The sequence below is a fragment of the Bacillus taeanensis genome, assembly GCF_003318295.1.
Lineage (GTDB): Bacteria > Bacillota > Bacilli > Bacillales > UBA6769 > Maribacillus > Maribacillus taeanensis.
The window spans coordinates 57672-108169 of sequence record NZ_QOCW01000015.1 but is presented as its reverse complement, the minus strand read 5'-3'; the positions used below and the strand labels follow the sequence as shown (position 1 = coordinate 108169).

General features: G+C 39.4%; 47 protein-coding genes and 3 pseudogenes (1 of these 50 only partly in view). 34 read left to right on the top strand and 16 right to left on the bottom strand.

What is annotated here, in order from left to right; all coding sequences use genetic code 11:
* The 6 genes from DS031_RS14520 to fabZ all read left to right on the top strand — a co-directional run.
* A partial coding sequence (locus DS031_RS14520; RefSeq protein WP_245947431.1) for a transposase occupies positions 1 to 287 on the top strand: 287 nt, incomplete at its 5' end.
* Positions 288 to 548: 261 nt separating this feature from the next.
* Positions 549 to 1370: a putative bifunctional diguanylate cyclase/phosphodiesterase gene (locus DS031_RS14515; RefSeq protein WP_113806792.1), complete on the top strand. Its 822-nt coding sequence runs from the start codon at positions 549 to 551 to the stop codon at positions 1368 to 1370.
* A gap of 431 nt (positions 1371 to 1801) precedes the next feature.
* Positions 1802 to 2077: a sporulation transcriptional regulator SpoIIID gene (gene spoIIID / locus DS031_RS14510; protein WP_113806791.1), complete on the top strand. Its 276-nt coding sequence runs from the start codon at positions 1802 to 1804 to the stop codon at positions 2075 to 2077.
* Between the two features lie 128 nt (positions 2078 to 2205).
* The gene (gene mreB, locus DS031_RS14505; RefSeq protein WP_113806790.1) at positions 2206 to 3207 is read left to right on the top strand and encodes a rod shape-determining protein; all 1002 of its coding nucleotides are present in this window, start codon (positions 2206 to 2208) and stop codon (positions 3205 to 3207) included.
* A gap of 18 nt (positions 3208 to 3225) precedes the next feature.
* The gene (locus tag DS031_RS14500) at positions 3226 to 3525 is read left to right on the top strand and encodes a DNA-directed RNA polymerase subunit beta (RefSeq protein WP_113806789.1); all 300 of its coding nucleotides are present in this window, start codon (positions 3226 to 3228) and stop codon (positions 3523 to 3525) included.
* Between the two features lie 58 nt (positions 3526 to 3583).
* A complete protein-coding gene (gene fabZ / locus DS031_RS14495; RefSeq protein WP_113806788.1) occupies positions 3584 to 4018 on the top strand; it encodes a 3-hydroxyacyl-ACP dehydratase FabZ in 435 nt (144 codons plus the stop codon).
* Positions 4019 to 4235: 217 nt separating this feature from the next.
* Here the strand turns inward: fabZ and tnpB are convergent, their stop codons facing one another.
* Positions 4236 to 5429: an IS200/IS605 family element RNA-guided endonuclease TnpB gene (gene tnpB / locus DS031_RS14490; protein ID WP_181833176.1), complete on the bottom strand. Its 1194-nt coding sequence runs from the start codon at positions 5427 to 5429 to the stop codon at positions 4236 to 4238.
* Positions 5430 to 5656: 227 nt separating this feature from the next.
* On the opposite strand from tnpB, the gene DS031_RS14485 reads away from it, so the two are divergent.
* From DS031_RS14485 to DS031_RS14475, 3 genes are all read left to right on the top strand, one after another.
* Entirely contained in the window at positions 5657 to 6562 is a 906-nt protein-coding gene (locus DS031_RS14485) for a diguanylate cyclase (RefSeq protein ID WP_113806787.1), read from the top strand.
* A 79-nt stretch (positions 6563 to 6641) separates the two neighbouring features.
* Positions 6642 to 6911, top strand: coding sequence for a hypothetical protein (locus tag DS031_RS14480; RefSeq protein ID WP_113806786.1), 270 nt, complete (start codon positions 6642 to 6644; stop codon positions 6909 to 6911).
* 242 nt (positions 6912 to 7153) lie between these two features.
* The gene (locus tag DS031_RS14475) at positions 7154 to 7336 is read left to right on the top strand and encodes an H-type small acid-soluble spore protein (RefSeq protein WP_113806785.1); all 183 of its coding nucleotides are present in this window, start codon (positions 7154 to 7156) and stop codon (positions 7334 to 7336) included.
* 77 nt (positions 7337 to 7413) lie between these two features.
* Here DS031_RS14475 and DS031_RS14470 read toward each other — a convergent pair whose 3' ends face one another.
* From DS031_RS14470 to proV, 4 genes are all read right to left on the bottom strand, one after another.
* Complete coding sequence (locus tag DS031_RS14470) at positions 7414 to 9096, bottom strand: hypothetical protein (RefSeq protein ID WP_113806784.1); 1683 nt, start codon at positions 9094 to 9096, stop codon at positions 7414 to 7416.
* A 171-nt stretch (positions 9097 to 9267) separates the two neighbouring features.
* Positions 9268 to 10179 carry a glycine betaine ABC transporter substrate-binding protein gene (locus DS031_RS14465; protein WP_113806783.1) on the bottom strand — a complete coding sequence of 304 codons (912 nt, stop codon included), beginning with the start codon at positions 10177 to 10179 and terminating at the stop codon, positions 9268 to 9270.
* A gap of 155 nt (positions 10180 to 10334) precedes the next feature.
* A complete protein-coding gene (locus DS031_RS14460; protein WP_113806782.1) occupies positions 10335 to 11171 on the bottom strand; it encodes an ABC transporter permease in 837 nt (278 codons plus the stop codon).
* Positions 11171 to 12394 (bottom strand): glycine betaine/L-proline ABC transporter ATP-binding protein ProV, encoded by a 1224-nt coding sequence (gene proV, locus DS031_RS14455; protein ID WP_113806781.1) that lies wholly within the window; start codon positions 12392 to 12394, stop codon positions 11171 to 11173. Before proV ends, DS031_RS14460 begins: the two co-directional genes overlap by 1 nt.
* Before the next feature lie 276 nt (positions 12395 to 12670).
* Here proV and DS031_RS14450 point away from each other — a divergent pair, with 276 nt between their 5' ends.
* Together DS031_RS14450 and DS031_RS14445 are read left to right on the top strand one after the other, a co-directional pair.
* A complete protein-coding gene (locus DS031_RS14450) occupies positions 12671 to 13213 on the top strand; it encodes a GbsR/MarR family transcriptional regulator (RefSeq protein WP_113806780.1) in 543 nt (180 codons plus the stop codon).
* Positions 13214 to 13305: 92 nt separating this feature from the next.
* Complete coding sequence (locus DS031_RS14445) at positions 13306 to 13887, top strand: class D sortase (RefSeq protein ID WP_113806779.1); 582 nt, start codon at positions 13306 to 13308, stop codon at positions 13885 to 13887.
* Positions 13888 to 13981: 94 nt separating this feature from the next.
* On the opposite strand, the gene DS031_RS14440 is transcribed toward DS031_RS14445, so the two are convergent.
* Both DS031_RS14440 and DS031_RS14435 read right to left on the bottom strand, forming a co-directional pair.
* A complete protein-coding gene (locus tag DS031_RS14440) occupies positions 13982 to 14881 on the bottom strand; it encodes a glycine betaine ABC transporter substrate-binding protein (RefSeq protein WP_181833175.1) in 900 nt (299 codons plus the stop codon).
* A 329-nt stretch (positions 14882 to 15210) separates the two neighbouring features.
* Positions 15211 to 16080 (bottom strand): cation diffusion facilitator family transporter, encoded by an 870-nt coding sequence (locus DS031_RS14435; protein WP_113806778.1) that lies wholly within the window; start codon positions 16078 to 16080, stop codon positions 15211 to 15213.
* A 262-nt stretch (positions 16081 to 16342) separates the two neighbouring features.
* Between DS031_RS14435 and DS031_RS14430 the strand changes: the two genes are divergently transcribed.
* The 4 genes and pseudogenes from DS031_RS14430 to DS031_RS24195 all read left to right on the top strand — a co-directional run bounded on the left by DS031_RS14430 (position 16343) and on the right by DS031_RS24195 (position 19843).
* Entirely contained in the window at positions 16343 to 16762 is a 420-nt protein-coding gene (locus tag DS031_RS14430) for an organic hydroperoxide resistance protein (protein WP_113806777.1), read from the top strand.
* A gap of 420 nt (positions 16763 to 17182) precedes the next feature.
* Positions 17183 to 18560, top strand: a pseudogene (locus DS031_RS14425) (RNA-guided endonuclease InsQ/TnpB family protein); the annotation flags it as partial.
* Positions 18561 to 18835: 275 nt separating this feature from the next.
* Positions 18836 to 19396 (top strand): annotated as a pseudogene (locus tag DS031_RS24670) (S-layer homology domain-containing protein); the annotation flags it as partial.
* Between the two features lie 18 nt (positions 19397 to 19414).
* Positions 19415 to 19843 carry a hypothetical protein gene (locus DS031_RS24195; RefSeq protein ID WP_245947429.1) on the top strand — a complete coding sequence of 143 codons (429 nt, stop codon included), beginning with the start codon at positions 19415 to 19417 and terminating at the stop codon, positions 19841 to 19843.
* Between the two features lie 20 nt (positions 19844 to 19863).
* Here DS031_RS24195 and DS031_RS14410 read toward each other — a convergent pair whose 3' ends face one another.
* From DS031_RS14410 to DS031_RS14390, 6 genes are all read right to left on the bottom strand, one after another.
* Entirely contained in the window at positions 19864 to 20058 is a 195-nt protein-coding gene (locus DS031_RS14410) for a hypothetical protein (RefSeq protein WP_113806776.1), read from the bottom strand.
* A gap of 31 nt (positions 20059 to 20089) precedes the next feature.
* Positions 20090 to 20233: a hypothetical protein gene (locus DS031_RS23755; RefSeq protein ID WP_181833174.1), complete on the bottom strand. Its 144-nt coding sequence runs from the start codon at positions 20231 to 20233 to the stop codon at positions 20090 to 20092.
* Between the two features lie 358 nt (positions 20234 to 20591).
* On the bottom strand, positions 20592 to 21047 hold the full coding sequence (locus DS031_RS14405) for a hypothetical protein (protein WP_113806775.1): 456 nt from the start codon (positions 21045 to 21047) through the stop codon (positions 20592 to 20594).
* Positions 21048 to 21058: 11 nt separating this feature from the next.
* Complete coding sequence (locus DS031_RS14400) at positions 21059 to 22240, bottom strand: YndJ family protein (protein WP_113806774.1); 1182 nt, start codon at positions 22238 to 22240, stop codon at positions 21059 to 21061.
* Positions 22241 to 22915 (bottom strand): DUF4166 domain-containing protein, encoded by a 675-nt coding sequence (locus DS031_RS14395; protein WP_113806773.1) that lies wholly within the window; start codon positions 22913 to 22915, stop codon positions 22241 to 22243. It lies immediately after the preceding gene.
* A 70-nt stretch (positions 22916 to 22985) separates the two neighbouring features.
* On the bottom strand, positions 22986 to 23393 hold the full coding sequence (locus DS031_RS14390; RefSeq protein WP_425451971.1) for a thiol-disulfide oxidoreductase DCC family protein: 408 nt from the start codon (positions 23391 to 23393) through the stop codon (positions 22986 to 22988).
* 164 nt (positions 23394 to 23557) lie between these two features.
* Here DS031_RS14390 and DS031_RS14385 point away from each other — a divergent pair, with 164 nt between their 5' ends.
* From DS031_RS14385 to DS031_RS14350, 7 genes and pseudogenes are all read left to right on the top strand, one after another.
* Positions 23558 to 24076, top strand: a complete 519-nt coding sequence (locus DS031_RS14385) for a DoxX family protein (protein WP_113806771.1) — start codon at positions 23558 to 23560, stop codon at positions 24074 to 24076.
* Positions 24077 to 24222: 146 nt separating this feature from the next.
* The gene (gene hpf, locus DS031_RS14380; protein WP_113806770.1) at positions 24223 to 24759 is read left to right on the top strand and encodes a ribosome hibernation-promoting factor, HPF/YfiA family; all 537 of its coding nucleotides are present in this window, start codon (positions 24223 to 24225) and stop codon (positions 24757 to 24759) included.
* Between the two features lie 218 nt (positions 24760 to 24977).
* Positions 24978 to 26069, top strand: coding sequence for a sensor domain-containing diguanylate cyclase (locus DS031_RS14375; RefSeq protein WP_113806769.1), 1092 nt, complete (start codon positions 24978 to 24980; stop codon positions 26067 to 26069).
* A 364-nt stretch (positions 26070 to 26433) separates the two neighbouring features.
* Entirely contained in the window at positions 26434 to 27630 is a 1197-nt protein-coding gene (locus tag DS031_RS14365; protein WP_113806767.1) for a processed acidic surface protein, read from the top strand.
* A gap of 3 nt (positions 27631 to 27633) precedes the next feature.
* The gene (locus DS031_RS14360) at positions 27634 to 28251 is read left to right on the top strand and encodes a class D sortase (RefSeq protein ID WP_113806766.1); all 618 of its coding nucleotides are present in this window, start codon (positions 27634 to 27636) and stop codon (positions 28249 to 28251) included.
* A gap of 558 nt (positions 28252 to 28809) precedes the next feature.
* Positions 28810 to 28890 (top strand): annotated as a pseudogene (gene sda / locus DS031_RS24665) (sporulation histidine kinase inhibitor Sda); the annotation flags it as partial.
* Positions 28891 to 28927: 37 nt separating this feature from the next.
* On the top strand, positions 28928 to 33910 hold the full coding sequence (locus tag DS031_RS14350) for an alpha amylase N-terminal ig-like domain-containing protein (protein WP_342767250.1): 4983 nt from the start codon (positions 28928 to 28930) through the stop codon (positions 33908 to 33910).
* Between the two features lie 93 nt (positions 33911 to 34003).
* On the opposite strand, the gene DS031_RS14345 is transcribed toward DS031_RS14350, so the two are convergent.
* Both DS031_RS14345 and tagU read right to left on the bottom strand, forming a co-directional pair.
* Complete coding sequence (locus DS031_RS14345) at positions 34004 to 34687, bottom strand: N-acetylmuramoyl-L-alanine amidase family protein (protein WP_113806765.1); 684 nt, start codon at positions 34685 to 34687, stop codon at positions 34004 to 34006.
* Between the two features lie 339 nt (positions 34688 to 35026).
* A complete protein-coding gene (gene tagU, locus DS031_RS14340; protein ID WP_113806764.1) occupies positions 35027 to 35983 on the bottom strand; it encodes a polyisoprenyl-teichoic acid--peptidoglycan teichoic acid transferase TagU in 957 nt (318 codons plus the stop codon).
* A gap of 537 nt (positions 35984 to 36520) precedes the next feature.
* Between tagU and DS031_RS14335 the strand changes: the two genes are divergently transcribed.
* The 5 genes from DS031_RS14335 (at position 36521) to DS031_RS14315 (ending at position 41037) form a co-directional block, all read left to right on the top strand.
* Positions 36521 to 37846, top strand: a complete 1326-nt coding sequence (locus DS031_RS14335; RefSeq protein ID WP_181833173.1) for a capsular polysaccharide export protein, LipB/KpsS family — start codon at positions 36521 to 36523, stop codon at positions 37844 to 37846.
* Between the two features lie 105 nt (positions 37847 to 37951).
* Positions 37952 to 38683 (top strand): 3-deoxy-manno-octulosonate cytidylyltransferase, encoded by a 732-nt coding sequence (gene kdsB / locus DS031_RS14330; RefSeq protein ID WP_113806762.1) that lies wholly within the window; start codon positions 37952 to 37954, stop codon positions 38681 to 38683.
* A complete protein-coding gene (kdsA, locus tag DS031_RS14325; protein ID WP_113806761.1) occupies positions 38676 to 39503 on the top strand; it encodes a 3-deoxy-8-phosphooctulonate synthase in 828 nt (275 codons plus the stop codon). The genes kdsB and kdsA overlap by 8 nt, the downstream gene beginning before the upstream one ends.
* Positions 39504 to 39525: 22 nt before the next feature.
* Positions 39526 to 40500: a KpsF/GutQ family sugar-phosphate isomerase gene (locus DS031_RS14320; RefSeq protein WP_113806760.1), complete on the top strand. Its 975-nt coding sequence runs from the start codon at positions 39526 to 39528 to the stop codon at positions 40498 to 40500.
* 12 nt (positions 40501 to 40512) lie between these two features.
* Entirely contained in the window at positions 40513 to 41037 is a 525-nt protein-coding gene (locus DS031_RS14315) for a KdsC family phosphatase (RefSeq protein ID WP_113806759.1), read from the top strand.
* A gap of 70 nt (positions 41038 to 41107) precedes the next feature.
* On the opposite strand, the gene DS031_RS23750 is transcribed toward DS031_RS14315, so the two are convergent.
* A complete protein-coding gene (locus DS031_RS23750) occupies positions 41108 to 41260 on the bottom strand; it encodes a ribbon-helix-helix domain-containing protein (RefSeq protein ID WP_181833172.1) in 153 nt (50 codons plus the stop codon).
* Between the two features lie 88 nt (positions 41261 to 41348).
* Between DS031_RS23750 and DS031_RS14310 the strand changes: the two genes are divergently transcribed.
* From DS031_RS14310 to DS031_RS14280, 7 genes are all read left to right on the top strand, one after another.
* Positions 41349 to 42512 (top strand): RNA-guided endonuclease InsQ/TnpB family protein, encoded by a 1164-nt coding sequence (locus tag DS031_RS14310; protein WP_113806758.1) that lies wholly within the window; start codon positions 41349 to 41351, stop codon positions 42510 to 42512.
* A gap of 164 nt (positions 42513 to 42676) precedes the next feature.
* Entirely contained in the window at positions 42677 to 43117 is a 441-nt protein-coding gene (locus DS031_RS14305) for an HIT family protein (RefSeq protein WP_113806757.1), read from the top strand.
* Between the two features lie 215 nt (positions 43118 to 43332).
* Positions 43333 to 44118, top strand: a complete 786-nt coding sequence (locus tag DS031_RS14300) for an ABC transporter permease (protein WP_113806756.1) — start codon at positions 43333 to 43335, stop codon at positions 44116 to 44118.
* 19 nt (positions 44119 to 44137) lie between these two features.
* Complete coding sequence (locus DS031_RS14295; protein ID WP_113806755.1) at positions 44138 to 44914, top strand: ABC transporter ATP-binding protein; 777 nt, start codon at positions 44138 to 44140, stop codon at positions 44912 to 44914.
* Positions 44911 to 46008, top strand: a complete 1098-nt coding sequence (locus DS031_RS14290) for a capsular polysaccharide export protein, LipB/KpsS family (RefSeq protein ID WP_113806754.1) — start codon at positions 44911 to 44913, stop codon at positions 46006 to 46008. Before DS031_RS14295 ends, DS031_RS14290 begins: the two co-directional genes overlap by 4 nt.
* A 41-nt stretch (positions 46009 to 46049) precedes the next feature.
* Complete coding sequence (locus tag DS031_RS14285; protein ID WP_113806753.1) at positions 46050 to 48164, top strand: capsular polysaccharide export protein, LipB/KpsS family; 2115 nt, start codon at positions 46050 to 46052, stop codon at positions 48162 to 48164.
* A 136-nt stretch (positions 48165 to 48300) separates the two neighbouring features.
* Positions 48301 to 50498, top strand: partial view of a hypothetical protein gene (locus tag DS031_RS14280; protein ID WP_113806752.1) — the 5' portion only. The gene runs 1615 nt beyond the window's last position; 2198 of the gene's 3813 nt are visible here — the first part of the coding sequence; the start codon lies at positions 48301 to 48303; its stop codon lies off the right edge, out of view.

The following is a 50498-nucleotide window of genomic DNA, read 5'->3' as shown; positions in this document are numbered from 1 at the left end:
CGTTTGGAAAGCTGTCTGCCCTTCTTGTCTATAAACTAAAAGCAAGAGGCATTACGATTGAAAAAGTTGACGAGCATTTTACGTCCCAAACATGTGCTGTTTGTGGAAACCGCAAAAAAGTCAGTGATCGAACGTATCAGTGTCCATGCGGGTATAAAGAACATCGGGATCTTCATGGGGCAAGGAACATTCTCACCAAACAGCTGTATGGGAAGATGATCTATTATCCGCTCCATGATCCAATCTATTTACGACCGACGTATCTACAACCTGCCTCTTCAGCTTAAGAAGACCTTTTTCTGCTGAAAGGAAGTAGTAGACGGGCAGAACCGCCCCTTGTCCGTTGTGAAACGCACAAGTTGCCTACGGTGGCAGTTTTCTGTCGGGAGACACGAAACGGAAAGACCACTATCCTGAAAAGGGATGTTTGGTTCCAAGCAAAAAGGCAGTGTTGATGACACTTGTTCCAGCTGGGACGGCTTTTGGACTTGTGAACTTCAAACAGGAAACCCCTTCCTCAAGCGCAAAGCGGTAGGGAGGGGAGGTTCATTGAAGAACTTCATTGTGATAACTTAGAACGAAAAATAGGAAGCGGTATACGAACAGCGCTCGAAAATAATGAATTTCAGCTGTTTTATCAGCCAAAGGTAAAATCGGAAAATGGAGAAATTGCCGGAGTAGAAGCGTTAATTCGTTGGCAAAGCAGCGAGTTTGGCAATGTTTCGCCTTCTCTATTTATTCCGATTGTCGAAAAGAACGGGCTCATTATTGAATTAACAGAATGGGTAATGATGACGGCCTGCAGGCAAATGAAAAGCTGGCGTGAAGAAGGTGTGCGTATCGAAAAAGTCGCGGTTAATATTTCAGCTGTTCTTTTTCACTATCATGATCTAATTGGTATGGTGGAGCGCGTATTAAAAGAAACAAAGTTATCTCCTTCGATGCTGGAACTAGAAATAACAGAAACAGGATTGATGGAAAATATCGAAAACGCGATTCTGACATTAGAAAACTTGCAGAAAATGGGCGTAAGTATCGCGCTTGATGATTTTGGGACAGGCATCTCCTCTTTAACATATTTGAAAGAGCTGCCGCTTAATACGTCGAAAATTGATAAATCGTTTATTGACGGCATTCCTATTAATGAAAAAGATACAGCGATTATGGAGACCATCTTAAAGCTTGCTGAGAATTTAGATCTTACCGTAGTGGCAGAAGGAGTAGAAGAAGCAGAACAGGTAGAGTTTTTAAAAAGAAAAACATGTCATTATATTCAAGGTTACTTTTTTGGAAGACCGCTTCCTCCTGATGAAGTTAAACAACTGTACGGAGAAAAACAGGCAAGTGATTTTATAATAGTAACAAATTGAGAAAAGAGAGGCTGACATCAGCCTCTCTTTTCTCAGTTTGCGGATTATTAAGGTTGTCCGCTTCAGGTGGACAAAAAGGGGTGAATGTCTTTTTGCGGGGTCAGACCCCAAAATAGTAATAAAGACCTAAAAAAAGATGAATTTTGCTTGAAAATAAGCAAAATTCACATTCATGACATAAAAAAATAAAAAAAATTTGCATATTTTGCTTGTCAGGCTTGACTTTTTGGTATATATCCACAACTTCCCTAATAAAATGTACCAAAACTTAGACAATGAGGGGCAGAGGTGAGCAAGTGGGATAGCTTCGAAGTAGGTTCAAGATCATCCTTTCTGATTAAGACTACGCCAGCAGCTTGCTAGCTTCGTTGCATGATCACGAAATGTCTCATTTCGCACCTCTCACTATCCAATTCAGGGAGGCGAGTGGTGTGCACGATTACATCAAAGAGCGTACCATCAAGATTGGCAAATACATCGTGGAGACGAAAAAAACAGTAAGAGTTATCGCAAAAGAGTTTGGTGTTTCAAAAAGCACTGTTCATAAGGATTTAACGGAAAGGCTGCCAGAAATTAACCCAGACCTCGCAAATAAAGTAAAGGACATTTTAGAGTATCATAAATCAATTCGACATCTACGCGGCGGAGAAGCAACGCGAATTAAATACCAAAAAGATACCGAGGTGATTAATGAGCTTTTAAAATAAGAAAAATTTCATAAAAAAAGAGATTATCCCTGTTCTTAATTTGTGGTACAATAAAAAAATGGATTAAATCTGTAATTCGGCTATAATACTAATAGATGATGTTTTAAAGTACAGGGAGGAAAGCTTGAATGTTTTCACGTGATATAGGAATCGATCTTGGAACAGCAAATGTGTTGATTTATGTTAAAGGTCGTGGAGTTGTTCTTGATGAGCCTTCTGTAGTGGCGATAGATACACAAAGCGGCAGAGCTCTTGAAGTGGGTGAATCAGCCCGTCGTATGGTTGGTCGAACACCTGGAAATATCGTTGCGATTCGTCCGTTAAAGGACGGCGTAATTGCGGATTTTGAAGTAACAGAAACGATGCTGCGCTACTTTTTAAACAAAATTAATGTTAAAGGATTTTTAGCAAAGCCGCGTATTTTAATTTGTACCCCTACAAATATTACATCGGTTGAAAAGAAAGCCATTAAAGAAGCTGCTGAAAAAAGCGGCGGTAAGCAGGTCTTTCTTGAAGAAGAGCCGAAAGTGGCAGCGATTGGCGCTGGGATGGATATTTTTCAACCGAGCGGAAATATGGTAGTGGACATAGGCGGTGGAACGACGGATGTAGCCGTATTATCAATGGGCGACATTGTCACCGCCTCTTCCATTAAGATGGCAGGGGACAAGTTTGATTACGAAATCTTAAACCATATTAAGAAAAAGTACAAGCTTTTAATTGGTGAACGAACAGCAGAAGAAATTAAAGTTAACGTAGCGACTGTATTTCCAGGCGCTCGAAAAGAAGAAATTGACATCCGCGGCCGTGATATGGTCTCAGGACTTCCACGCACGATTACAGTCGGTTCCGAGGAAGTACAGGGAGCACTAGAAGAGTCTGTCGCACATCTGATTCAGGCTGCCAAAAGTGTGCTTGAAAAAACACCGCCAGAGCTTTCTGCCGATATTATTGATAAAGGTATTATTTTAACTGGCGGCGGCGCGCTTCTTCACGGTATTGATCAATTGTTTGCCGAAGAGCTTAAAGTGCCGGTACTAGTTGCCGAAGAGCCAATGCAGTGTGTGGCAAAAGGAACGGGTTTAATGCTTGAGCATATCGACAAAATCGCAAAGAGAAAGCTGATTTAATTGATGGTGAATCAAGCGATGGCTGACAGAGATCATGAAGAAGTAACGCATCAGCATCAGTCGGAGGAAGTTATGGAAAAAGAAGAGACGAACCAAGTGTCTAAATGGAAAAGGTTTCGCTTATTTTTGAAAGCACATAAAAAACGCGTCTTTCCGATTTGGCTCCGTCTTGTTCTTATTAGCTTCTTTTTAATCTTAAGTGCTGTAATAGGTGCGATGGTCGGATACGGCATTCTTGGCGGCGGACAACCGATGGAAGTGTTCCAACTTGAAACATGGCAGCATATTCTTGATATCGTAACAAAAAATAACAATTAAATGCAGGAGGTGTTAGCTTTGCTGCACCTCTTTTGTTTATACATAGGAGGATTTTCTCATGCTTACTACTGAAGAAATTAAGGCGATTATTCCACATCGCTATCCATTTTTACTTGTGGACCGCATTTTAGAAGTAGAAGAAGGAAAGCGCGCGGTCGGCATTAAAAACGTGTCAGCAAATGAAGAATTTTTTAACGGTCATTTTCCTGAATACCCGGTAATGCCTGGTGTTTTAATTGTTGAGGCACTGGCTCAAGTAGGTGCGGTTGCTCTTCTGAAAAAAGAAGAAAACAAAGGACGTCTTGCCTTTTTCGGCGGAATTGATAAATGCCGCTTTAAAAGACAAGTTGTACCTGGCGATCAGTTAAAGCTTGAAGTAGAATTAACACGTGTTAGAGGGAAAATTGGCAAAGGAACAGCACTCGCAACAGTTGAAGGTGAAACTGTTTGTGAAGCGGAAATTATGTTTGCCTTAGGAGATAAATCAGAGTAACGTTACCAGCAAGCCTGTCTTAGTGACAGGCTGCTTTTTTCATTTTGGAAGTATTATTGCTATTTGACACTCCCACCGCTAGAAGCAGTGGGATTCTTTTCCCACATGCGTTAAGTCCTCTTATCTCACGACAAGATTTCTTGAGCGATGAGTTTTCCTATGTCGTTTGAACCTTCGGCTCAAAAAGGATGTACCTTAGAACGCTGTACAGTACCCATTAGGCGATCCCCGTGTGCCCCGCGGTTCGAAGTCTGATCCCCTCTTGAAGAATGTTTTTAGCGGCGTTATGATCTCGATCATGTTTAGCCCCGCATTGACACGTCCATTCTCTTAAAGAAAGGTTTTTCACTTCTTTATTTTTATATCCACAACTTGAACACAGCTGCGAACTCGCAAAGTTTGAACCAACTACAATCAGCTCTTTTCCATACCATGTGTATTTGTACGTTAACATGCGGCGAAATTCTGCCCATGACACTTCTGAAATCGCTTTAGATAATATGCTATTTTTTACCATGTTTTTCACACGAAGATCTTCGATACAGATCACTTGGTTGTCGTTGACCAGCGATGAAGAAACTTTATGCAAAAAATCAGTTCGAACGTTCGCGATTTTTTCATGAATGCGGGCGACTTTGATGCGCTGTTTATTCCAGTTCGCGCTGTCAACTTGACGCCTTGACAACACACGCTGCTCTTTAGCCAGCTTTTCTTCTAGTTTACAAAACCATTTTGGATTTTTGAGCTTCGTTCCATCAGAAAAGGTTGCAAAATCTTTAAGGCCAACATCGATTCCGACTTCGAATAAAGAAGGTTGAGAAGAGTGAACAGCTTGTTCGGTTAAAATGGAGATGAAGTATTTTCCTGACGGCGTTCTTCTTACAGCAGCTGAAAGAAATTTTCCCTCGACTTCACGAGATTTTGCAAAACGAACGAGTCCCACTTTCGGAAGACGAACGAAACAATCGTTTTCAATTCGGATTGTTCCAACGCCTGTTTTCTTGTTATAGTTACACTTGGTTGTATATGACTGTACATCATTTTTCTTGCTTTTAAAGCAAGGTTTCCCTTTTGTTTTTTTATAGTAGTCCTGATAGGCTTTCCCTAAATCTTGAAGAGTACGCTGCAGAGCGGTCGCATCGACTTCTCTTAACCAATCAATCTGTTTTTTTACTTCTGTTAATTCTTTTTGAGCTTGGGCAGCATGAAAGAAATCTGATTTCCATTCATTTTTTAGAAGCTGACCGTTTTGAACCATTTCCTGTACGATGTACCAGTAGGCATCTTTTTTCTTTTGATTTCCTAATGCTTGGTTGAACACATATCGGCAGCAGCCAATCGTTTTATTGATCATCGTCGTTTGTTGAGCTGTTGGGTACAACCTAAACTTGTAGGCTTTATGAATGTTTATTTTTTCCACCTCCTTTAACAAAATTCTACCACAACAGAACAAACGTTTCTAGTAGCGAAATTGAAAAATCGAACAGTTAACGTATCCCAAGATACGCCCTGTTCGACTCACGTTCATCCCATGCCTAAAGGCGATGGGCTTTCCCGTTCGGAAAATCTGTAATTTTAAAAAAACTCGTTATAATAAAATGGTATAAGGGTATATATGGAAAAATTGGAGGTGGAAAAGTGTACATAGAAGATAAAAAGGACCAAACGTGCAAAGAAGTTACGAAGCTTTCTGCCGACTGTTTTATGAAAGCTGCTATGGCCATGAATGATGCTATATTTATTTTAAATGAGCAAAAACAAATTGTTTACCATAATCCAGCCTATGAAAAACTAGCAGGCTGTATTGGTGAAAGCGGGCTGCCGTTTAGTGAATTTGAACGCCAAAATAGTAAAAGATACCGAAACCTTCTTCAAAGCTTACATACAACAGGATCCTGGACAGGAGAGGTTTCTTATGTTGCAAGTGACCAACAATACTGGTTTTCAGTAACAGTTACAAAAGTTGAATCCAATGAAGTTTATTTTTTAGCGATTCTCCGTGATATAACAGAATATAAGCGTGATAAGGAAAAGCATCACTATCTCGCCTATCATGATAATTTAACAGGTCTTCCGAATCGACGCTATTTTCTTAAGCGGCTTAAAGCGTGTTTAGAAGCGGCTAATAAAGCGGAAAAGGAGTTTGCCTTACTATTTATCGATATTGATGAATTTAAAGAAGTTAATGATCGCTACAGTCACCATATCGGGGACGAGCTGTTAACCCGAATTGGTCAGCGGCTTAAAAATGCAGTTCGAAACAATGATATATCCGCTCGTTTTGGCGGAGATGAGTTTGTCCTTTTGATCAACAACTTTTCTGAACACGACTCCCTTTCAAGTATCAGTCAACGCATTCTGTCTATATTAGAACAACCACTTGCTTTACAAGATTATGTAGTGCCAGTGACGGCAAGCGTCGGTGTCAGCGTATTTTCTGAAGATGCCCAAACAATTGAAGAGTTACTCGTAAATGCCGACCGCGCCATGTATAAAGCAAAGCAGGGTGGCAAGAATTCTTACTGCATTTATACAAAAAGTTAATTGCCTTCTTTTCGGTTAAATCCACACATAATGGAAAAACTATCATTATGTGTAGAAACCGAACAAGGGGGCATTTTTTATGAGTAAATTTCTGCTTAGTGTAATGAGTGTTTTTACTGCTTTCCTGCTTCTAACAGGCTGCAACAATCCTGAAGAAGAAAACGAACAGCCGGTAGAGGAAGAAGAGCAGGAGCCGGGTGATGGGGAGATGGATCTTGATGAAGAAGTGGATAACGAAGACGGTGTTGACGAAGATCATCTCAATGAAGGCGGCGAAAGCGGCGAGCATGAGCTTGATATTGATGAAGATGGAAATGTTGGACCGACGGGAGAAGATAATGATTCGTAGCTAGAAAGATGAAAAGTGTAATAAAGAAAAGATAGGGCTATTTTACCGAATCGGATGTTTAATAAGCAGGCCGCTTCCTTTAGAAGAGATGACGTCTTTTTTACAAGCAAATCGTGTGGAAAAATGTAAAATATAGATATGAAAAAGGATGAGGAAGGCCCTCATCCTTTTTTCGTGCAAATTAGAATAATAACGAGTGAAGCAGTACACATTATAGGTGTTATAAAAAAGGAGGAGATGAAATGGACAAAAAGCGTGCCCGCGAAATCGCTGCATCACCTGTAATGGCTAATGTACTATTAGACAATCATACACCTGTTTATATTCAGCATGTTGATGATAAAAATGAAACAGCGCGCGTTTACCCGCTTGATCAGCCGCATAATCATCAGGAAGTAGCGTTAAACAGCTTAAGAGAGCAGTAGTATTTTTTTAAAAAGGGGTCTGACCCCTCAAATGGACATTCACCCGCTTTTGTCCATTTGAGGAGGACAGACTCTTGTTATTGAATGTTTTCAATCAAGATTTCTTTTACAGGTAAAAAAGCTTCCCCTGTTTCAAAGTAGGTAACTTTTACTTGATCGCCTTTTTCGATGTAAACAGCGAGTGGATTGCTTTCAGAAGAGACGATATAATTTTGACCGTTTTCGAGTAAGAAGGAAACGAGCGTGAAGTCGCCGGCTTTCTCTTTATATACTCTCACAACCGTATCGGTAATTGTGTGCTCTTCTGCATTAGAGCTGCCGTCAACGGTGCTTCCGCCTCTTTGCAGTGCGGTTTTATACTTTTTCAATGCTTCATTAGGGGTAGTGCTATACATCGAAATTTCCGGGTTTGCTGCTGAGACGATAAAGTAATTTTGCAAAAAGCCGTTCGCATCTAAGACAGGTGTTAACCAGCTCGCTTCGCCGTAAAAGTTATATAAAACCGGCATCTCACCGCGCCACTCTTTTTCAATAAATTTCTTTTCAATAATTTGCAGTGCTCCGTCTGAATCCATGTACGATTCTTCAAGGTTTCCTGTATAATAAGTCGCTTCGCCAGTTTTTGCATGTGTGAGCGAGTAGCCGAGCATCGAGTCGACGCCTTCTCTTGGACTTGTAAAGTCAGTAAAATAATACATCTCGCCGGTTTGATCAAAAATCGGACTTACATTTGCTTCTGTTCCTTCATCTGAAGGAAGCTTCACGTCTGATTTACTAAATAAGCTGTTCCAAAAGCCGTGCACATATTTACCGAAATAGCTGTTTTGTAAGCTCACCACTTCAGGGGAGACAGCGCCGTCAATAAATGCTGGTGCTTCCTCAAGCGAATAAGATGTTGTTTCGCCCGTTTGTGGATTGACAACAACAATTCCTTCAACATCAAAGCCGTTTCTTGCGGAAATAAATTGCCCGTAAGACTGAATATAGTAAGGTGTGCCGCTTTCATCAATCTCAAGCTGAACGTCTCCTTCAAAAATGCGCTTCGGATAGTTCATGCGAATATGACGCTCGATATTTTTTTGAAAATAAGAGGAAGGTGTGTAAACCATTTCTGCTTTTATAAATTTCGGGTTTGCGGAAGAGTCTGTCGCGCTTAACGTAAAATATCCTGGTGTTTGTTCTCCTTTTAACCATTTAAACAGGCCGGAAAATTCCACAGGTGCCACATAGACATATTCCCCGTTTATTTTTTGGATTTGCAGGTTTCCAAGCTCATAATAACTCGTATTTGGCACTTGGCCGAATGATTTTCGCATTTTATTATGGGCAAACTGCGGCGGCACGCTTGCGGGTGTAACCGACTCATCAAACGCTTCGATTTCAACTTTTTCCTCCATAACTGCTGATTGATATTTTTCCTCTGCATTGAAAAAAGGAGCGGTTAAAAAATAAACAACAAGTCCAACGCTTCCTAAAAACAGCGCGGCCTTTATAAGCCGTTCTTTTCCAGAAGAGAAAAACGCCCCCAAGCCTGTTATGATAACGAGTAAAGGCCATAAAGAAGTAAAATTACGATCAAGATTGCTTACATAATAAAAAGAGAAAACAATGGCCATCACACCAATCAATAATGCTGCAGCAGCGAGCATCGATTTTGGTTTCTTTTCTTGTTTCTTTTCTTGTTTACTTTTAGATAATGGTAAGAGGATAAGTGCGGATGCTAATACGGTGATAAGTGAAAATAATAAAATATTCCCCATTTCCTTCATTCCCTTCTTGTGGTGTTTACCTGTTATACGGATAAAGGGGGGAAAGGTTTCAAAAAAATAAAAGGGGTCTGACCCCTCAAATGGACATTTACCCTGTTTTGTCCATTTGAGAGAGACAGACCCTCAAACTTTTTATCTAGTTCCAGCCGCCTTACGCTTTTCTTATTTTAAATCTTCAATCGAATCGATATCCATATAAGCTGGTACAACAAGACCAAGTGTTGTGCCGTCTAAGTTTGGCCCTAGATCTTCTAATTGATCACCATACTCATTCATATAATCTTCATGTGTTGTCGGAAGCCATGCACCAACTAATGCATCAGCACTGCCGTCTGCAACACCGGCATACATTGCGGCTGCTTCCACTTGACGAAGGTCTGTTTGATAGCCTAGAGATTCAAGAACATGTGAGATCACATTTGTACCTGCGATGACATCAGACCATGCCACATACGTAAACGTTACTTCACCGCTGCCTTCTTCAGCGCCTTCTGTCCACGTATTAACAAGTTCTTCGTTTTCACTTACCCATTCAGCTGCCGCTTCTTCAGGATCCATGCCGTTCTCGATTTTTAACATTACATCTTCAAGGTTATTTGGTTCCCACTCAAATTGATCTAACACTGTATATGCGCCAGGAAGATCTTCTTTTAAACCAGGACGAACAATTGTATGAACTTGTTCAGGACCGCCAAATACTCCTTTTGGATCTTCAAGATATTTTAAATCAAAGCTTGAAAACTTCCAGTGCGGTGTCCAGCCTGTTACGATAATCGGCTCTTCGTCGTCATATGCTTTCTTCAGCGCTGCTGTCATCGCAGCACCAGAACCTGCTGTTACTTTCCAATCTTCTAATTCATATTCTTCTAGTGCTTTGTCTGCAAGCTTCATTAATCCAGCACCTGGATCAATTCCAACAATTTCATAGTCTACCTGTTCACCAATTGATGCAGTTGTTTCTTCGTTATCATTTCCTTCTGTACCAGCTTCTTCATTCGAGCCGCATGCTGCAAGCACCACGGATAAGCTCAGCATAAGAATAAGTGCTAAAAAACTAAATTTGTTTTTAAACATCGTCTCACTCCTCTAATAAATTTATGTAAAAGGGGACGTGCCCCAGTTACTTTATGTTTTTCTGATATGGACAAATTAGGTGATTTGTCTTTTTGCGGGGTCTGACCCCAAATAGGAATCATTACGCTTGAGGGACAGACCCCAAATAAGAATTGTTACGCTTTTTTCTTTTTCCCAACATTTTGCGAGATACGGTCAAGCATAATCGCAAGGATTACAATCGCAAGACCTGCTTCAAAGCCGATGCCGACTTTGATCTGCGTGACAGCTCGGTAAACATCTGCTCCAAGGCCCGGCGCCCCAACAAGTGATGCGATAACAACCATCGACAAGGCAAGCATGATGCTTTGGTTAATGCCGGCCATAATCGTTGGCATTGCAAGCGGGAGCTGGACTTTAAAAAGCTTTTGTCCTGTTGTTGAGCCGAACGCGTTCGCCGCTTCCACTAAATCTTCAGGTACTTGACGGATCCCAAGGTTTGTCAGGCGAATCGTTGGCGGCATCGCAAAAATAACCGATGCGATAATACCAGGCACCATGCCGATTCCAAAAAATAAAATCGCAGGAATTAAGTAAACGAACGCCGGCATTGTCTGCATAAAGTCTAAAACCGGTGTAAAAAAGTTTCTAAGCGTATTGTTTTGTGACATCCAAATTCCAAGCGGTACCCCGACAAAAATTGAAATAATCACGGACGTTAAGACAAGGGCAAGCGTACTAATTGTTCCTTCCCAATAGCCGAGATTAAGAATTAATAAAAGGCCAATTCCTGTAAAAAGCGCGACACCCCAGCGGCTCGTATACCACGCAATCGCCGTAAAAATTGCAATTAATAAAAGTGCGGGAATGCTTGATAAGCCTGTTACAATCATTTCAACAAACGCATCAAGACCTTCTGAAATCCCGTCAAAAAGTACTTCATAGTTATCTGTTAAATAGTCGACACCTGTATCGACCCAATCTGCTAATGGAATTTTTGGTAAACTTTCCATTATACCACCTCGCTTTGTACATCTTCAGAAACGTTCACATGTTCGTTATTGCCGGCAAGCGCTCCAATGACGCGGCCGCGCACGACGATTCCTTTTAAGCGCTCGTCTTCATCAAGCACTGGAAGCGGTAAAGGAGAGACAGCCATTTTATCGAACATATCGACAATTAACGTATCTGGTGAAACTGCCGGAAGATCACGAATTAAAATCTCATCAAGCGATTTCCCTTTTTTAACAGCCTCTGCTGCATCATCAGCTGTTACAGCACCTAACAGCTTTTTCTTTTTATCTGTCACATACACGCTTGAAAGACCTTCATCTTTCATAAGCTGCAGAGCAACACGCGGCCCGCGGTCAGCACGGATAGTTTCCGCACGCTTCATCACATGACTCGCCGTTAACACTTTTGAAAGATCCACATCTTCTACAAATCGTTCTACATAATCGTTAGCCGGGTTCATCATAATTTCTTCCGGTGTCCCGATCTGCACGATTTGGCCGTCTTTCATAAGGGCGATGCGGTCACCGATGCGGAGCGCCTCATCAAGGTCGTGTGTAATAAAGACGATCGTTTTCTCCATCTTTTCCTGAAGCTCTAACAGCTCATCCTGCATATCTTTTCGAATCAATGGATCAAGCGCACTGAACGCTTCATCCATTAATAAAATATTAGGATCATTTGCCAGTGCCCGTGCAAGGCCGACACGCTGCTGCATTCCCCCTGATAATTCTGATGGATAGCTGTTTTCATAGCCTTTTAGTCCGACAAGTTCGAGCGATTCGAGCGCGTTTTGTTTGCGATCTTCTTTGGCGATGCCCTGCACTTCTAAGCCGTACTCTGTGTTGGAAAGCACAGTGCGGTGTGGAAATAGTGCAAAACGCTGAAACACCATGCCGAGCTTTTTACGGCGCACTTCGCGAAGCTGTTCAGGCTTCATCTTAACAATATCTTCACCATCAATTAATACTTCACCGTCTGTTGGATCAATTAAGCGGTTCACAAGCCGTACAAGCGTTGATTTTCCGCTTCCAGATAACCCCATAATAACGAAAATTTCCCCGGAATATACTTCAAAGTTTGCTTTATTAACTCCAACCGTCATGCCGGTTTCTTTTAAAATGTCATGCTTCGTTTTTCCGTTGTTCAACAGCTCCACGCCTTTTTTCGGTGCTTTACCGAAAACCTTTGTGACATCTTTCACTTGAATTTTGATGTCTCTCATCCTGTCACCTCAAATTTAGATAATTTCTTTACTATGCCGATTCGCATAAGACCTTTTAATTATAAAGACTTTATAGAAAATTTGGCAATCAGTAAATTCTTTTAAAAATGATCATATTGTACGTTCAGAAAAAACTGAACAAATTAAATAATATGTATACTCCTTTTCTTGGACATATGCTTCCAGATGCTCAATCAGTACTGATTACCTTTTATCGGAAAAATCCTTTACCATGAATATATGGAATTTAAAAGTATAGAGAAAAAGAGGTGCGGCATGAAAGGTGAAAAGCAGCTGGATACAGCAAGAGATCGTGTGGTAGAATCGATCGCAAAAAACATGAGTTTATACGGCGTGGCCCCGTCAATTGGAATGATTTACGGCACGCTTTATTTATCAGATGAACCGATGACATTGGATCATCTTAAAGATGAACTTCAGATGAGTAAAACAAGTATGTCGACTGGCGTTCGCACGTTAATGGACTTAACGTTTATTGAAAAAGTATGGAAAAAAGGTGAGCGTAAAGATCTTTTTCAATTTAAAGATGATTGGTATCAAAACTTCCTCGACTTTTTTGCCGGACAGCTTCGCAAAGGTTCCCAGCTTAACCTTGAAGCAATGGCAAAATCAAAAGAAGAACTTGAAAACGCGCTTCAGGAAAACTTGTCAAATGATGAAAAAGAACGCGCAAAATTTTACTTAGAGCGCATTAACTATGCTATGGAATATTACGAATGGCTTGAGAAAGTCGTTGATCTGTTTGAATCAAAAGAAATCTTTGATGTGATTGAAGAGCGGGAAAAAGCTAAAATATAAAGGGAAATCGGGAGGTTGAGGAGGCCTTCCGATTTTTTTAGATTGTAGTAAAATAAGGATAATAAACGAAGGTTTAAGGAGAAAAGGCGGCTATGTTGAAAAAACTATCATTTCTTTTTATCGTGTTTGGTGCTGTTTTAGTAGGATGGAGCGGTTTTGAAATTTGGCAGTCAAAACAGGCGCAGGAGTCGGCATTAAAAGAAGCACAGGCGCTTGTGAAGCAGGAACAGGCTTTCACTGCGGCAGAAGAAAAAGTAACCCTTGAATCGTTTCAGCCGGTAAAGGGAGAAACAATCGGCATTCTTCATATTCCTGCATTAGGTGCCGAACTTCCGATTGTGGAAGGAACAAATCCTGATGAATTAGCAAAAGGAGTCGGCCATTACGCGTCATCTGCTTTTCCGAAACAACATGATCAAATCGTCTTATCCGGCCACCGCGACACCGTTTTTCGGAAAATGGGGGACCTTAAGATTGGTGATACTGTCACTGTTGAACTGCCGTATGGAAGCTTTACGTATATCATTGAAAACACAGAAATTGTTGATGCGGACGATACAACAGTGATCCGCTCAACCGCACCGGAAGAAGTGTTAACCCTCACCACCTGCTATCCGTTCAGTTATGTCGGAAACGCCCCAAAGCGCTACATTCTCTACGCAAAAAGGAACTGAACGAGTGCGTTCAGTTCCTTTTTTATCACCTGTTGTCTTTTCCGCGTGGACAATTAGGGGGATTTGTCTTTTTGCGGGGTCAGACCCCTAATAGCTATTTCACCCACTCATCGACAAGGTCGCGGTTTTCTTCAATCCACTTTTTCGCGCCAGTTTCAGCGTCGCCTTCTTCGTTAATGATGCTCATTAATGAACCAAGTGAGGCGTCATCCATTTGCCAGTTGTTCATCCATGTCACTACTTCAGGGTGATCTGCTTCAAAGCCTTTACGAGTCATATAGTAGATGTCATCTGGATCGCCGTACACATTTTTCGGATCTTCAAGATATTTTAGATCATAATCTGCAAATGCCCAGTGCGGGTTCCAAAGTGTGACAACGATTGGTTCTTCGTCTTCATAGGCTTTGTCAAGTTCTGTCATCATCGCAGGACCAGAGCTTTCAATCAGCTCATAATCTAAACCATATTCAGTGATCGTGTCATTTGTTAAACGCATTAAGCTTGCGCCGGGATCGATGCCGACGATTTGCGCTTCTTCAAAAAGATCTTTATTGTCGTTTAGTTCATCAATCGAGTCGATATTCATATAAGCCGGCACAACAAGACCTAAGCCTGTTCCTTCATACCATGTTTCGTGAAGATCAAGATCTTCTTTGTATTCTTCATAAAGCGGCTCATCTGTAATTGGCAGCCAAACTTCTGCGGCTACATCAAGATCACCGCCGGCAATTCCTGCCCAAACAGGCGATTTTTCCATTGATTTTAATTCCACCTCATAGCCTTGTTCTTCAAGAAGAATTTTCCACATGTTCGTCACGGCAATGTTTTCAGACCAGTTGTTGTAGCCAAAAACAAGTTCGCCTTTTTCTTCCACAGCTTCATTATTATTTTCAGTGTTTTCTCCTGCATTCTCATTTGAACTGCATGCTGCAAGTGCAAATGATAGGGCAAGCAGTAATGAGAGTCCAACGAAATTCATTTTTCTCTTTAACATTTTTTCCACTCCTACTTCATCTAGTAATTTAGTAAATGACACACATGCCTTATTTATTATGGAGTGTTTTGGAAATTTGTACAAACACTGTATTCGATTAAATTTATTTATTTTGTACGTACAGAAAAAATTGAACAAAGTTAACAGCGTGATTCGCTGTTTATTAACGAAATCCTCCTTTATCCTCATGGAGAGCAATAGTTAAGAAACCCCTCTTTAAAAAATAGAAAGGAAGAGACAGAAAGTAAAAGGGGCATTTTATCTATCCTTGGCTGTGGATTCTCTGTTGAAAAATTCAATCGAAACGGTGAGGTAATCATTTATTTCGTTTATGTTGGTTCGATATGAATATGAACATGTTGAATACCGTGCTTTGTCAGCATCCGTTCTTCGATTTGTTCAGTAATGCGATGGCTTTCAACTACATTTAACTCAGGATTTACAGTAATTGTTGCGTCAACAAAAGACTGATTACCGTGAGTGCGGGCTTTAATATCTGTAAGGGCAATTACACCTGGTGTTGCGCCAATTGTTTTTTTGATATTTGCTAATTGTTCTTCATCAAATCCGTCTGTAAGTGTGTAGGATGAATCATGAAAAATTTCCCATGCTGTTTTACAGATAATTATGCCAACTAAAACGGCCGCAATTGGATCGAGCCACGGTAAGCCAAACTGCGAGCCGGTAATTCCAATAAAGGCGCCAATACTCACAAGGGCATCCGAACGATTGTCTTGAGCGGCCGCCATAAGAGAAGAGCTGTTAATTTTTTTTGCAAGCTGATTATTATAGCGGTATACCCCATACATTGCAAGAGCGGAAAAGAGGGCTGTCCACGCGGTAATGATATCAGGAGAGTCCGTTTTTCCATTGTAAAGCGACAGTAACCCTTCAAATAGTACTTGAATGCCAACACTCATCATAATAAATGCGGCAATTAAGGAAGCAATTGTTTCTGCGCGAAAATGACCGTAACGATGGTTATGATCCGGTGGTTTGCGGGCGATCTTCAGTCCAATCAAAACAGCAAGTGAAGCAATAATATCGGTAACATTGTTTAAGCCGTCTGCCTGCAAGCTTTTGGACTGACCGATTATGCCGATAAAAAGCTTCAGAGAGGCTAACAGAAGATAAGCTGCAATACTGATCCAAGCCCCAGTTTCACCCTTTTTTAAGTTTTGATATTCTTCTCCTACCATCGTCCATCCGTCCTTTTTATTTAGGTAAAAATAGCTTACCAAATCGCATTCGTGTGGGTCTATAGAAACATGTTTCGTTTCATTCAGTTATCTTGTAAGGTTAAAAAGATGTTGAGTGTACCCAAATTAAATGGATTGATTCAGATTAATAGAAGAGATAGGTTTAAAAGCTCCTTAAACAAGGGAATGGATACTAGTGAAGAGAGATTTGAACCTGTAGATCATAAAATTTTATTTATAAATAAAAGGAGTGTTTTTTATAATGAGTAATGTTTTATTTACAGCACATGCTGAAGCGACCGGTGGAAGGAAAGGTCGTGTAAAATCCGATGATGGTATCATTGATCTAAATCTAGTGATGCCAACGGAGAAATCGGATGAAAAAGGGACAAACCCAGAGCAGCTCTTTGCTGCCGCTTATTCTGCCTGCTATGACGGTGCCCTAAATCTAGTTGCTTCTAAACAAAAGAAAAACGTAGAAACGAAGATTAAAGCAGATGTGAGCTTGTTGAAAGATGCTGAAGATAATGGCTTTAAAATTGGTGTAACATTAAATGTCGAAATCAACGGCGTCAGCCAAGAAGAAGCCGAAAAACTTGCTGAAGATGCCCATCAAGTTTGTCCTTACTCAAAAGCGACGAGAGGAAATATTGATGTCGAGTTAAATGTTAAAGCTGTATAACTGTTAGCTGGAGTAAAAATGGCTGCCTAGTAAATGGCAGCCATTTTTTGTTGTTGCTGCTTTATATTTGTATGGAAGTCTCAATTTCGAGGTTCTTCTAGTCTAATAGTAGCAATTTCCAAATTCTTAAATACATATATTGGATGTTCGCTGAGCAAGTGTTGATATGGTAACCTAGTTTAAGAGAATAAAAAATACCAGGGGGTTATCATGCTAACATTACAGAGAAGTACATTTGTAGTCATAAGCTGTATTCTATCAAGGATGTTCAGAGTACCCCTTCTTCAAGCGTGAAAACGATAAGGAGGAGGTGAATGGACAGGTCTTCATAGGTCTTACTCCTTATTTTTTAGAAAAATCTTCCTGAACCTTCATTCAAGAACAAATGTTTGGTATAATGACCTTAAAGGGGGTGAAATGATGGAAAAAGGAAAAGAACCACATTATAAAACGCATCAAATTTGGATTAAAAAAGGACATCGGATGTATCCTTATTTTAAAGAAATGGCCCAGAACGCTAAAAACATGACCAACACCACGAACTTTTACATCCGACAAGTGTATACAGGTTTGACGCAGGAAAAAGACCTTCAACCGCTGCAAAAAGAAGTCCTAGAAATCATTGAGAAAAATCTTGATAAAATGAATGACGTGAAGAAATCCTCTTACTTAAAAAAGACTGAGAAAGAAAAAACAAAACCGAAAGAGCAACAAAAATCATTCACCTGTCATGTATTTGAAGCCCCTTCGAAAGCACATCCTTATGTGGATTACAACTTCTTAGATTGCTTATTTAAAGTGATCGCTCAACACGATTATCGCTCCCTTCCTACGCAAACAAGTCAATCGATTATGAAAACCGTTTTTCAGAACTGGAAATCCTTTTTTTTCGAGTTTAAAAGAGTATAAGAAAAACCCGGCTAAATACAAAGGAAGACCGAGAATTCCTACGTACAGCCGGGCGAATGAAAAAGAAGTGCTGTTTACAAATCAAGATTGTGTGATCAAAGAAAAGAAGTTTTTAAAGTTTCCCAAAACAAAGGAACGCTTAAATATTGGAAAATTAGGGGCTGGGGAAGGAAAGCTGAAACAAGTTCGAGTCATTCCTAAATACGGACAGTATGTTGTTGAATTAGTGATGGATGTTTCGCTGAAAAAGGAAGAATGTCAAGAGATCAACCGTTTAATGGCGATTGATCTAGGAATTGATAACCTTGCGACCATGGTGACAAATACGGGAAGCGGACCTGTATTAGTCAAGGGCAAGCATGTCAAATCCATTAATCAGTATTATAATAAAATGAAAGCTCATTATCTTGGCATTTTAAGACGGGGAAAGCAGCCAAACGAAGGGCCTTTTACGCCAAAACGCTTGGAAAAACTTCATCAAATCAGACATCGTAAACTGAAGGATCTTTTCCATAAAGTCAGCTTTTCCGTTATAAAACATGCCCAAGAAGAGAACATTGATACAATCATCATCGGCAAAAACAACGATTGGAAGCAGTCTTCAAACATCGGGAAATGTAACAATCAATCGTTTGTAAGCATTCCGCACAGCCTGTTCATTCGTATGATTCAATACAAAGCGAAGGAACAGGGAATCAAGGTCATCTTAACTGAAGAATCGTATACGTCCAAAGCGAGCTTTTTGGATGGAGATGAGATTCCAACGTATGGGGAATGCGAGTCAAAGAAGACATTTTCCGGAAAACGGATTAAAAGAGGGTTGTATCGTTCAAAAGATGGCTTCATCATCAATGCCGATGTCAACGGAGCAGCGAACATTTTGAAAAAAGCGTTTTTACGTTTAAAAGAAGAAGCTGTTTTTCATAAAGAAACCATTCATGTATGGCATCCGCAACCAAAAACTGTCTAAAAGAAGTACCGAATGCATGGAAAACATGACAAACGGTATAGAGGGGTTGGGCGTTTTCAGCACGCCGCTGTGTCAACTCCACTAGTGTTAAGCTTGATGGAACTTAAAATGTTTAAGAGCCGTTGAGAAACATTAGAAACCCCCACTTCAACCGTAGGTAAGTTGGGGGAGGTTCATTACTTGCGGCAAGCCTTATTGCGCCAAAAGAGGGATACGCGGTAAGTGAAGCGGATTATACGAATGCAGCAGCAAAGCTTGATACGTATTATCCAACTGATATTGACGGTCATTGGGCAGAAGCTGGTCTTTATATCTTTTTATATGCTGATTTAGTAAAAGGTTATCAAAATGGAAATGGTGAAATTGAAATTCGCCCAAATCAACCGATTTCAAGAGCAGAACTTGTAACGATTCTTGTTCGCGCAAAGCAAATCAGCGCAAACGGTGCGGGTAAATCATTTACAGACGTAAAACCGGGAAGCTGGTATTATACACCTGTTAGTACCGCAAGCGCGGCAAACATTGTCGGCGGTGTAACAGCTGATACATTTGCGCCAAACCGCTATGTAACACGTGCAGAAATCGCGGCTATTATTACCCGTGCGTTTCAATCTTCTGTTGATTTTTCAGGAAATAATAAGTCATTTAGTGATGTAGATGGTCACTGGGCAGCAGCTGATATTGAGGCAGCAAGCCGTGCTGGTATTGTCGGCGGCTATAATGATGGAGCATTTAAACCAGACAAGTCGGCAACACGCGCTGAAGCAATGGTGATGCTGCAGCTGCAGCGTGCGTTAGGTTTAGAAACGAATAATCTGCCGGATGATCAAACATTAATCAATGTTTTGAATGAGGAGCTTAACGATTTTATCAACATTATTAACGCTGGTGATCCTGCAAAACTTGATTCATTAAACGACGAGTACAGTACAGGTTTTTATAAAGCATTATGTGAATACTCAGATTTAAATTTTAAAGCTTATGCTGAAGAAGGTTATACGGTGGAAATGAAGCTAAAAGGTACACTTTCCACAACTGTTGGTGAAAAAACAAATTTATTTGCTGAAGTTAATCAGCAAAATGCTGTCATTGATGTAACGATTAAGGACGGCAGCACGATTATTGATCAGTTTGAAGAAGATACAAGCGGATTATATTTATTAAAACGTATGCCGGATGACGCTTGGAAAATCTTCTATTAAACAGCAAAGAAACTAACTGCTTAAACAGCAGTTAGTTCTTTTTGTGCTTCTTTCTTTTTCATAAACGTTTCTTTACTCATATATTTATCGAAGCCGCGCTTTTGCACTTCTTCCCATGAAAGATCAAACATATTAAAGGTAGATACTTCGCCATGGGAGGCGATAACCTTTTCGTTTCTTTTATTCAGTTCAATGTTTAATTTTTTTAAGTCCATGTTGATCACCCTTTTTAATAGAATAGTAAGTTTAAACGAGAATTTTTTTTACATGACTGCACGATTCACAGCGGTAAATATGTACGCTTGTCGCGTGAGTTCCTTTGTAGGTTCCTTGAAACCGGTGATTATGCCCTTGCTTGATTCGGCATGTTAATACTTGAAGCCATTTCATGTTCCTTCACTCCTTGTTGTTAGTAGATCTGTTTTCGGAACCCCTTACATTTATCTTAAAAGTGTCTCTGTTTTTGAATAAGCGCAGTGCAGTCAGTTCATCATTTTCATTTTAAGTTAAAAGCGTTTCGTGGAATCGTTTGCTTTTTTTATAATTTAATAAATTTTTAGAATATCGTCAAGGGTTTCATCCAAATATTTGAAAATGTTACATAAGACGACATAGTTAGACAGCATCTTTGTCGGGGTCTGACCCCGCAAAAAGACATTTACTCCATAATGTCCATATAGAGAGGACATTAACTAGTTATCAATCAATCTAAAAAAGATAAAAACCATCAACGTATGATGGCTTTTATCTATTGTCTGCGGTGAATATGATAGGTAATTGAGAGAAACTTTTTCCGAAACAGCCACATGGTATGCACGGCATGAAGCCCTGCATCATCATTTTTCCATACATGAAAATGCTCCTGAAGCGGCAGGCGGACGGTAAAGCGTTTTGTATGAAAATAAATGCCTTCATCACCACCACATGGCAGCGAAGAAAGCGTTAAGCCGTTTCCTTTATCATGATTTAGGGTTAACACACCAGTCGTATTGCCAAACGGAAGCGGAAGCGCGATGTTCATATACGTTTCCCGATGAGAAGTGTGGGTGGAATATGCTGCCGCAAAAATTGCTTTTCCACGTTCATTTGTGCGAATCCATGCTCGTACGTTTGTACGGCCGTCTTGTTGATCGGAAACGGCAATCATTCTGCTGTGCATTGCACCGTTTTCTTCGCCGTGTGCAGGAAGATTAATTTGCTCCACCTTCCCGCTTATTACTTTATAAATGCGAGAAAGCGGGCGAAAGAGGCCGTACCATCTTGTCTCAGCATCGAGTTCATAATCAAGCGTATGCTCATAAAACGAAACAATTTCAGGATGAAGCTGGCAGGAGTAAAGTCTTCCCGCTTATAAAGCGAAAAATCATCGACTAATCCACTTGATGCTGGGCGCTTTTCATCATGAAAGGAGTGCCGTTCAAAAAAGTTAGCGCCAATCTTCCAACGGCCAACGATCTTACTGTGCGGGATGCCGTATGAATGAGACTTCATCTGCGGCCGCACGAAAAGCCAGGCAAACACACCGCAAAATACAAAGCCAACCGCATTCCCAATTCCATGAAACAGCACCATCGTTGGAATGCTTACAAACTGTATGTTCAGCATGCGTCCTAATCCGTATAAAAATGAAAAGCTCATCGTTAGCATTAGTGAGCCGCTTGAAAGAACAAGCAGCACTTTTGCAAAACGATTAACTCGCAGTTTCATTGTTTGATAGCTGTATAAAAATAAACAAAATACAAAAAGGACAACAGCACAAAACTCAAGAACGCGTGAATATGTAATGCCAGTTGCAACAAGCATTGGACTTGCGATGATGCCGAGCGTTGTGACCTTATACAGATTTGTCTTCTTCCCAAGCATTCTCCCAAGCATTCCTGCAAAAATCGGTGCAGTAAGGGCTGAGAAGTGAAAGTGAATCGCTGTTAACAAAATAATGGTATCACTAAAATCGAGCACAACACCACCAAAGCGATAAAGCGCGAACCATGCCCCGCCAAGCGCGAGATAGAGAAGCCCGCAGTCAACCGTAAGCTCTTCGACTGAGGAAATTCCGCGTTCAAGTAAGCGTAAGAGCCCGTACAGTGCGGTGACAATTGTAAAGATGAGCCAAGGAAGAGACAGGATGCCTGCAGCAAAACCTTGTGGAAATATAAAGGACAAGGATGCAAAGAGGGCAGCGGGAAGCTGAAGTGTGAGTGCTAGTTGATAGCTTTGAAACAATAAGCCGTCCCGTGTTTTCGTTTCTGTGAGCATTACCGTCAGCGGTACGGTGACGAAAAAGGCGAACAATAGCAAAGTTTCAATTAATGTTAGCTCGATAATCATACTGATAAAAAGCCAAACAAAAGCACCGATTAAACTGTTTCTAATTTCTGTTTTTTGCATCACCATCATCTATTCTATCCGCGTCTCTCTCATTGGCTTCACGCCGCTTGGAATTTCCTCTAAGTCCACATATTCGATCTCGAATGTGCCGCTGTAGCTAAAAATCGTTCCAAACAGTGGATTTTTTACATGAACTTCAATAAAAAAGCATTCCTTCTCGTCATCATACCATTCCGTCACCTCAGCAAGACCGGCAACTAGATCTGGTATCGGAAGAGCAAATTTTCCTTTTATAAAGCGGAGCGAACTTGACTGCATGTGAATGCCGCCGTTTTCAGTAACCGTGAGCCAAATATCTGCCGCAAGCTCTTGAATATTGCCGAGGTAATCAACGATACTTCCGCGCTCATTGCTGTAAATCATGGTGGCATCAAAATGGCGGACCGCTTCTTGAAATTGGAATTTGCGAATCCAGGCGACTGTTTCTCGGCCGAACGCATCTTGATAGGCATAATTTTCAAGAGTAAAAGGAATGTTTTCACCGCGCTCTGTAAAGGTAAGCTTTCGTTTTTCGCCAAGCTTTAAAAACGGCTTCACCAATGCGCTGCCGCCTGCTATTTCCGTCATCACGCCGCGGCTGATCGCTGCTTTATTTTGTGCGCTGTGCAGAGCGAATTTTTGCTGCAGTTCAGGGTGAAGCTTTTGAAAATCTGTTCCGAGTGCTCTTTCATAAATCGATGTCATCTTATCACCTTTTTCGTTTGCAGTTTCGTGCAGAAGGCAAGTCTTTAAATGGAAAGGAAACTCCCTTCAGTTAATCTAAAAAGCGCTTTTTCAGCTCTGGTGTTGGCATCATGCAGGTGTCACGTTTTCTGAACAGTTTATAGCGGTTTTTTGCAATGAGATCATAGAGTTTATCGCGAATTGGTTTTGGGAGGATCATTGCCGCAAACAAAAGCTGCCATAATCCACTTAAACGTTTCACTACAAAAAGCGCTGCTGTTGATTTCGTATAGTATGTATCACCCTTCACATAGACGAAGCTGTTAAAATCGTCTGTTGGCAGCGCAAATTGTTTCAACAGCTGCTGTCCTGCCTCAGATTGGAGGGAGGCAAAGAGAAAGTGTTCCTTTTTATCGTGTTTGATCACAAATTGGACAATACCGTTGCATAAGTTACAAACCCCGTCAAATAGTAGAACCGGTTTGGTCATTGTCATCATCCCTTTCTAAAAGGATCTATCTGTTATTGTCCATTTTATCATTCTATGAAAATTAAATTTAAAATATGTGATGTTTTTCACATAATCTTATTTTAAATTATTTTATTCTGTAAGTACAGGGAACAACTCATATGTTTCCTAATCCAAAAAGGCGGGTGAGAAAGATGTTTGTAAAGTTCTTAAGAGAAAATCAATTGGCATCTTATTTTCTTCTTGTTGTTCGTTTGTATCTTGGTTGGGAGTGGATGACCTCTGGTTGGGGCAAAATTAGCGGTGGTTTTGAGGCTGGCGGCTATCTGCAGGGCGCGGTCCAAAAAGCGGGAGGCGATCATCCTGCAGTTCAAGGATGGTGGGCTGATTTCTTAACTGGAGTTGCTGTTCCAAACGTTGATTTATTCAACATTCTTGTTCCATGGGGAGAGTTTTTCGTTGGAATTGGATTAATTCTTGGCACATTCACAACGTTTGCGGCACTAATGGGCGCTGTGATGAACTTTGCATTCATGTTCTCTGGCACAACAAGCACCAACCCGCAAATGGTCCTGCTTACAATGTTTATATTGGTTGCAGGCGCCAATGCCGGAAAAATTGGTTTTGACCGCTGGATTATGCCGCTGCTGAAAAAGGGACGGAACCAGCTCCATGTTGTAGAGAATAAAAACAATCATCGTCCAGTAGGCTAGGTCGCCTGCTTATCATTTCACAACTTTGCAACATTTCAGCTTAAAAGAGTGATCAATCTCACATTATTTTCATAAAATTTCCCTTATTATTTAAGTAGAAGGAAAACAAATCTTTCCTTGTATGACTAACTAAAGGAGTGGCCGATATGAATATCATTATCCACAGCAAAAACATCGATCTAACAGACGCAATGAAAACGTATGTGGAAGACAAAATCGGTGAAGGTATTGCTCATTATTTCAATGAAACAGAACATACACCCATCTATGTGAACCTATCAACATTTAAAAATAATCACTGCATCGAAGTAACCGTGCCATTAGGAGATCTGACCATTCGAGCTGAAGAGAAAACAGCCGATATGTACAAATCAATTGATCTTGTTGAAGAGAAGTTAAAACGGCAAATCCGCAAATATAAAACACGGGTAAACCGCAAAATGCGTAAAGAACAGCTCTATGTCCCACTCGAAACGATCGCAGAGATTGATGCAGACAAAGAAGAGGTTGTTCGCCTTAAGAAATTTGATATTAAACCGATGAGTGTCGAGGAAGCGATTTTGCAGATGAACTTATTGGATCATGATTTCTTCGTTTTTAAGGATGCGGATACGAACGAAATGAATGTCCTCTACAAGCGAAAAGATGAATATTACGGTTTGATCACTTCTGATGCCGTATAAAGTTAAACAGTAAACAAAGCGTGTGAATGCAAGTGAATTCACACGCTTTGTGTTTTTTGGATGAGCGCTCAATATACAGTATACCAAACGTAACTTTAATGGAATATTTCCCCCTAGCTGATCTTCCTAGGATTTAGTTGAATCACAGCGTATTTATCGTTACAATTATTTTATGAAAATATAAATCATCGATAGTTTCTAGCAAAGGGCGGATATGCTTGGGCATCTGGTCTAAATCAATTTTTATTTTAATCGCTGTTGCAGTCATTAAGTTAAGCGAATTTTTCTTTTTTCAAAGACTCGTAAATCAATTATTCGGTATACCATTTACATATGCAGAGGAAATAGTTGATATAACAATTTTACTTTTCATTCTTGTCCCGCTTATGGCCGTCTTTTTAAAGCAAAAACATACCCTTATCCAGTCTGCGCGGGCATTAAAGGAATCTGAAGAGAAATACCGCAGTTTAACAGAAGAAGCGGCAGCTGGTGTATATATTTTTCAAAACAATAAGATTGTGTATGCGAACAGCCAAATGGAGACAATATCAGGTTATCGAAAAGAAAAGCTTTATACAACTAATTTTCTAGAATTTATCATACCAGAAGACCGTCCCCTTATCTCAAATAGTGCTCGTAAATTACTCGGCGGAGAAGCATCAAGCTTAACCTCTCACTATAAAATTTTTCATCAAAAAGGATATTTAGTTGATATTGAAGTCCATTCTTCTGCTACAACGTTTAATGGAGAACCGGCCATTTTTGGTACCGTTATTAATATTACCGAGCGGAAGAAAGCCGAAGCAATCATGGAAAAGCGAGCAGCCTATGACGCGCTGACAAGTTTAGCGAACCGGCAGTTTTTTATCGAGCATCTAACCGAAAAAATTCATAAATCAAAAAAGCTTAATCAATCTTTTACCGTCATGTTTATTGATTTAGATGGTTTTAAATTAATTAATGATACATTTGGACATGATTTAGGAGATGTATTGCTGCAGGAAGTAGGAGAGCGAATTAAGAGCACCGTTCGCAGTCAAGATGTGGCGGCCCGTTATGGTGGAGATGAGTTTGTTATTTTATTTCCTGACATCACGAGCAAAGAACATGCCGCACAAGCAGCAAAAAGATTGATTGAAGTTCTTAATGAAGCATATCTGGTTAAAGGGAAAACGCTTTCTGTTGGTGCGAGCGTTGGCATTTCTTTTTTCCCATCTCACGGAGAAACAGCGGAAGAGCTTTTAAAGCATGCTGATCTTGCTATGTATCAAAGTAAAAAGCAGGGGAAGAACACCTACAATTTTTACTAGGGGTCAGACCCCGCAAAAAGACAATCCCCCCCAATTTGTCCATTTTGAAAGGACACTATCTTCATTAATAGCAGCGGTCCTATATATACAATTCCATTAAAATCCTGTATTAGAATGAAAGGAGCGAATAAAGGTCGCTCCTTTTTGTACGCCGTGATAAAATCAAACATTTCCCTGAATGTATCTCTTTCTCTAGGTGATATTTTACAAATTGTTGCTCCTAAACGGTTATATTTCAACACTGTTTCTTTTCCATAAAATAGCCACATAAATCCACTAAAAAACCTATTCCTAATTTCTTCAATAAACTGTATAATTCATCTATTATTTATAAATTTTTTACATTAAGGAGAAGAACTAAACAATGAAAAAAATACTTGCATCCGTACTAGCAGCTGTTATGATGGTCACAATTTTTCCGGCGACAATGTTTGCCGCTGTTGATCAAACAGAACTTACGGCCTATTTAACTGAAATTACAATGACAGAAGAAGAGCTTGTCGAGTATTTAGCGTTTTATGATTATCCGCTCGAAGATTTTGAGTCGGTTGAGGAGCTCCGTGATTTCCTCGGTCCAGTCGTTACAGAAGAAACACTGAATGAGCTGCTTCAAAACTATGAGTTAACGAAAGAAGAGCTGATTGCGCTTCTTGTGGAATACGGGGAATTAGAAGAAGGCGAAGAAATTGCTGATGCTTTCAAGTTTATTAGTGATCTTGATTCGGCGGTTTACTTCTATTTAGAAGAGCAAAATTACACACCGATTACCGATGAAAGTTTGCAACAGCTTTTAGATGAGTATGGGTTAACGAAAGAAGAACTTGAAGCTCTTTTAAATGAGTATGAAGATAGTCTCGAATACTATGAATATATTGAAGAGCTTGAATATGCGTTGGATTTTTATATGAACTATGACGGGGAACTTCCTGATATGTCGGAGTTCTTTACAGAATTTGGACTAACAGAAGAAGAGCTTGACGCATTATTTACTCATTTTGCGGAGGTTATCGAAGGAAATGAAGAAGCTTTTCTTGATCAGATGCTTGCCTTAAACGACAGAATGATGAAGTTTGAAAACTTCGATAGTGCTACAGAGCTTTCGGCAGCAGACATTGCTGAACTGCTTTCAATCTATCATGAAGTACTTCAGCTTTCTCAATTGAAAGTGAAGTTTTATCTTGTAAAAGATGGAAAGAAAGAGCCGCTGTCATTAGAAGCATTAATGAAAATCGACTACCTTGACGGCGCCGATCTTCTTATCGAGCTTTATAACCTTCAAGGTGAGTTTCTTGCGGATCTTGTTTTAACGGCGGAAATGTTTGATTCTGAGCTTTTAAAAGAAACAGGGGAAGATTTAGCTGAAACGGTTAAAGTGGTGGAAGAAGTGAAGGAAGCGAAAGAAGCACCAAAACAAGCAAATAAAAAGCCGCTCCAAAAAACCGTTAAAGGCGGCAAGCTTCCAGATACAGCATCAGATTACGTGCAAAACATGCTGATTGGGCTTTTACTCATCGCTTCAGGTGTCTTTCTTTACCGCAAATTAAAAGTTAAAGGTGCATAATCGATGAAGAAGAAACGCTATCTTGTCCTTTTCCTAAGCATTGCCTTAATCGGCGGCGGAGTCTGGTTTACATCAACAAATGCTTATAAATTTCTTGCCGGCTATTTTTTATTTAAAACTGGCGCGGTACAAGCAGAGCAGGAAGCAGCAAATGAGTCTGTAGAGCCTTCTATAAAAAAGGTAAAAAAAGAAACATCCGCTCTTTATGAGCGCCGCCCTGAAAAAGGCGAAGAAATCGGGACATTAACGATTCCAAAAATCAATGCTGTGCTCCCGATCGTACACGGCACAGATGAAGACGAGCTTGAAAAAGGAGTCGGTCACTTTGCCGGCAGCGTCTTGCCTGGTGAAAATGACAACACCGTCCTTTCCGGCCATCGCGATACCGTGTTTCGAAGACTTGGTGAAGTAGGCGTAAACGACATTCTCATTGTGAAAACAGCGGCAGGAGAATTTACGTACAAAGTGCGAAAAGTGCGCATCGTTGACCAAAACGACCGTACCGTCATCGTCCCAAAACCAAAAGCAACGTTAACCGTCTCAACATGCTATCCATTTGATTTTATCGGTTCAGCACCAGAACGTTATATCCTTGTTGCTGACTTAATTGAAGGGGTCTGACCCCGCAAAAAGACAAACATCCCTATTTGTCCACCTGAAAAAGACAAACACCTAAACTTATTCAAGAAATCGAAGTTGTCTCACATAAGAGGCAACTTCGATTTTAGTAATAAATCACCTTAATCAGAATCACCATGATAATCCAAAGCGGAATGGAGAGAAGCACACCGTTCAGAAAGCCTTTAAAGAAATTCATCCCCAACAATCCCCCTTATTGTTTTTACATAGTGTATACACAAATCTACTATTTCATTACTAAACTATTAGAAAAATCTATTTTTTATAAAAAGCCTATTGCGTTTTTATAAAAGTTATGACAAGATAATAAAAGTGAAACCGTTTGCATTAAAACCCTCCCTTCATACAGACTAAAGCCCCCATGCTAAAGTTGCACAGCTTTTTATGCAACTTTGTGCAAACGGTTTCCTTCGCTAAATTGTACAATCTATCAATTAAGAAAGGAGCTGAGCAAAAGGGAAAAACATTTCTTAATAGAGGATGTGACAAATTACTAAAATCAGCAGCACCCTCTTAATCCACAGTTATTAAAAAGCAAGAAGTTTAAACCTTGATCCAGATTTTATAAATTTATTAAAAGAAGAAATCGTACGCAGAGGATTACTGTATCACTTTCTTTGAAACAAATAATAAAAACCAACCAGGAGGGAACCACCACGTGAAAGCGAAACAACAAAAGCGGCTATCACTCTTTGTAATTGCGACACTTTTTCTACAGTTTTTTGCAGGCATTATGCCAACTCATGCAGCTGAAGCAGAACGAAATGTTGTTCTTGTCGGAAGCCTTCAAGATGAACTCGGTCACAGCGGCGAATGGGACCCAGCGGCAGAAGCAACAAAAATGACACACGTAAGCGATAATTTGTATGCGCTTACCGTAACACTTCCAGCTGGAGAGTATGAATACAAAGTAGCAATCGGCAGCTGGGATGAAAACTACGGCGCAGGCGGCAAAGACGGCAGCAACTTGAAGCTCTCTCTTTCAGAAGAAACAGAAGTAACATTCTACTACCACGACACCACACACGCAATCGCAGATTCTACATACTACAAACCAATTCCAAAAGAAAAACAGCCACGACTTGCAGGAGATATACAGCCGGCAATAAATGCTGGAAGTGCTTGGAGTCCGAGCGAATCAACAGCACTTTTTACTGACAACGATTTTGACAACGTTTACACTTACACAGCAGCAATACCAAAAGGAAACTATCAATATAAAGTCGTGCTTGGAAACGACTGGGGTGAAGAATACCCAGGCGATAACGCAGCACTTACTGTACTCCAAGACGAAGACATCACATTTTTCTTTAACAACAACACAAAAGAAGTAACAACAGACTACAATCCAACTGGCTCTGATAATGCGATCAAACAGAGCGCTCTTTATCATGACACATGGGACAGCGCGTACCGCATGCCGTTTGGTGCCGTAAGTACAGGTACAAACGTTACGTTAAGAATTTCCACGGAAAAAGGCGATGCAGAACGTGCAAGCGTTTTGTTGAAGAACTATAATACCGGTACATCTAAGCTCGTATCGATGAAAAAAGCGGGCACACAAAACAACAAAGACTACTGGGAAGCAAGTGTAACCCCTGGGGAAAAAGGCGTCTACGGCTATAAGTTTATGATCGGAGACGGCAGTGTCCAAGCTGAATACGGTGAAGACACAGCAGAAGGCCATACTGGAAAAGCCGTTGATAAAAACGCTGAGCTCTTTCAGTTAACCGTATTTGATCCAGGATTTGAAACACCGAACTGGATGAAGGAAGCCGTTGTCTATCAAATTTTCCCTGACCGCTTCTATAACGGAAATCCTGAGAATGATGATAACAAGGAAAATGCCCGCGGCGAGCAGCCGATCGAGCGTCCTGAAAGCTGGGAGTCACTTCCCGACAACCCGCGCTTAAGCTCTGAAGCGAATTACACGGGTGACGGCCACTGGGGTAATGATTTCTTCGGCGGTGACGTCAAAGGTGTTCATGAAAAATTGGATTATATCGAATCGCTTGGTGTCAATACGATTTATTTAAACCCAATCGCACATGCGGCATCGAATCACAAATATGATGCAACAAACTGGAAAGAAATTGACCCGATGTTTGGTACGCCGGAAGAATTTGAAGCGTTTACGAACGAGCTTGAAGCACGCGGCATGCATCTTATTTTAGACGGGGTATTTAACCATGTTGCCGATGACTCGATCTATTTTGACCGCTACGGCAAATTTAAAACCGTTGGTGCCTATGAATATTGGGCAAAAATTTATGACCTGATGAACGATGAAGGCTTAACAGAAGAACAAGCAAAACAAAAAGCAGAAGAATTTTTCATTAAGGACGGCCAAGTTTTCAGTAACTACGGCTTTCACAACTGGTTTAACATCAAAAATGAAAAAATCTCTGACAGCAAAGAAAGCAAAGAAGGCGAAACAAACGAACGCTATGATTACCAAGCATGGTGGGGCTTTGACAGCTTACCAGAAATTAAATCGATTCCAGGTGATGCAGTTGGTTACGATTCCGAACTAAACAACAAACTTTTCGCCAATTACATTATGTATGAAGACGATTCTGCGGCAAAAGGCTGGATCACAAACGGTGGCTCAGGCTGGCGTTTAGATGTTGCCAATGAAGTGGATATGGAATTTTGGCGCGAATTTCGTAAAGAGTTAAAAGCTGACGATATGACAGGGGCCGGCGCCACTCTTAAAGAAGGAGAACAGCCGTTAATTCTCGGGGAAATTTGGGATGACGCGTCTAAATATTTCCTCGGTGATCAATATGATTCTGTTATGAACTATCGCTTTGAGCGCGCGGTCATGAGCTTCTTAAAAAATGGAAACGCCTCACAAACCGATGCCGAGCTTACAGCGGTCCAAGAAGATTATCCGAAAGAAGCAGCCTATGCACTTATGAACTTAATGGGCTCACACGATACACCGCGTGCGATCTTCTTACTTGGTGGCGGTACAGATTCGTATGAGCGCGCTGAATTTGATCCAAATTACAACCATGAGCTTGGCGTAAAACGATTAAAGCTTGCATCGATTTTCCAAATGGGTTATCCGGGTGCACCGACTATTTATTACGGCGATGAGGCCGGCGTTACCGGTTCTAAAGATCCAGATGACCGCCGCACATACCCGTGGGGCAATGGAAATCAAGACTTAATCGCCCATTATCAAAAAATTGGTGCTGTGCGTGAAGCGAACAGCAATCTCTTCGCTTACGGCGATCTTGAAACACTTTACGCGGACGGCGATGTATATGTTTATGCAAGAACGAATGACGAAAAAGCGGCAGTTGTGGCAATTAACCGCGGCACATCGGCACAAACTATTGAATTAGATGTAAAAGGCACACTGAAAAACGGTATCAAATTAAGTGATGCACTTAACACAAATTACAGAGTCACTTCAGGAGACAGCAAACTAGCAGTCGAAGTCCCGGCAATGTCTGGGCGCATGTTAATGAGTGATGATAACCAAAATCTAGCCCTTCCAGCTGGTGTTGCAAACGTAACGGCAGAAGCGGGAACAGGTGAAGTTACATTATCTTGGACAGGTGCTGCTGCAAAGTACAAAGTATATCAGTCAAATCTAAAGGGTGCGCTTTATGAAGAAGTAACAGAAACAGCTGATCCAACAGTAACGATTGACAGCTTAACAAACGGCACGCCGTACTTTTTTGCAGTCACTGCAGTCGACGAAAATGGCAATGAATCAATGCTCACAGAAACAAAAGAAGCGGCCGTACCACACTACAAATGGACAGATGGCAAGTATTGGCTTGGAAATGTAACAGCACTTGATACACAAACACTCGATCTTTCAGTCTCACACACAATTAGTGCTGAAGTATTTATTGAAGGAGCAACAGAAAAAGGGCATGCAGAAGGATTGCAGGCAGAAATGCAGCTGAAAGCACCGAACGAAACAGAATGGCAAGCACTAGATGCGGCTTATGTTTCACAAAACGGCAATAACAATATGTTCAGCGCCTCATTCCGTCCGCTTGAAACAGGTGATTACAGCTATCGCTTCCGTTTTACAACCGATAACGGCGCAGCATGGAAAACGAGCGAAGAAAAAACAGTTACATTTACGCAGGATGCTGAAGACACAACAGCACCAGCATCAGCAGTAACACTTGACAAGCCTGTACAGGAATCAGGCCGAGTGAACTTAGCTTGGAGCTTAGAAAACAGTGATCAGCCGTTTTTAACGGCAGTAGAACGCGACGGCGAGCTGATTACGCTTATTGAAGATCCTGCACAAACAGCGTTTACTGATTATGAGGTCGAAAACGGGAAGAACTACACGTACCGCGTCACTGTATACGACCAAGCAGGCAACAGCATGTCATCAAATGAAATCAGCATCACACCTGACATTGTCATGGTTGAAGTCACTTTTAAAATGCACGCCCCAGCATACACACCGTTAAACACAAAAGTAACCATTCCAAACAGCTTAAACGGCTGGAGCACAGGTGCATGGGAAATGTCTCGTAACGGTGCGGTGACACCTGACTGGGAAATCACGAAAGAACTTCAGGAAGGCACTGTGATCACGTATAAATACGTAAAAGGGGAATCATGGGATCAAGAAGGCCTTGCCGATCATACTCGTAACGATAAATCTGATGATGATATGAGCTTCTACGGTTACGGTGCAGAAGGAACAGATCTGCAGGTTGTTGTTGAAAACCAAGGGAACAACAAAATGGTGATTAATGACGAAGTACTGCGCTGGATTGACCAGCCTGTTGTCATTTCAGAGCCTCAGGACGGTGCAGTCACTGACCGTGACAGCATCACTGTCAAAGGAAACGCGATTAAAGAAGGTGTTCTTACGATTAATGGTGAAGCAGTAACAATTAATAATGATATGACGTTCAGTCATAATGTGAAACTTACAAATGGCGAAAACAACATTAAAATCACCATCGAACCGTCCGCAGAAAACAAAGAAACAGTCTTTAATAATAGCGGCGATGTTATTGCTAAAAATACGAAAGAATACAATTTAACAGTAACGTCAACGGCAGGCGGCAGCGACAACCCTGGCGATGATAAAACCGTGACATTTAGCGACATCAGCTCACATTGGGCAAAAGCGGAAATCGAAAAGCTTGCCTCAAAAGAAATCATCAAGGGCTTCCCGGACGGTACATTTGCCCCAGAACAGTCAGTGACACGCGCTGAGCTGTCCGCGCTTCTTATTCGTATACTTGGTCTTACAGAAGGAAAAGGTGACAAGCTAACATTTAAAGATGTAAAAGGCGATGAATGGTTCGCAGGCGCACTGCAAACAGCAGTTAACGCTGGACTTGTCGACGGCTTTACTGATGGAACATTCAAGCCGAACGAACTTGTAACAAGAGAACAGGCAGCATCGATGATTCGTGAAGCAATGAAATTCGCAAATTATGATGCAGCAAAGCTTGACACAGCGAAGAAAGTGGACAGATTCAAAGACAGCAGTGACATTGCCAACTGGGCAAAAGAAAACGTCGAAATCCTTCTTCAAGCAGGCATGATGGAAGGAAACCCAGACGGCAGCTTTAAACCAAAAGCCCACACAACCCGCGCCGAAGCAGCTGCAATTCTAGCAAACTTCTTAGCGAAATCTTAATAAAAAAGAACCATTCCTATTTGGGGTCAGACCCCGCAAAAAGACAAACACCCGATTTTGTCCATCTTAAAAGGACAAAATCGGGTGTTTAAGCTACACTTTCTCAACAACAATCGTTTTGGCTGTTTTTAAATGACGTCTCACTTCCTCGAGTACATTTTGATTCTCGGCATAAGAGCCAACTTGAACACCGTCTACAATGACGCGGTGAATATCTTGTTGTGGGTTGCTTTTTAAATCAAAGACCTTTACTAAACCATTTACATGTCCTTGGGCAACTTTTTGAAGCCAGTTTGGATCTTTTAATTTTGCGGCATCACTATCATTATCAATAAAACCATTCTCTGTTAACAGAGCAGGCATCTTTGTTTCGCGCAGCACGTGGAAGTTTGCCTTCTTCCTGCCGCGGTCAAACAGGTTATTTACTTTCATAACCTCTTCATGGATAATATCTCGGTATTCTGCTGTTTCCGATGCATTAGATAAGCTGTTATGGATGAAGTCTTCATAACCATTTACAGATCCATTGTAACCATTAATATGAATCGACAAGTAATAATCGGCGCCCCACGCATTTGCTTCATCTGTCCGTTCTTCTAAACTTCGCGCAACATCACTCGTTCTGCTCATCATTACTTTAATATCTGGATAGTTATTTACAAGAAGATTTCGAATACGAAGCGCAATATCTAATGTAAGATTCTTCTCCTGCAGCCCATTCCCAACAGTACCCGTATCAGAACCACCATGGCCGGGATCTAAATACAGTTTGAACATATTTTTCACCTCTCTTATAATCAAATTATTCAAAACCAATTAAAGAGGTATAGACGAGTCCCTAACCTTTAAACTATAAAACCTTTATTTTGGATATTTTTATAAATAATACAAAAAATCCCCCTTAATTGTAATAATTTCCGTAAAAATTCGACCGAATTGCAGCAGCAATTAACGGAAGAACCGTTGTATCGCTGAGAGGAATTTTTGAAACATGAGGGGCATTAGTCGAGTAGGAAGCAAGCACTGAAACGCTTACGAAAAACCCTATATAATAGAAGAAACACGTCAAAAAGACCTATAAAAAAGAAAAAGACAGGGAATTTCCCCTGCCTTTTCTCATGAAGCTTCTACACTTTTACCAGCCTGCTCTGTCTCAGCTGCCTCGCTAATATTTAAATGCTGTTTTAACTCAGTTGAAATACGAGTTCGTTCTTCATCCGAAACAATGTAATAGTAAATGCCGTTAATCATTTGACCTTGTCCACTTACTTCTAACGTTTTAATGTTGTGACGTGCTTCTTTATAATTTTTTTGAATATCAATCATTTCATCGAATGTTAAATTTGTTCGAATATTGCCGCCTAGTGCTGTTAAAATGTCATCGACTTTTGTAATTGATGAGAAGTTAGCACCTTTATTAATTAATGCCGTAATAATTTGACGCTGACGCTCATTCCGTCCTAAATCACCGCGAGGATCCTGCTTTCTCATTCGAGAATAAAGAAGTGCCTCTTCACCGTTTAAAAAGTTTTCTCCTTTATTAAAAGTGTGCTTGCCATAGGTAAATGCAAATTTATTATTAACAGTTACGCCACCCACCGCATCAACAAGCTCACTTAATGCTTCCATGTTGACTTTAATATAGTAATCAATTGGCACATCTAGTAAATTTTCAACCGTGTTCATAGCCATTTCAGCGCCGCCGAATGCATATGCATGGTTAATTTTATCATCAAAGCCTTTTCCGATAATCTCTGTTCTTGTGTCACGCGGAATGTTAAACATTTGTATGGATTTATCATTTGGATTAATGGACATGACAATCATCGTATCCGAGCGGCCGCTGTCGCCTTTTTCCGGTCGTTCGTCAACACCCATTAATAAAATTGAAATGGGATCTTGTTTATTTACATCAATTTTTTCTGTACGTTTTTCTGATACTTCACGTTCAATCGGTTCATGCATTTCAGTTACTGTATTTTCAACAGAGTTGTACAGGTAAAACACATAACCGCCAATTCCTACTACAGCTAGTCCAGCAATGATTCCTAAAGTCCAAAGAACTTTTTTCATTAACAGTCTTCTCCTTCACTATAAAAGATAGTAAATTTTTTGCCAATAATATAAGAAACTGGTTTTTCAGTTCTAGTTGAAATTATAAGGGAAATATTCTGTTTTTCCAACAACATTTTTTGGAAATAACAAAGTACAATAGTATATTTCATTATTTTCCAATTGTGTAAAAAATAAAGATCTACAATAACTTCTCTTATTATTTATGAAATATGTTGGCTCATTTATTTCTTATCATGTTGAAATTTGTAAATGGAATTTGGAAATTAATGAATTAGTATGCTATAATAAATTGAATTTTTTTGACTGGAAAAAAACAGCGCTTTTTACATTTAAGGAAAGTTTAACTTTGTTAGATAATGAAAGAACTACACATAAAAAAACTAAGGTATGCCGTTAAAAATTAGCGCCCAGACAAGCCTTCTTTTCTAATGAAATTTCAATTATTCACTTGTAGTAACCGTATCGTTACTATGATTTTGTTTGCATAATAATGGTGATTGCAGCATGAAAGCAAGGGCAAGGTCGGAGGTAGTAATGACGAATTATTTATTTCTTAGGGGAAATCGAAATAAGCATTTTTTTATAGATGCGGCAGAAGAACTCATTAAACGAGGTCATCAGTGTCATCAAATTAAGTTTGAACTTGGTGAACTGCTTTTTAACAGCGCTATTAAAACAACGTTTGCCCCGTTTCATGTCTCAAAGAAACAATATTCAATAACAGATGAAGACCTTCTAGATCTTCCTATTTATAATATTACGTACAAAAAAAAGATACTCAAAAAGACCGTAGCGAAAAAAGAATTAACTATGTATAAAAGATATATGTACTACATTGATCACTATATACAAGAAAACAAAATAGATGTGGTTTGTTTATTTAACGGCTATCATTGGATTGATCAAGTTACGAAAGTGATTGCGGATAAACGAGGGTTAACGACAGTTTATTTTGAAGATGGTCTTTTTCGTCCTTATACGATTACATGTGATGCAAAAGGCATTAATGCGAATGCATCTGTGCCGCAGAATCTTGAATTTTATGATTCGCTATCTGTTAATAAAAAGCGGCTCAAAGATTATTTGTTTAAGCCGGAAAACAAAGCACTGCTGAAACGGACGAAGGAAGATCTTGTCCGTATCGCTTTTGTAAAAGGATTAAGCATGTTTGGCAGCTTCTTACACATTGCGCCAAAGCTGTATGTACACATCACTTTTTGGCAGGCAGTCAAATATTTCACATTTAAGAAAACATTTAAGTATCGAAAATCAAATGAGTTAAATTTAGAAGAGGAATATATTTTCTTGCCATTTCAAGTTTCGCGGGATACCCAAATTTTCTATAACTCCCCTCATATCCAAACGATGGAGCAATTACTCGAAACCGTACTTGCGGCAGTTAAACACTTAAATGAAACAGAAAATCGCAATATAAGAATCATTGTGAAAGAGCATCCAGAAGATATGGCTCGTAATAATTACAAACAGCTAAAAAAAGCTTATCAAAACAGCAAAGATGTTGTGTTTATTCAAAAATATAACATTCATACGTTAATCGAAAAGGCGCTTGCAGTTATTACGGTTAATTCAACAGTTGGAATTGAGGCCCTTTCAAAACATAAAAAAGTAATTACACTTGGAAATGCGTTTTACAATATAAACGGCATTGTCACACATTGCAAACATCCAGAAAAGCTTGGAGAAACATTAGTTTCTGCGTTAAAAGAAAAAATAAACAAGAAGCGAATTGATCAATTTCTCTACTATTTAAGATTTGAATATCAAATAGAAGGAACAATTAATTCACCGAGTCGTGTGACAGCTAAAAATGTCGCTGATCGACTTGAAACGCTTTCTTGAACATTTTTTCCCTCAATGTAAAAAAAACTTGTAAAAAAATGACTTTTCGCCTTTTATTTTGATCAAGGAGTCTTTATAATAAGATTTTGTTAGGAGCGTGAAAACATGAAAGTTATCGGTGTGATTCCTGCCCGCTATGGTTCCACAAGATTTCCAGGCAAGCCGCTCGCACTTATTAACGGTAAGCCGATGGTACAGCGTGTATATGAGCAGGTAATTAAAAGTAAAGAACTTGATAAAGTAGTTGTTGCAACCGATCATGAAGACATCAAAAAAGTTGTCGAAGAGTTCGGCGGCAATGTTGTGATGACAAAAACTGATCATGAAACAGGTTCTGACCGCATGGCTGAAGTAACAACAAAAGTAGATGGCGATTTCTATGTAAACATTCAAGGAGATGAGCCGTTAATTCGTCCTGAATTAATTGACGCCCTTGTACAAGCTGCAAAAGAAACACCAGATACCGTGGTTACAGCAAAAACTGTGCTTCAAAACGCGGAAGATGCTGAAAATCCTAACGTTGTAAAAGTAGTTACAGATAAAAATGGTTTAGCATTATACTTCTCCCGTTCCCCGATTCCATATAATCGCTCTGGGAAAGAAGTTACGTATTATAAACATCTTGGCATTTATGGCTATCCAAAAGAGATTATTAATGAATTTGTTCAACTTCCTGCTTCCACTCTTGAAAGTTTAGAGGTGCTTGAACAGCTTCGTTTATTAGAAAATGGTTATCACATTAAAGTAGTCGAAACAGCGTATGATGCTGTGGGGGTCGACACACCAGAAGATATTGGTAAAGTAGAAAAAATCCTAGGAGGCGTCAAGCATGTCTAAAACAGTTGTATTAAATGAAAACATTACATTTGGTGGAAACAATCCATTCGTATTAGTAGCAGGTCCATGTGTCATTGAAAATGAACAGCTAATTATGGAAACTGCTGAACAGCTTAAAGAAATCACAACAAAATTAAACATTCCATTCGTATTTAAAGCATCATTTGATAAAGCAAACCGTTCATCAATCCATTCGTTCCGCGGTCCTGGTCTTGAAGAAGGTCTTGAAGTTCTTAAAAAAGTAAAAGAACGCTTCAATGTGCCTGTGACATCTGATATTCATGAGCCAAATCAAGTAGAAAAAGCAGCAGAAGTTCTTGATATTCTTCAAATTCCCGCATTTTTATGCCGTCAAACAGATTTATTAGTGGCTGCAGGAAAAACAGGCAAAATCGTAAACGTGAAAAAAGGTCAATTCCTTGCACCTTGGGATATGAAAAACGTTGTTACAAAGCTTCAAGAATCAGGTAACGAAAACATTCTTCTGACAGAGCGTGGTTCAACATTCGGTTACAACAACTTAGTTGTCGACATGCGTTCTTTAATTACAATGCGTGAGCTTGGTGCTCCAGTTGTATTTGATGCCACACACAGTGTGCAAATTCCTGGTGGAAACGGTACATCAACTGGCGGTAAGCGTGAATTTGTACCATACTTATCACGTGCTGCGGCAGCTGTTGGTATTGATTCAATCTTTATGGAAACACACCCAAATCCTGATGAAGCAAAATCTGATGGACCGAACATGGTGAAACTTTCTGAGCTTGAAGAAGTATTAAAACCAATTCAAGAAATTGATCGTTTAATTAAAAACTACTAAACAATAAAGGGGACTTGCATTAATGCTCAAAATGAAGACAGACTATACTCAAAGTGTCAAGGAAGTATTAGAAAAAGAAGCACAGGGAATTTTGGACTTACGTGATTCAATTGGAGAATCCGTTTCAGATGCGATTAATCTAATTCTAGGATGCAGCGGGAGAGTGGTCATTACGGGCATTGGCAAGTCTGGTATTATTGGACGTAAAATTAATGCCACATTTGCAAGTACCGGCACACCTTCTCTTTATCTGCATCCTTCAGAAGGACTGCATGGCGATCTCGGCATGGTTACACCGAACGATGTTGTAATTGCGATTTCAAACAGTGGTGAAAGCGATGAAGTGTTAAACCTTCTTCCTTCCATTAAAAGAATTGGTGCGAAATTGATTGCGATTGTAAAAAATCCAGATTCAACGCTTGGTCGAAAAGCAGATGTGGTGTTATGTCTTGGTAACGTGAAAGAAGCATGTCCGCTGGGACTTGCGCCAACAACGAGTACAACTGTTACGCTTGCGTTAGGCGATGCAATTGCGGTTGCGCTTCTTGAAGCAAGAAGATTTCAACCGGAAGATTTTGCGCTTTATCATCCGGCTGGATCACTTGGAAGAAAGCTATTATTAACTGTAGATGATGTATTGGCAACGACTCGGAAAAATCCAATGGTATTTAGCGGGGAAACAGTGAAAGATTCACTGTTCCAAATGACAGCCCAAGGGTTAGGGGCAACTTCTATTGTTGATGAGGATAATAGATTAGTTGGTATTTTAACAGATGGTGATATTCGCCGTGCGTTCACATTATCACATGATATTTTAGATCATAAAGTCGATGATTTATGCAACCTAACCCCTGTCATTATTCGAAGCGGTGCGCTTGCAAGTGAAGCTCTTACGCTTATGGAAGAGCGTAAAATTAACGTACTGCCGATTCTTGATGAAGAAAATCGCCCAGTTGGTATGCTTCATATTCATGACCTAATGATGCTTGGGTTATAGGAGGTTTTCGATATGAAAGCTATTAAACTAGTAGTACTAGATGTTGACGGTGTATTAACAGACGGTAAATTGTATATTGGTTCTGATCGTGAAGAATATAAAGCTTTTCACACACAAGACGGCATGGGCATTAGTCTTGCCCGCTATACTGGCGTGAAAATCGCAATTATTACCGGCAGAAACTCTCCGTCCGTTGAAAAGCGTGCCAATGAATTAAAAATTGATTATGTCTACCAAGGCATTCATGATAAATTAACTGTTCTTGAAGAACTAAAAGCAGAACTGCACATTGATTCGGATGAAATTTGTTATATTGGTGATGATATTAATGACCTGCCAATTCTGCAAAATGTTGGCTTTCCGGCTGCCCCAAACAATGCCGTACCATTTGTGAAAGAGCATGTGAAGTATATCGCAAAGTTAAACGGCGGCGAGGGTGCTGTACGAGAAATACTTGATCATCTTTTAGCACTTCAATGTGATTATAATGCACTGCTTTCTGATTATCTTGGCGGCAAAGTAAAAGTCACTCAATAAAAGCAAGTAAAGGAGTTGTTTGTAGTTAGCAAAAAAATGGAACAATGTGTACAAAAATAGACAAACGTGTTTATATACGTTTGTCATCATTTAATCCTTTTCGTATTAATTCTAATATAGCAGATGTTCTTGTTGTTATTCCTTGATCCTGTTGGTAATCTTCTATCTTTTTTAATATTGATTCTGGAATACGCATATCAATCCTTACTCTTTTATCACTCATATTATCACTCCTTTTACTTGTATCGTACACAAAAATACCGTACAATACAACTGTGCAGAAAATTAATGTACAAGAAAGGAGTGAGAGTATGAAAAAAGCTTACAAAGTGGAAATCAACCCAACGGAACAGCAAGAGCAGAAGATTAAACAAACCATTGGTGTCTGTCGATACGTTTATAATTTGTATTTATCCAAAAACAAAGAAACCCATGAGAAAGAAAAAAAATTCATGAGTGGTTATGATTTTTCAAAGTGGTTAAACAATGTACACACAAAACAAGCCGACCAATGGATTAAAGACGTTTCAAGTAAAGCTGTCAAACAATCTGCGATGAATGCTGAAAGGGCCTTTAAGAATTTTTTTAAGGGGTTAACTAAGTTCCCTCGATTTAAGAAAAAGAAGAATCAAGATGTAAAAGCCTATTTTCCTAAAAATAACAAAACGGACTGGACGGTTGAACGTCATCGAGTAAAGATTCCTACGATTGGATGGATGAAGGTTAAAGAGTATGGTTATATCCCAACAAATGCAATCGTGAAAAGTGGAACTGTTTCACATAAAGCAGGAAGATATTATGTTTCTGTGTTGTGTGAAGTAGACGCAAAAAATAATCAAATGAACACAAACGATGGAATTGGTGTTGACTTAGGGATAAAAGATTTTTCTGTATGCAGTCATCATGAGAATTTTGGAAATATCAACAAGACTCTTCACGTTAAGAAAATCGAAAAGAAATTAAAGCGCGAGCAGCGTTCTCTATCTCGCAAATACGAAAACCTAAAAAAGAAAGGTGGTGAAACTGCTGCTAAAAAGAGAGCGAACATCGACAAAAACTTGTTACGTCTTCAAAAAATTCATGCTCGATTAACGAATATTCGAGAAGAATATGTTAGAACTGTCGTCAATTCTTTGGTAAAAGCCAAGCCAAAGTATATTACAATCGAAGACTTAAACGTTAAAGGAATGATGAAGAATCGTCATTTATCTGATTCGATCCGTAAACAGAAATTCTATCGCTTTAAACAGTGGTTAACTTCAAAATGCAGGGAACATGAAATCGAACTTCGAATGGTTGATCGTTTTTATCCTAGCTCTAAAACGTGTTCTTGCTGTGGATTTAAGAAAGTTGAGCTTAGTTTATCAGAGCGAGTTTTTAAATGTGACAACTGCGACATGGAATTAGATCGGGACTTTAACGCAAGTCTGAATTTGAAATATGCAGCAGAATATACCATTGTCACCACACGATAAGGTATATATGTACGGTGGGCTACATCGGAATTAACGCTTGCGGAGTGTCATACAGACTGTGGTAGCGAGCAAGTGGCGAAGCAGGACACGTAGAAGCAAGAAACGATCTAGCATAGACGTAAACAAACACTTTTGTCTATGTTTTTAGTAGCAGATGCGGAATCGTGAGTAATTGTCCAATATGTACAAAACACAGCAATCTACAAGACGCACTACATGAAACAGACCATTGGGTGATCACCCACGGTCCCCTCGATTCTCAGCTTCTAGGCTATTTATATATTGAGCCGAAGCGCCACGTTGAGAACTGGGCTGAATTAACGGCTGATGAACTTTCAGAAATCGGCATGCTCATTCAAAAAGCCGAAGCTGCTGTAAAGAAAGAAACCAACATTGATAGACTGTATGTGGTCACAATTAGTGAAGCGGTTCGTCACCTCCATTTTCATCTTATCCCAAGAGAAGAGGGCAGTGACGTGAAGGGCCTTCCGTTAATTGAGCAGGCGACTCAACAGAAAGTAAAAAATAATGAACATATAATGAGTGAAGAGTTTTATGTGGAGAAAATAGCAAAAATTAAGCAGCACCTAACAGAGATCGGCTAAAGTTTGGGATAGTTTTTTAGGATATACCCCAGTTTACAAAGAAAACTTCTCTTAGAAATCAGCATGTTAGCTCTTAATTCACTTGCTAATACTCGTTTTTATGAAACAATGCAGGTGCAGATACCTGCTTTTTTCTTGTTATGATACTGTACAAACGATCCGCTCCATTTTAAGGTTTGATGGAGTTTAAATACAAAAAAATAGGGTGTTTCAGCATGATATCCAACCATTTGTCAAAAATAAAAGAAAATCAAAACTTTATTTGGGTGTTAACAAAACGTGAAATAAAATCCCAATATAAACAATCTATTTTAGGCGGTCTTTGGATTATTCTTCAGCCGTTATTTCTTATTATGATTTTAACAGTTGTATTTTCTCTTTTTGTAAGACTGCCAAGTGAAGGACTTCCATATCCTTTATTTTTAACAGCTGCTATTATTCCGTGGCGGTTTTTTACAGGGGCAGCTGGAGGGGCACCAAAGATTATTACCGGCTTTGCGGGAATTATTAAGCAGAGGAACTTTTACCGACCGGCGCTTGTTTTTGTGAAGTTAGTATCTGAAATGATTTCATTCTTATTTGCTTCCATTAGTATTTTACTTCTTATGTTATATTATGGGGTAATGCCGGGGGTTAACTCATTTTATGCCATTCTTATTTTTGCAGTTCAATTGATTTTAACGTTAGGGGTTATGTTTATTTTAGCGGCTACCAATGTGTATGTTCGCGACATTGGCTTACTAACACCGCTTGTAATGAGAGTATGGTTTTACTTAAGTCCAATTATTTATTCTTATAGTTTTATACCCATTCAGTATCAGCCATATTTAGCTTTAAATCCGATGACGGGAATTATTGATGGTTATCGCCGCACCCTTCTGCACAACCAACTGCCTGATTTTACATTATTAACGTATTCGTTTGTGTTTGGATTGGTTGTATTACTCATAGGATGGTTTACGTTTTTGAAGCTTGAGAAAAACTTTGCCGATGTAATATAAAAAAGTAGGGGTTTTTTATATGAAAGATTATGCGATACAGTTAAGAGATGTAGGAAAACGATATTCGAAGTCTGGAAAAGTAAAAGGGCTGCGAGAAATCCGCAATAAGCTGCTCGGAAAAAAGAGCGGCATGGATTATCATTGGTCATTAAAAGATGTTTCTTTATCGATTAAGAAAGGTGAATCTGTTGCGATAATCGGCGGCAATGGTTCTGGAAAAAGTACACTGCTTAAATTGATTTTAGGAGTTACTTCACCAACAAGAGGTGAGATTAATATAAACGGCAATATTGGCGGACTTATTGAGCTTGGAGCTGGCTTTCATAAAGAAATGACAGGTCGAGAAAATATTTATATTAATGGCGCCATCCTAGGTTTGTCTGAACAGCAAATTTCTGAAATCATTGATGACATTATTGAATTTGCTGAACTGGAAGACTTTATTGATACACCAATCAAAATGTACTCTTCTGGTATGAAAGTTCGGCTTGGTTTTTCGATTGCGATTCATGTTGATATGGAAATTGTTCTCCTTGATGAAGTATTAGCTGTTGGGGATGCCTCTTTCAGAAAGAAAGCACTAGCGGCAATAAAAGACTATTTGCATGGAAAAACGATTGTGTTTGTTTCTCACAGCAACAGTCAAATGAGAGATATTTGTGAAAAAGGCATTGTGCTTCATAAAGGCAAGAAATTGTTTGAAGGAGAGCTTAATGAAGCATTAGCATTTTATGAAGAAGAAATTGTTAATAAAAAGAAGAAATCAAGAGTCATGGAAAGTGCTGCAGCTAAATGAGCAAGGTTAAACAAATTATAAAAAGCATGTTAAATGCCGGACAGCTTTTTGTAAAACTTATTCAGTGGACAATCAATCCACTTCATACTGATAAACAAAAAGTTGCCTTTGTTTTCAATGTCTCTAAATGGAAGCAATCTTATATAAGGTCTTATTTATCAACTTATAAAGTTGTCTTTGTTCCTGCCGCAGAAAAGCTGTGGGGACTTTCCTTTGTGTTTAAAAGAACGCCAAATAAAATATTTGTTGTTTGGGGCTATAAAGAAGATAAGAAAATTAGCCAATATGCTGAGACACATGGAATACAAGTAGTGCGTATAGAGGATGGATTTGTACGTTCAGTAGGCTTAGGAGCGATGCATACCGCTCCCTTTTCTTTATGCATGGATTGGAAAGGAATGTACTTTGATTCCACAAAGCCTAGTGATTTAGAAGAGTTGTTAAATACGTATCACTTTAATAATGATCCTCTTCTTCTTAAAAGAGCTGTACACTGCATTAAAATGTTGAATGAACTTGGGATAAGCAAATATAACCATGTTAAAAAAAGAGAGATAGCAGAACTATATGGGCCGAAGACGAAAAAACGTGTCCTCGTTATCGGTCAAGTGGAAGATGATGCTTCTATCAAAATGGGCAGCGATAAGCGTTGGACAAACAACGATTTGGTAAGACTGGCACGTAAAGAAAACAGTGATGCTGAAATTATTTATAAACCCCATCCCGATGTATTAACAGGGAGACGGTTGAAGCAGTCAGATCCGAATGAAATTAAGGATATTGCAAAAGTTATTGAAGAACCGCTTAGTCTTGTTGATTCTCTAAAAACGATTGACCATGTTTATACGATTACATCTTTATCAGGCTTTGAAGCATTAATTCGTGGAATTAAAGTAACTACTGTAGGTGCTCCGTTTTATTCAGGCTGGGGATTAACGGATGACAGACAACTAGTTACACGGAGAAAAAGGAAACTCACAACGGAAGAATTATTTGCTGGAGCTTATATTCTTTATCCGAAGTACATAGATCCCTATCGTAAAGAAGTAATTACGATTGAAGAAGCCATTGAACGGATTAGTCAAGCTGAGTAAAAACAATACGAGCAATAATCTTTGCTTATGAGGTGAAAGAAATGGGGAAGTTTAAAAAAACAGTAAAGAAAGCAGTTGGCAATAAAACTTTTATTAAATTAGCGATCTTGCAAAAGAAATTAACACCAAAAATTAAAACAGATAAACCAGTCGCATTACTAGTTGGTTTTAGCAAATGGAAATATGATTTTATCCAAGCTTACTTACAGGAATATGACGTGATCTTTGTAAAAGACAGTGAAAATGTGGATCGAGTCGTAAATCTTGCAGAAAAATATCAAGATCGGGTTATTATGGTGTGGGGTTATAAAGATAGCTTAAAACTGAAAAAATATGCAGAAAATAAAGAAATTCCTTACTACCGAATGGAGGATGGCTTTATTCGCTCTGTCCAACTAGGTGCTTCCCATAGTGTTCCTCTTTCACTCTGTATTGACTCTCAAGCATTGTATTATGACGCTGAAAAGCCGAGTGATTTAGAAGATCTGCTTAATACCTACGATTTTGATGGCGACAAAGAACTGCTTAAGCGTGCAGAACACTGCATGCAAAGTCTTAATGAATTAAATATTAGTAAGTATAACAATGTTGGTGCAAAAAACATTGAAGAAATTTACGGAAAAAAAGAACGGAAGCGAATTTTAGTTATTGGTCAAGTTGAGGACGATCAATCAATTAAACGAGGTTGCTCAAAACAAATGACCAACAATGATTTAGTATGGCTTGCCAAAACAGAAAATCCGGATGCTGAAATCATCTATAAGCCGCATCCAGACGTTTTATTCGGAAAGCGTGCGATGCAGTCAAATCCTAATGATGTTAAATCGATTGCACAAGTGATTACAGAGCCGCTTAGTATCACAGATGCGTTTCAAACCATTGATCATGTGTATACTATTACATCCTTATCAGGCTTTGAAGCATTACTAAGAGGAATTCCCGTTACAACATTAGGAGCACCATTTTATTCAGGCTGGGGTTTAACAGATGATCGCCAAACGGTTGAAAGAAGAAAAAGACAGCTCTCCTTACAAAACGTATTTGCAGCAGCTTATATGCTATACCCAAAGTATTTTAATCCCTTTACAAAAGAAGAAATCACCATTGAAGAAGCGATTGAACTTATTCATAACTTAAAGCAAATCGAGCATAACAAACCTCCTGAAGAGCCTTCAATTGAAATAAATGAAAGAGGGAAGATCGGGATTTTATCAAAAGGAATTCAAGCTATTCCTAACTTACAATCTTTCTTAAAAGGCGAAGTTGAATTTAATCCAGCTAAACATGCTGTTGAGTTAAGTTATATTGCGGGATGGGGAATGAAGCCAAGCGCTCAAAAAGCGATTGCATTTAGCCGAAAATACAATGTTCCTTATCTTGCCTTAGAAGATGGTTTTCTCCGTTCGGTCGGATTAGGGGTGAATGGTGCGCCGCCTTACTCGATTTGTATGGATGATGCCGGCATTTATTATGATGCAACCCGTCCTTCTCGACTTGAAAATATTTTAAACAGCTCAGGATGGGAGACGGAAGAACTTCTCGCCGATGCCGAAAAAGCAATAACATTGATCCGTGAAAATTATTTAAGTAAATATAACCAAGCCCCGATGATTGGTTCAAATGTTTTCAAGGAAAATGGCAAAGAAAGAGTATTAGTCGTTGATCAAACGCTTGGCGATATGTCGATAACGCTTGGCTTAGCGGATCAAAACCGTTTTAAGGAAATGTATGAAGCGGCCAAACAGGATCATCCTGATGCTGATATTTATGTAAAAACACATCCTGATGTTATTTCAGGGAAAAAAGAAGGTAATTTAACTGTTGAAGATGTAGATAGTGCCACAACATTTATATACGATGAGTGCAATCCTCTTTCTTTAATAGAAAAAGTGGATAAAGTATATGTTGTAACGTCACAGCTAGGCTTTGAAGCCCTGCTTATGAACAAGGAAGTGTATTGTTTTGGAATGCCGTTTTATGCAGGCTGGGGCATTACAAACGATCGCTTAATAACAGCAAGAAGACAAGAAAAACGCAGCGTAACAGAAGTGTTTGCAGCAGCGTATCTTCTCTATCCGCGCTATATCAATCCAAGAACTGGCTTACCAGGCACAATTTTTGATGTAATTGATTATTTAATTGAACATAAGGTTTAACCTGAATAGATAGGCATAAAGCATAATTTTAATGAGGGATGTTATCCTAAACTAAAAGCGAAAACATTTCAAATGCTTGTGTAAACAATGAGATAAATTAAATATAGAAGTAGGTAAAGAAAGGGTGGAAGATAGCATGGGGAAGTTTTCATTTAAGAATGTTCTTTTCATGTCTAATTTTACAATTGATATGGGAGACCCAAATTTTCGAACAGGTGCTTATACAAAATATCTTGATCCATTAGCTAACACGTTATCCAAAGTAAATAATTTAGATGTTAAATTTTTACTATCTAAGCATACGTTTGAATCAGTTAAAAGAGAAGCAAAGCCAACAAAAATTAACAATAACAACAGCTTTATCGTTGATTATGGAAGAGATACAGATATTTTTGGTTTTGGAGATGCCTTTATTCGTAAGTCATACAATGATAATTTCACTTCAGAAGAGCGTGCCTACATAAATGGATACTTTAAATCATTATTTAAAGGCTGGGAGCCTGACTTAATCATTTGTTGGGAGTTTCCAACAACTATTTTTCGAGCAATGTTTCCAAATGCTTTAGTAATTGATTTGATGCCAGGTCTCTTCATGCGCCCGCCATACCCACGAACAATTTCTCTTGATCCAGTTGGGTTGTATAAAGATAGTGTTTTCGGTGAAGGAGATTTAAGTACAGTAAAAGCAACTCCTGGAGAACTTGAAGCATATTACAGCATTCACAACAAATTTGAAGCATTTTATGAAGAGAATGCAGTAAAAGAGTTAATTCTTTCAAAACTAAAAGGATCAGAGCGGTTTAAGAAATTTATATTAGTACCTCTGCAAATCTCGCAATATTTCGGGTTTTACGAGAACTGCAGTTATGATTCTCAATTCGATTTCTTAATTGATGTATTAAAGAACACACCTGAAGATACAGGGGTTATTGCGACTCAATATGTAAGTGGTTTTGTTCAAGAGAAAGCCATTAATGATAAAAATATTGATTTCTTAACTTCTAATTTCCCTAATTTCTTGTATTCAAAGGAATTTGAAAAAGTGGATAATATTTCTCAATTTATTGTTCCGTGGGCAGATGCGACATGCTCGATTTCAAGTACGATTGGTCTGCAAGCTAAGTTTTATAACCGTAAATTAATTTCTCCATCTCGTTCACACTTAGCACATCTTGCTGATCAAACAAACTTAAAAACGCAGCAGTACAGTGAGGAAAACAATAATGATCATATTATGGCGCTTATGCTTAGCAGACAGACTTTCCTAGAGTCTCGATTATTAGGAGAGCCGGATTACCTTGCTTCTATATTTACAGAAATGGCAGCAAACAAAGCGAAAGGAAAATCTGGGATTGACCTTCTTCCTAATAAAAATGTTGTAAAAAGTGTAAAAGAAAACCCGCTTCATTATAGTACCGCTTCATCTAATCGTGCTGCAGTACGTCAGTTAAACCGTCTTGGTCATAAAGGCTTTCACCAAGATACCGATTATTTAGAAAGATTAGTCAAGCAAATCAAAGAAGCAAGTGTCGTATCATTTGATGTATTTGATACCCTGCTTTGCAGAGCGGTATTTAAGCCGGAAGATGTATTTGCAATTATGCAAAAGGAACTTTCAGAAGGCAAACACTCCATTGAAGTACCGAATTATATCACTCAAACATTTGCTCAACTGAGAGCTGGAGTCGAGCGCCAATTACGCCGAGAGCGTGATGCTGAACTTGCTGTTAAAGCAGAAGGCACAGTGGAGGAAATCACAATTCATGAAGTGTACTCTTTAATGATTGAGCGCTTTGGTGGAAAGTTAAGTGATGTACAAAAGCTTATTGATTTAGAGCAAAAGATTGAATGGAGTGTGTTAAAAGCACGTCCGGTTGGGAAATTCCTGTTTAATGAAGCGATAAAAGCCGGAAAGCCTGTTATTATTATTTCGGACTTTATCCATGAAGAGGCGTTTGTAGCTCGTGCCCTTTCAAATGCAGGGATAACAGAATATACAACACTTTACGTTTCTTCAAAGATTGGTAAAAAGAAGCATTCAGGTGATTTATTTGGACATGTTGCTGAAGAATTAAATGTTGATACAAGTACAGTGTTACATATTGGAGATAATCCAATTGGCGACTTAGAGCGTGCTGGAGCAGCAGGCTGGAATTCTGTACGAATTTCTTCAGCACGTGAGAGAGCGTTAGAAATTTTAAAAGAGCGCAAATTATCACCAAACATTGTCAATAACAGCTTCTTTTTAAGAACGGCACTCTCTATGTTTGCAGAAGAATTTTATCAAATTAAAACGTTTAAAGATGTAAATGAAGTAATAGATCCAAATAAAGA

What these genes read in the sequence shown, in the direction of transcription:
- DS031_RS14390 (WP_425451971.1), bottom strand. Translation starts at nt 23,393, where the DNA reads ATGATGACAATGACCAAACCGGTTCTACTATTTGACGGGGTTTGTAAC.
- DS031_RS14435 (WP_113806778.1), bottom strand. Translation starts at nt 16,080, where the DNA reads ATGGTAGGAGAAGAATATCAAAACTTAAAAAAGGGTGAAACTGGGGCT.
- DS031_RS14470 (WP_113806784.1), bottom strand. Translation starts at nt 9,096, where the DNA reads ATGGGGAATATTTTATTATTTTCACTTATCACCGTATTAGCATCCGCA.
- DS031_RS14335 (WP_181833173.1), top strand. Translation starts at nt 36,521, where the DNA reads ATGACGAATTATTTATTTCTTAGGGGAAATCGAAATAAGCATTTTTTT.
- tagU (WP_113806764.1), bottom strand. Translation starts at nt 35,983, where the DNA reads ATGAAAAAAGTTCTTTGGACTTTAGGAATCATTGCTGGACTAGCTGTA.
- DS031_RS14480 (WP_113806786.1), top strand. Translation starts at nt 6,642, where the DNA reads ATGAGTAAATTTCTGCTTAGTGTAATGAGTGTTTTTACTGCTTTCCTG.
- kdsA (WP_113806761.1), top strand. Translation starts at nt 38,676, where the DNA reads ATGTCTAAAACAGTTGTATTAAATGAAAACATTACATTTGGTGGAAAC.
- DS031_RS14295 (WP_113806755.1), top strand. Translation starts at nt 44,138, where the DNA reads ATGAAAGATTATGCGATACAGTTAAGAGATGTAGGAAAACGATATTCG.
- DS031_RS14395 (WP_113806773.1), bottom strand. Translation starts at nt 22,915, where the DNA reads ATGACATCGATTTATGAAAGAGCACTCGGAACAGATTTTCAAAAGCTT.
- DS031_RS14465 (WP_113806783.1), bottom strand. Translation starts at nt 10,179, where the DNA reads ATGTTTAAAAACAAATTTAGTTTTTTAGCACTTATTCTTATGCTGAGC.
- DS031_RS23755 (WP_181833174.1), bottom strand. Translation starts at nt 20,233, where the DNA reads ATGAAATGGCTTCAAGTATTAACATGCCGAATCAAGCAAGGGCATAAT.
- DS031_RS14310 (WP_113806758.1), top strand. Translation starts at nt 41,349, where the DNA reads ATGAAAAAAGCTTACAAAGTGGAAATCAACCCAACGGAACAGCAAGAG.
- DS031_RS24195 (WP_245947429.1), top strand. Translation starts at nt 19,415, where the DNA reads ATGCTGCAGCTGCAGCGTGCGTTAGGTTTAGAAACGAATAATCTGCCG.
- DS031_RS14500 (WP_113806789.1), top strand. Translation starts at nt 3,226, where the DNA reads ATGGCTGACAGAGATCATGAAGAAGTAACGCATCAGCATCAGTCGGAG.
- mreB (WP_113806790.1), top strand. Translation starts at nt 2,206, where the DNA reads ATGTTTTCACGTGATATAGGAATCGATCTTGGAACAGCAAATGTGTTG.
- DS031_RS14445 (WP_113806779.1), top strand. Translation starts at nt 13,306, where the DNA reads ATGTTGAAAAAACTATCATTTCTTTTTATCGTGTTTGGTGCTGTTTTA.
- DS031_RS14315 (WP_113806759.1), top strand. Translation starts at nt 40,513, where the DNA reads ATGAAAGCTATTAAACTAGTAGTACTAGATGTTGACGGTGTATTAACA.
- DS031_RS14300 (WP_113806756.1), top strand. Translation starts at nt 43,333, where the DNA reads ATGATATCCAACCATTTGTCAAAAATAAAAGAAAATCAAAACTTTATT.
- DS031_RS14320 (WP_113806760.1), top strand. Translation starts at nt 39,526, where the DNA reads ATGCTCAAAATGAAGACAGACTATACTCAAAGTGTCAAGGAAGTATTA.
- DS031_RS14430 (WP_113806777.1), top strand. Translation starts at nt 16,343, where the DNA reads ATGAGTAATGTTTTATTTACAGCACATGCTGAAGCGACCGGTGGAAGG.
- DS031_RS14360 (WP_113806766.1), top strand. Translation starts at nt 27,634, where the DNA reads ATGAAGAAGAAACGCTATCTTGTCCTTTTCCTAAGCATTGCCTTAATC.
- DS031_RS14475 (WP_113806785.1), top strand. Translation starts at nt 7,154, where the DNA reads ATGGACAAAAAGCGTGCCCGCGAAATCGCTGCATCACCTGTAATGGCT.
- DS031_RS14440 (WP_181833175.1), bottom strand. Translation starts at nt 14,881, where the DNA reads ATGTTAAAGAGAAAAATGAATTTCGTTGGACTCTCATTACTGCTTGCC.
- DS031_RS14290 (WP_113806754.1), top strand. Translation starts at nt 44,911, where the DNA reads ATGAGCAAGGTTAAACAAATTATAAAAAGCATGTTAAATGCCGGACAG.
- hpf (WP_113806770.1), top strand. Translation starts at nt 24,223, where the DNA reads ATGAATATCATTATCCACAGCAAAAACATCGATCTAACAGACGCAATG.
- DS031_RS14285 (WP_113806753.1), top strand. Translation starts at nt 46,050, where the DNA reads ATGGGGAAGTTTAAAAAAACAGTAAAGAAAGCAGTTGGCAATAAAACT.
- DS031_RS14345 (WP_113806765.1), bottom strand. Translation starts at nt 34,687, where the DNA reads ATGTTCAAACTGTATTTAGATCCCGGCCATGGTGGTTCTGATACGGGT.
- DS031_RS14365 (WP_113806767.1), top strand. Translation starts at nt 26,434, where the DNA reads ATGAAAAAAATACTTGCATCCGTACTAGCAGCTGTTATGATGGTCACA.
- DS031_RS14410 (WP_113806776.1), bottom strand. Translation starts at nt 20,058, where the DNA reads ATGGACTTAAAAAAATTAAACATTGAACTGAATAAAAGAAACGAAAAG.
- DS031_RS14460 (WP_113806782.1), bottom strand. Translation starts at nt 11,171, where the DNA reads ATGGAAAGTTTACCAAAAATTCCATTAGCAGATTGGGTCGATACAGGT.
- DS031_RS23750 (WP_181833172.1), bottom strand. Translation starts at nt 41,260, where the DNA reads ATGAGTGATAAAAGAGTAAGGATTGATATGCGTATTCCAGAATCAATA.
- proV (WP_113806781.1), bottom strand. Translation starts at nt 12,394, where the DNA reads ATGAGAGACATCAAAATTCAAGTGAAAGATGTCACAAAGGTTTTCGGT.
- fabZ (WP_113806788.1), top strand. Translation starts at nt 3,584, where the DNA reads ATGCTTACTACTGAAGAAATTAAGGCGATTATTCCACATCGCTATCCA.
- DS031_RS14400 (WP_113806774.1), bottom strand. Translation starts at nt 22,240, where the DNA reads ATGATGGTGATGCAAAAAACAGAAATTAGAAACAGTTTAATCGGTGCT.
- kdsB (WP_113806762.1), top strand. Translation starts at nt 37,952, where the DNA reads ATGAAAGTTATCGGTGTGATTCCTGCCCGCTATGGTTCCACAAGATTT.
- DS031_RS14450 (WP_113806780.1), top strand. Translation starts at nt 12,671, where the DNA reads ATGAAAGGTGAAAAGCAGCTGGATACAGCAAGAGATCGTGTGGTAGAA.
- DS031_RS14385 (WP_113806771.1), top strand. Translation starts at nt 23,558, where the DNA reads ATGTTTGTAAAGTTCTTAAGAGAAAATCAATTGGCATCTTATTTTCTT.